The sequence below is a fragment of the Saccharibacillus sacchari DSM 19268 genome, assembly GCF_000585395.1.
Taxonomy (GTDB): Bacteria; Bacillota; Bacilli; order Paenibacillales; family Paenibacillaceae; genus Saccharibacillus; species Saccharibacillus sacchari.
In genome coordinates, this window is the sequence record NZ_KK073875.1 from 1,573,774 (window position 1) to 1,631,444 (window position 57,671).

At 53.1% G+C, this 57,671-nt stretch carries 50 protein-coding genes, 1 pseudogene, 1 CRISPR repeat array, 1 riboswitch and 1 other annotated feature (1 of these 54 running past the window's edge); of the genes and pseudogenes, 16 read left to right on the forward strand and 35 right to left on the reverse strand.

The annotated features are described in order from the left end of the window. Window positions 1–55: 55 nt before the first annotated feature. Window positions 56–430 (reverse strand) — a sequence feature (16S ribosomal RNA rRNA prediction is too short). 719 nt (window positions 431–1,149) lie between these two features. From SACSAC_RS06760 to SACSAC_RS28185, 5 genes are all read right to left on the reverse strand, one after another. Beyond that, a complete protein-coding gene (locus SACSAC_RS06760; protein ID WP_037292240.1) occupies window positions 1,150–2,541 on the reverse strand; it encodes an NCS2 family permease in 1,392 nt (463 codons plus the stop codon). 157 nt (window positions 2,542–2,698) lie between these two features. Next, a riboswitch (purine riboswitch) is annotated at window positions 2,699–2,798 on the reverse strand. Between the two features lie 243 nt (window positions 2,799–3,041). After that, window positions 3,042–3,419: an MmcQ/YjbR family DNA-binding protein gene (locus tag SACSAC_RS06765; protein ID WP_051506928.1), complete on the reverse strand. Its 378-nt coding sequence runs from the start codon at window positions 3,417–3,419 to the stop codon at window positions 3,042–3,044. A 14-nt stretch (window positions 3,420–3,433) separates the two neighbouring features. Further along, on the reverse strand, window positions 3,434–4,483 hold the full coding sequence (locus tag SACSAC_RS06770) for a leucine-rich repeat domain-containing protein (protein ID WP_037284831.1): 1,050 nt from the start codon (window positions 4,481–4,483) through the stop codon (window positions 3,434–3,436). Then, window positions 4,480–5,091, reverse strand: coding sequence for a DUF1349 domain-containing protein (locus SACSAC_RS06775; RefSeq protein ID WP_037284833.1), 612 nt, complete (start codon window positions 5,089–5,091; stop codon window positions 4,480–4,482). The genes SACSAC_RS06770 and SACSAC_RS06775 overlap by 4 nt, the downstream gene beginning before the upstream one ends. A gap of 148 nt (window positions 5,092–5,239) precedes the next feature. Next, window positions 5,240–5,416, reverse strand: a complete 177-nt coding sequence (locus SACSAC_RS28185) for a hypothetical protein (RefSeq protein ID WP_169833755.1) — start codon at window positions 5,414–5,416, stop codon at window positions 5,240–5,242. 249 nt (window positions 5,417–5,665) lie between these two features. On the opposite strand from SACSAC_RS28185, the gene SACSAC_RS06780 reads away from it, so the two are divergent. Genes SACSAC_RS06780 through SACSAC_RS06800 form a run of 5 tightly spaced genes read left to right on the forward strand, consistent with a single transcriptional unit; the run spans window position 5,666 to window position 10,695 of the window. Then, a complete protein-coding gene (locus tag SACSAC_RS06780) occupies window positions 5,666–6,706 on the forward strand; it encodes a LacI family DNA-binding transcriptional regulator (RefSeq protein WP_037284835.1) in 1,041 nt (346 codons plus the stop codon). 48 nt (window positions 6,707–6,754) lie between these two features. After that, the gene (locus tag SACSAC_RS06785; RefSeq protein WP_342666493.1) at window positions 6,755–7,849 is read left to right on the forward strand and encodes a sulfate ABC transporter substrate-binding protein; all 1,095 of its coding nucleotides are present in this window, start codon (window positions 6,755–6,757) and stop codon (window positions 7,847–7,849) included. Window positions 7,850–7,904: 55 nt separating this feature from the next. Next, a complete protein-coding gene (cysT, locus tag SACSAC_RS06790) occupies window positions 7,905–8,768 on the forward strand; it encodes a sulfate ABC transporter permease subunit CysT (RefSeq protein WP_051506929.1) in 864 nt (287 codons plus the stop codon). A 3-nt stretch (window positions 8,769–8,771) separates the two neighbouring features. After that, window positions 8,772–9,647: a sulfate ABC transporter permease subunit CysW gene (gene cysW / locus SACSAC_RS06795; protein WP_084777945.1), complete on the forward strand. Its 876-nt coding sequence runs from the start codon at window positions 8,772–8,774 to the stop codon at window positions 9,645–9,647. Continuing rightward, window positions 9,637–10,695: a sulfate/molybdate ABC transporter ATP-binding protein gene (locus tag SACSAC_RS06800; RefSeq protein WP_037284838.1), complete on the forward strand. Its 1,059-nt coding sequence runs from the start codon at window positions 9,637–9,639 to the stop codon at window positions 10,693–10,695. The genes cysW and SACSAC_RS06800 overlap by 11 nt, the downstream gene beginning before the upstream one ends. A gap of 139 nt (window positions 10,696–10,834) precedes the next feature. On the opposite strand, the gene SACSAC_RS06805 is transcribed toward SACSAC_RS06800, so the two are convergent. Both SACSAC_RS06805 and SACSAC_RS06810 read right to left on the reverse strand, forming a co-directional pair. Continuing rightward, complete coding sequence (locus SACSAC_RS06805) at window positions 10,835–12,031, reverse strand: Bcr/CflA family multidrug efflux MFS transporter (protein WP_037284840.1); 1,197 nt, start codon at window positions 12,029–12,031, stop codon at window positions 10,835–10,837. Window positions 12,032–12,164: 133 nt separating this feature from the next. Beyond that, a complete protein-coding gene (locus SACSAC_RS06810) occupies window positions 12,165–12,626 on the reverse strand; it encodes an SMI1/KNR4 family protein (RefSeq protein ID WP_245608594.1) in 462 nt (153 codons plus the stop codon). 140 nt (window positions 12,627–12,766) lie between these two features. Here SACSAC_RS06810 and SACSAC_RS27515 point away from each other — a divergent pair, with 140 nt between their 5' ends. Beyond that, window positions 12,767–13,123: a LysE family transporter gene (locus SACSAC_RS27515; protein ID WP_425414834.1), complete on the forward strand. Its 357-nt coding sequence runs from the start codon at window positions 12,767–12,769 to the stop codon at window positions 13,121–13,123. Window positions 13,124–13,350: 227 nt separating this feature from the next. Here SACSAC_RS27515 and SACSAC_RS06820 read toward each other — a convergent pair whose 3' ends face one another. Both SACSAC_RS06820 and guaA read right to left on the reverse strand, forming a co-directional pair. After that, the gene (locus SACSAC_RS06820; RefSeq protein ID WP_037284844.1) at window positions 13,351–14,733 is read right to left on the reverse strand and encodes an ATP-binding protein; all 1,383 of its coding nucleotides are present in this window, start codon (window positions 14,731–14,733) and stop codon (window positions 13,351–13,353) included. A 311-nt stretch (window positions 14,734–15,044) separates the two neighbouring features. Continuing rightward, window positions 15,045–16,583: a glutamine-hydrolyzing GMP synthase gene (guaA, locus tag SACSAC_RS06825; RefSeq protein ID WP_037284846.1), complete on the reverse strand. Its 1,539-nt coding sequence runs from the start codon at window positions 16,581–16,583 to the stop codon at window positions 15,045–15,047. A gap of 194 nt (window positions 16,584–16,777) precedes the next feature. On the opposite strand from guaA, the gene SACSAC_RS06830 reads away from it, so the two are divergent. Then, window positions 16,778–17,587: a DedA family protein gene (locus tag SACSAC_RS06830; RefSeq protein ID WP_084777947.1), complete on the forward strand. Its 810-nt coding sequence runs from the start codon at window positions 16,778–16,780 to the stop codon at window positions 17,585–17,587. Between the two features lie 120 nt (window positions 17,588–17,707). On the opposite strand, the gene SACSAC_RS06835 is transcribed toward SACSAC_RS06830, so the two are convergent. The 5 genes from SACSAC_RS06835 to SACSAC_RS06855 all read right to left on the reverse strand — a co-directional run bounded on the left by SACSAC_RS06835 (window position 17,708) and on the right by SACSAC_RS06855 (window position 22,020). Further along, a complete protein-coding gene (locus SACSAC_RS06835; RefSeq protein ID WP_037284848.1) occupies window positions 17,708–17,947 on the reverse strand; it encodes a hypothetical protein in 240 nt (79 codons plus the stop codon). Window positions 17,948–18,323: 376 nt separating this feature from the next. Beyond that, window positions 18,324–18,782, reverse strand: a complete 459-nt coding sequence (bcp, locus tag SACSAC_RS06840) for a thioredoxin-dependent thiol peroxidase (protein WP_037284850.1) — start codon at window positions 18,780–18,782, stop codon at window positions 18,324–18,326. A gap of 620 nt (window positions 18,783–19,402) precedes the next feature. Further along, window positions 19,403–20,188 carry an ABC transporter permease gene (locus SACSAC_RS06845; RefSeq protein ID WP_037284851.1) on the reverse strand — a complete coding sequence of 262 codons (786 nt, stop codon included), beginning with the start codon at window positions 20,186–20,188 and terminating at the stop codon, window positions 19,403–19,405. Window positions 20,189–20,192: 4 nt separating this feature from the next. After that, on the reverse strand, window positions 20,193–20,987 hold the full coding sequence (locus SACSAC_RS06850) for an ABC transporter permease (RefSeq protein WP_037284853.1): 795 nt from the start codon (window positions 20,985–20,987) through the stop codon (window positions 20,193–20,195). Then, window positions 20,980–22,020 carry an ABC transporter ATP-binding protein gene (locus SACSAC_RS06855; protein WP_037284855.1) on the reverse strand — a complete coding sequence of 347 codons (1,041 nt, stop codon included), beginning with the start codon at window positions 22,018–22,020 and terminating at the stop codon, window positions 20,980–20,982. Before SACSAC_RS06855 ends, SACSAC_RS06850 begins: the two co-directional genes overlap by 8 nt. Window positions 22,021–22,303: 283 nt before the next feature. Between SACSAC_RS06855 and SACSAC_RS06860 the strand changes: the two genes are divergently transcribed. After that, window positions 22,304–23,362, forward strand: a complete 1,059-nt coding sequence (locus SACSAC_RS06860; protein WP_037284856.1) for an LCP family protein — start codon at window positions 22,304–22,306, stop codon at window positions 23,360–23,362. A 153-nt stretch (window positions 23,363–23,515) separates the two neighbouring features. Next, on the forward strand, window positions 23,516–24,823 hold the full coding sequence (locus tag SACSAC_RS06865; RefSeq protein WP_037284858.1) for a glutamate-1-semialdehyde 2,1-aminomutase: 1,308 nt from the start codon (window positions 23,516–23,518) through the stop codon (window positions 24,821–24,823). A 219-nt stretch (window positions 24,824–25,042) separates the two neighbouring features. On the opposite strand, the gene SACSAC_RS26880 is transcribed toward SACSAC_RS06865, so the two are convergent. Next, window positions 25,043–26,383: an IPT/TIG domain-containing protein gene (locus SACSAC_RS26880; protein WP_245608729.1), complete on the reverse strand. Its 1,341-nt coding sequence runs from the start codon at window positions 26,381–26,383 to the stop codon at window positions 25,043–25,045. Between the two features lie 42 nt (window positions 26,384–26,425). Then, window positions 26,426–26,581, reverse strand: a pseudogene (locus tag SACSAC_RS28735) (S-layer homology domain-containing protein); the annotation flags it as partial. 265 nt (window positions 26,582–26,846) lie between these two features. On the opposite strand from SACSAC_RS28735, the gene SACSAC_RS06875 reads away from it, so the two are divergent. After that, window positions 26,847–27,794, forward strand: coding sequence for an ATP-binding protein (locus SACSAC_RS06875; RefSeq protein WP_037284860.1), 948 nt, complete (start codon window positions 26,847–26,849; stop codon window positions 27,792–27,794). 203 nt (window positions 27,795–27,997) lie between these two features. Further along, on the forward strand, window positions 27,998–28,894 hold the full coding sequence (locus tag SACSAC_RS06880; protein WP_051506933.1) for a tetratricopeptide repeat protein: 897 nt from the start codon (window positions 27,998–28,000) through the stop codon (window positions 28,892–28,894). Window positions 28,895–28,922: 28 nt separating this feature from the next. On the opposite strand, the gene SACSAC_RS06885 is transcribed toward SACSAC_RS06880, so the two are convergent. The 6 genes from SACSAC_RS06885 to SACSAC_RS06910 form a co-directional block, all read right to left on the reverse strand. Further along, window positions 28,923–31,274: a PAS domain-containing hybrid sensor histidine kinase/response regulator gene (locus SACSAC_RS06885; RefSeq protein WP_037284862.1), complete on the reverse strand. Its 2,352-nt coding sequence runs from the start codon at window positions 31,272–31,274 to the stop codon at window positions 28,923–28,925. 207 nt (window positions 31,275–31,481) lie between these two features. Continuing rightward, entirely contained in the window at window positions 31,482–32,723 is a 1,242-nt protein-coding gene (locus SACSAC_RS06890) for a stalk domain-containing protein (RefSeq protein ID WP_037284864.1), read from the reverse strand. A 302-nt stretch (window positions 32,724–33,025) separates the two neighbouring features. After that, window positions 33,026–33,307, reverse strand: a complete 282-nt coding sequence (locus SACSAC_RS06895; protein WP_037284866.1) for a hypothetical protein — start codon at window positions 33,305–33,307, stop codon at window positions 33,026–33,028. A gap of 56 nt (window positions 33,308–33,363) precedes the next feature. After that, entirely contained in the window at window positions 33,364–34,224 is an 861-nt protein-coding gene (locus tag SACSAC_RS06900; protein ID WP_037284867.1) for an inositol monophosphatase family protein, read from the reverse strand. A 57-nt stretch (window positions 34,225–34,281) separates the two neighbouring features. Continuing rightward, window positions 34,282–34,611 carry a hypothetical protein gene (locus tag SACSAC_RS06905; protein ID WP_037284868.1) on the reverse strand — a complete coding sequence of 110 codons (330 nt, stop codon included), beginning with the start codon at window positions 34,609–34,611 and terminating at the stop codon, window positions 34,282–34,284. 40 nt (window positions 34,612–34,651) lie between these two features. Continuing rightward, window positions 34,652–35,740, reverse strand: a complete 1,089-nt coding sequence (locus SACSAC_RS06910) for a D-alanine--D-alanine ligase (RefSeq protein ID WP_037284869.1) — start codon at window positions 35,738–35,740, stop codon at window positions 34,652–34,654. Between the two features lie 252 nt (window positions 35,741–35,992). Here SACSAC_RS06910 and acnA point away from each other — a divergent pair, with 252 nt between their 5' ends. Beyond that, complete coding sequence (gene acnA / locus SACSAC_RS06915) at window positions 35,993–38,713, forward strand: aconitate hydratase AcnA (RefSeq protein ID WP_037284870.1); 2,721 nt, start codon at window positions 35,993–35,995, stop codon at window positions 38,711–38,713. A gap of 220 nt (window positions 38,714–38,933) precedes the next feature. Then, the gene (locus SACSAC_RS06920) at window positions 38,934–39,386 is read left to right on the forward strand and encodes a GNAT family N-acetyltransferase (protein WP_037292259.1); all 453 of its coding nucleotides are present in this window, start codon (window positions 38,934–38,936) and stop codon (window positions 39,384–39,386) included. 4 nt (window positions 39,387–39,390) lie between these two features. Here the strand turns inward: SACSAC_RS06920 and SACSAC_RS06925 are convergent, their stop codons facing one another. From SACSAC_RS06925 to SACSAC_RS06945, 5 genes are all read right to left on the reverse strand, one after another. Further along, window positions 39,391–39,903, reverse strand: coding sequence for a GNAT family N-acetyltransferase (locus tag SACSAC_RS06925; RefSeq protein ID WP_037284872.1), 513 nt, complete (start codon window positions 39,901–39,903; stop codon window positions 39,391–39,393). Between the two features lie 372 nt (window positions 39,904–40,275). Beyond that, window positions 40,276–41,016 carry a metallophosphoesterase gene (locus SACSAC_RS06930; RefSeq protein ID WP_051506934.1) on the reverse strand — a complete coding sequence of 247 codons (741 nt, stop codon included), beginning with the start codon at window positions 41,014–41,016 and terminating at the stop codon, window positions 40,276–40,278. 189 nt (window positions 41,017–41,205) lie between these two features. Continuing rightward, window positions 41,206–42,468, reverse strand: coding sequence for an ABC transporter ATP-binding protein (locus SACSAC_RS06935; protein WP_084777950.1), 1,263 nt, complete (start codon window positions 42,466–42,468; stop codon window positions 41,206–41,208). Beyond that, window positions 42,465–44,150, reverse strand: a complete 1,686-nt coding sequence (locus tag SACSAC_RS06940) for an ABC transporter permease (RefSeq protein ID WP_037284874.1) — start codon at window positions 44,148–44,150, stop codon at window positions 42,465–42,467. The genes SACSAC_RS06935 and SACSAC_RS06940 overlap by 4 nt, the downstream gene beginning before the upstream one ends. Before the next feature lie 9 nt (window positions 44,151–44,159). After that, window positions 44,160–45,269 carry an extracellular solute-binding protein gene (locus SACSAC_RS06945; RefSeq protein ID WP_037284882.1) on the reverse strand — a complete coding sequence of 370 codons (1,110 nt, stop codon included), beginning with the start codon at window positions 45,267–45,269 and terminating at the stop codon, window positions 44,160–44,162. 181 nt (window positions 45,270–45,450) lie between these two features. Here SACSAC_RS06945 and SACSAC_RS06950 point away from each other — a divergent pair, with 181 nt between their 5' ends. Next, the gene (locus SACSAC_RS06950) at window positions 45,451–46,341 is read left to right on the forward strand and encodes a LysR family transcriptional regulator (RefSeq protein WP_037284884.1); all 891 of its coding nucleotides are present in this window, start codon (window positions 45,451–45,453) and stop codon (window positions 46,339–46,341) included. Between the two features lie 189 nt (window positions 46,342–46,530). Further along, window positions 46,531–47,036: a CRISPR direct-repeat array (repeat unit 34 nt; unit sequence AGTCGCTCTCCGTGTGGAGGGCGTGGATTGAAAC). Between the two features lie 698 nt (window positions 47,037–47,734). On the opposite strand, the gene SACSAC_RS06955 is transcribed toward SACSAC_RS06950, so the two are convergent. Continuing rightward, the gene (locus SACSAC_RS06955; protein WP_037284886.1) at window positions 47,735–48,481 is read right to left on the reverse strand and encodes an IclR family transcriptional regulator; all 747 of its coding nucleotides are present in this window, start codon (window positions 48,479–48,481) and stop codon (window positions 47,735–47,737) included. Between the two features lie 659 nt (window positions 48,482–49,140). Here SACSAC_RS06955 and SACSAC_RS06960 point away from each other — a divergent pair. Then, window positions 49,141–50,193 (forward strand): alpha/beta hydrolase, encoded by a 1,053-nt coding sequence (locus tag SACSAC_RS06960; RefSeq protein WP_037284888.1) that lies wholly within the window; start codon window positions 49,141–49,143, stop codon window positions 50,191–50,193. Between the two features lie 117 nt (window positions 50,194–50,310). Here SACSAC_RS06960 and SACSAC_RS06965 read toward each other — a convergent pair whose 3' ends face one another. The 6 genes from SACSAC_RS06965 to SACSAC_RS06995 all read right to left on the reverse strand — a co-directional run bounded on the left by SACSAC_RS06965 (window position 50,311) and on the right by SACSAC_RS06995 (window position 55,943). Further along, a complete protein-coding gene (locus SACSAC_RS06965; protein ID WP_245608595.1) occupies window positions 50,311–51,249 on the reverse strand; it encodes a lipoate--protein ligase family protein in 939 nt (312 codons plus the stop codon). A 195-nt stretch (window positions 51,250–51,444) separates the two neighbouring features. Continuing rightward, window positions 51,445–51,972, reverse strand: a complete 528-nt coding sequence (locus tag SACSAC_RS06970) for a hypothetical protein (RefSeq protein ID WP_037284890.1) — start codon at window positions 51,970–51,972, stop codon at window positions 51,445–51,447. 143 nt (window positions 51,973–52,115) lie between these two features. Continuing rightward, the gene (folE, locus tag SACSAC_RS06975; RefSeq protein WP_037284891.1) at window positions 52,116–52,709 is read right to left on the reverse strand and encodes a GTP cyclohydrolase I FolE; all 594 of its coding nucleotides are present in this window, start codon (window positions 52,707–52,709) and stop codon (window positions 52,116–52,118) included. 95 nt (window positions 52,710–52,804) lie between these two features. Continuing rightward, window positions 52,805–53,089 carry a YneF family protein gene (locus tag SACSAC_RS06980; RefSeq protein ID WP_037284892.1) on the reverse strand — a complete coding sequence of 95 codons (285 nt, stop codon included), beginning with the start codon at window positions 53,087–53,089 and terminating at the stop codon, window positions 52,805–52,807. Between the two features lie 104 nt (window positions 53,090–53,193). Next, a complete protein-coding gene (queG, locus tag SACSAC_RS06985) occupies window positions 53,194–55,170 on the reverse strand; it encodes a tRNA epoxyqueuosine(34) reductase QueG (RefSeq protein ID WP_037284894.1) in 1,977 nt (658 codons plus the stop codon). A gap of 347 nt (window positions 55,171–55,517) precedes the next feature. Beyond that, entirely contained in the window at window positions 55,518–55,943 is a 426-nt protein-coding gene (locus SACSAC_RS06995) for a GNAT family N-acetyltransferase (protein WP_037284898.1), read from the reverse strand. Window positions 55,944–56,524: 581 nt separating this feature from the next. Here SACSAC_RS06995 and SACSAC_RS07000 point away from each other — a divergent pair. After that, window positions 56,525–57,136, forward strand: coding sequence for a superoxide dismutase (locus tag SACSAC_RS07000; RefSeq protein ID WP_037284900.1), 612 nt, complete (start codon window positions 56,525–56,527; stop codon window positions 57,134–57,136). Between the two features lie 100 nt (window positions 57,137–57,236). Here the strand turns inward: SACSAC_RS07000 and mutY are convergent, their stop codons facing one another. Beyond that, on the reverse strand, window positions 57,237–57,671 hold the final stretch of the coding sequence (gene mutY, locus SACSAC_RS07005; RefSeq protein WP_037292268.1) for an A/G-specific adenine glycosylase. It continues 756 nt past the right edge of the window; the window shows 435 of its 1,191 coding nt (coding positions 757–1,191); the start codon falls outside the window, past its right edge; its stop codon occupies window positions 57,237–57,239.

The window sequence follows — 57,671 nt, forward strand, 5'->3', positions numbered from 1 at the left end:
CGGACGTTCTTCCCTGGCAACAGAGCTTTACGATCCGAAAACCTTCATCACTCACGCGGCATTGCTCCATCAGGCTTTCGCCCATTGTGGAAGATTCCCTACTGCTGCCTCCCGTAGGAGTCTGGGCCGTGTCTCAGTCCCAGTGTGGCCGTTCACCCTCTCAGGTCGGCTACGCATCGTCGCCTTGGTGAGCCGTTACCCCACCAACTAGCTAATGCGCCGCAGGCCCATCTCTCAGTGACAGCTTGCGCCGTCTTTCCTCATCCTCCGATGCCGGAAGATGATGTATTCGGTATTAGCATCCGTTTCCGGAAGTTATCCCAAACTGAAAGGCAGGTTGCCTACGTGTTACTCACCCGTCCGCCGCTAACCGTCAGAGAAGCAAGCTTCTCATCAAGTCCGCTCGACTTGCATGTATTAGGCATGCCGCCAGCGTTCGTCCTGAGCCAGGATCAAACTCTCCATTAAGGTGGCGACCGAAGTCGCCGTTTAAAAGAAAGCACGATGTGCTCGTTTAAAACGTTGGCGATTCTTGATTGCTCAAGAATCTATATTCTCACGATGATCTTCATCATCGCGACTCACTTACTGTTCAGTTTTCAAGGAGCAAACCGTGTTTCTCGTTTCTGCCGTTCAGCGTTTCGCTCGCAGCAGCAACTCTTATATATTAGCACGTTCGTTTTCGTTTTGCAAGTCTTTTTTTGAAATCTTTTTTTCAGCTTCGTTTGAAGCTTCCTTTTCGATCTCCTGTTGACCCGCTCACTTGTTCGAACCGCACCGGCGCTCTCTCAAGGCCGTTCCTAGACTATAGCACGCACTTTAAAGCAAAGCAAGCTTTTTATTCAAGCCTTTTATATGGTAGATTAAGCCTCTTTAATATGTGCGACCCTGGTATCCTCCGGCCTAATTAGGCCGACTTTTGCTTCTGTGTCCATCAGCTGCGTTAAGTCTGCGACTCGCTTCTCAAACTTTGTATCCAATTCGCACGCGTATCTACTATATGAACGTAATGAATAAATAGGGCAAACAAAAAAGCAGCTTGTCTCAAGTTCGAGACAGGCTGCCAAATCCGATCGTTTTCCCCTTTGATGTTTTCTCTCTATAATAATGCTCTCTTTTTGTAGGTTGCTTCATGATCCGAACGTACGATTATTCTCCGCCGAGGAATACATAGCGCGCGAGTACCAGAACGGCCAGTACCCACATCAGCCAGTGGATCTTCACTTTGCGGCTCGTGAACAAGCTGCTCACTCCGCCCAATACCACATAAGACAGAATGCCGATCGAGATCCCGTTTGCGATACCGTTCGTGAAAGGCATGAAGATGATCGTCAGGAAAGCAGGGATCGCGTGCATCATATCGTCCCATTCGATGCTGCGAACTTGCGAGATCATCAGAACGCCGACCATGATCAGCGCCGGAGCCGTTGCTGCCGAAGGTACAACCAATGCCAGCGGAGCGATAAACATCGCCAGCAAGAACAGCACGCCTGTCGTTACGGAAGTCAGACCCGTGCGTCCGCCTTCCGCGATACCTGCCGTACTTTCTACATAAGAAGTGATTGTGCTCGTACCCAGAACCGCACCCGTGCTGACGCCGACCGCATCGACCAGCATCGCTTTGCCGATCTTTTTCTCGCCTTCTTCTTTGTTCTTCATCAATCCGGCACGTTCGGCCGTACCGACCAGCGTACCGAAGGTGTCGAACAATTCAACGAAGGTGAAGACGAACACGATCTCGAACAGGCCCAATTGCAAAGCGCCCATGATATCCAGCTGACCGACAGCCAGATCGCCGAGCGACGGCAGCCAACTTCCCGTAGTCAGACCGCTCAGGTTCGTTACGCCCATCGGAATGCCGATCAGCGTGATTAATACGATACCGATCAGCAGCGCGCCGCGAACGCGCATCACCATCAGAATGCCGATGATGAAAATCCCGATCAGGGATAGCAGCGTGTCTTTCTGATGCATGAAGTCGCCGAGGGCCAGCTGGAAGTTGGAGCCTAGCACTGTTACCGGAGCTTGCAGCTGCGCGACGTCCGTGATCCCCGTAACCGTTGCGGAAGCGGAAATGATGTTGCCCAGCTTCATCCCGATAATGGTAACGAATAAACCGATACCTACGGTGATTGCCGCCTTGATCGAGGACGGCACCGCCACAATTAACATTTGTCTGACCTTGGTTACCGTCAAGATAATGAAAATGATACCGGAGATGAAGACCGCGCCGAGTGCGGCCTGCCATGTAATCGCGCCGTTCGAACTTAAAACGACGGTCATAAAGTACGCGTTAAGCCCCATGCCCGGAGCCAGCGCGACCGGAATGTTGGCGAAAAGACCCATCAGGATCGTTACGAGGCCTGCGCCGACTGCTGTTGCGAAGAATACGCCGGAAGCCGGAATTCCCGCGCCGTCCGGACCGAGGAACGAAATGTTCACGATCAGGATGTAGGCCATCGTGATGAACGTAGTCAGACCGGCAATGATTTCCGTTCTGAATGTCGTGCCGTGTTCTTTGAGTTTAAAGAACTTTTCCATGTTACCCATGTTGCCCGTTTGCCCCCTCTGAATATAAATGCGCAAGACCTTGTGGAACGACAAAAGAGACCGGGTTCGATTAGATCGCCCCCGGTACTCCTTAGAACTGAGAAAACGCGAAAGCGTTGCGCCGGACGACGGAACGCCATGGCCGCAAGCTCGCTTTTTCCCGTTTCGTAGAGAGATCATTTCGGTGATCACGTAGAGACTTCCGAGCCTATCCCCGGAATTATACGAACACTATTTCAATTGTCGGTTACCTTATCCGCCTTTCGAGCACTTTAGCGTTGGCAAAGTACTCGTCGGCTTCACAGGTTACATTCTAGGACAGCAACAAAATCTTGTCAACAAAAAACGAATGATTAAAAGAGGGTTTTATTTAAACGTTCGTTAATTATCCAAAAACCCGCCAATAAAAAAACGTTTTATCCGAGATCGTGCAAAATCTCAGACAAAACGTCAACGCCAATCTCTATATTCGAAAAGAGAATGTTCGGTTTTTAGTTCTTGTTTTCTAAAGGCGGCAATTCGTCCCGAACTTTCTTAGGCAAGCCGCGCCGTACCAACTCATACGAGTGAAGAATCATGCCTGCGACAAACTCGGCTTCCAACCCTTCTTGCTCCAGCAATATGCTGTTCCAATGCGACTTATTCGAATAATAGCCCGGAACGATCTGCGCATATCGTTCGCGATACTCTTCCGCCAACCGCGGATCGCACTTCAGCGTCAAAATCTCTCGCCCTTCGCTGTTCTGCCCTCGCATCCCGAAGTACTTCCCTCCGACCCGATACAGCAGGCTTCCCCATTCCTCTTTGAAAAAAGCTTCGGTTCCCGGCAGCGCCAAACTTGTTTCTCGAATCCATTCGTCCGTAAGCATTGATCCATCCCCCTTCAAAATCCGGATTTAATCCACCAAGCCTGCCGCTCGAACAATCCTTCCCGTTCCAAAATAGCCTGCACCTCTTTATGCTTGCTTCCTTTCGCCATCGAAACCGACAATTTATCAGGGCGACGCGCTGCAATCAATTGCTCGAAAACGCTCGGATCCAACGTCTTCACTTCCCGGAAAGCCAGCCGATTGAGCTTCGGAGCCGTCAATATCCAGTCCAAATCCTCCAGGCCTACATTGTTGCAGACTACCAGTTGGAGCGCTTGAAGATTTTTGAGATCGGGCAGCGTCTTCAAAAGAGGTTGATCGATGATTTCAAGCCGCTCAAGTTCTTTCAAATGCGTCAGCATATGAAGGTCGACAAGCTTTTGGGCCGATAAAATTCTGAGCTTTTTCAGACCCGGCAGTCCGTCCAACCATTGCAGGCTCTCTGCTTTGCCTTGGCCGATCGATAATGAAGCAAGCTTAGGCAATTCGCTCAAGAAGCCCAGCTCTTCCAAAGGAATGCCGTGCACGGACAGCTCTTGAAGAGATTGCAGCTCCCGAATCGTCTCGATCCCTTTTTTATGGCCGTGCAATTCAACTCTTTTCAAACCATGGAACCGACGCAGCACCGACAAATCGGGTTTCTTGGAACGGGTTTTTCCCAAACCTATTCGCGTTAAGCGGCTTGTCACCCCATGGAGCGCATCAAAAGAATCCAATTCAAACACGTCCAATTCCAGCTCACGCAGATTTTCCAAACTTCCCAGATGCTCCAATCCTTCGACTCTTGACGAGCAATCGACAGAGAGTTTCTCCACAAAAGGCAAGGCGGTTAACACGGATAGCTTAGCGTTTTGTCCATGAAATCCGTAAATTCGCAGCGTAACGTCCGGGCGTACGGCAAACAACTCTTCATTCAGAAGCTTTGACAGCCGCGCATCCGGCGCTTCGGATTCGCTATACTGCACGGTACGCAGCGACGGCTCGGCGGCAAGATTGCGCAAATCGCCCGCTGTCCAACTTTTTTGCAATTGAATGCGTCCGCCCGTCCCGATCTGCTCGATCAAGAATGTTCCCCTGCCTTCCGGCTGTGCGCGTTAACCTCAAAGCTGTGGAACGCCGTCTCGAACCCGCCTTCCGTACCCGGACTTGCCGCATAAAGACCAACCTTGAGCGCTTGGCCTTCCGGGCAGCGCAAATGGGCGATCCGAAGCTGCTCCCATTCCTCGCCGGCCGTCCGCGCATAGATAAGGAAATCATTCCCTTCGCGCACGACTTTGAATTGCAGGCGCTGCTTGAATAGATCGGCTGCGGCATTGCGCGTCGACCAATCCGAATAGCCGTCGCGCGTCACTACGGCTCCCAGATGCGACGGCGCGTTCGGAATGTACTCCACGGACGTTTTCAACCAGTTGTCCCGATCGACTTCGACGAACAGTCCGGCTTGATCGAACGTGTAGCGCGGTTCCATCTGAAGTTCGGTCACGGCCTCAAAATCTCCGGCGATCTCGTCATATAGAACATGCCCGTTGTACCGTTCGAAGCCGTAGTGGGTTTTGAGCCAAAAGTCGGTGTCCGGCAGGGTATGCAGCTTTAAGCGCTCCTCTGTCGGCTCCAGCTTTTGCGGCTGCGTCATGATTTGAAGCTTGTCGATATGTTGCGGTATGTATTGCATGTCGTTTCCCCTTTCGGTATATGAGATACGAGAAAAAAACAAGTTCCTGCGATTGTCTCAATTATATCCGATTTTATCGATACGCATCCAAATAAAACGGCCTTCCCCGCATTGATGCGGGAAAAGCCGTTCGGATCATCATGCTCGTTTACTCAAAGGCCGGATTCGTCAAACGAACATTGGAAACCGTTCCGCAGCTCACGCAGAAAGTCAACAGCACTTCCGAGCCTTTGAGTGCCATTTTGCTTTGATCGGCAGGTTTGACTTTCGCATATTGAATCGCTTCTTTGAATTCGGTACCGCCGCAGTTTGAACAAGTTTGCATAGCTAACACTCCTTCAATGATTAAATTTAATAATATGTACCATTTCCCTTTTTTGCATTTCTACTATTGTACAGGAATTTATAGCAATGAGCAAAAGGGCAGGAAGCGTTCAGCAGCAGCAATTTCAATATTCCGCAAACGTTATACTTATTTCCCGTTGAAGTTTCTCTACAGGCCGGATTATAATAACGCATATTAAACCAATGAAATTAGTATGATTTATAACTCGCCGCCGAGAGGAGCGCGAACATGACTTTGAAGGAGATTGCCGAGCTGGCCGGAGTATCGACGTCTACTGTTTCGCGGATTATCAATTCTCCCGACGACAGCTTCGCCCGCAAAACGGTGCGCGATCGGGTATGGAAGATCATTCACGAAACCGGTTACGTGCCGAACCAATCCGCGCGCGAGCTGAAGCAGGGGAAAAAGGAAGAGGCGGTACATCGATGTACCACCATCTCCTGCATTCTGGGGCGCACCCGGGATCTGGAGGACAATCCGTTTTTTGCCCAGACCGCCAGAGCGATCGAACAGCAGGCGTTGGAAAAAGGCTGCACCGTATCCGCCTATTATTCCATTTTCGATCTGCAAAACGACCCGTTCGGCAGGCGCACCGAAATTCCGCGAGCGGACGGCGCGATCGTGCTGGGACGCCTGAACGACAAAACCCGCGCGCTCCTCGAGAAGCATTACAAAAACATCGTGTACGTCGGACGCAACGTGATCGATGCCGAATGGGATCAGATCGTGTGCGACGGTTACGAGGCGGCGAGGACGGCCTTAAAGCATCTAATCGAATTGGGACATCGGCGCATCGCTTATATCGGGGAAACGCAAAGCGAAATCCGCTACCGCGCGTTCTCCGATACGGTGCGCGAATACGGACTCGATGCCGCCCCGTCGCTGATCGCTTCGGTAACGCAGGACGGTCCGGGCGGCTATGAAGGCGCGGAGTATCTGCTGCGCGGAGCCGAGCCGCTGCCGACCGCGATCTTTTGCGCAACCGATGTCACGGCGATCGCGGCAATCAAACGCTTCGTCGAAGCCGGCATCAAAGTACCCGAACAACTCTCGATTATCGGCATGGACGATATCGAGATTGCGCAGTACCTGACCCCCGTGCTCACGACCGTGAGCATTCCGAAGGTAGAGATGGGCAAGGTGGCGGTTCGCACGCTGCTCGACCGCATCCATAAAGAACACCGTTTGCCGATGAAAATCTTTTTGCCGCATAAATTGCTCGTTCGCGAAAGCACCGCAAAGCCGGAAAAGAAAAAGCAAATCCGCTGATCCAAGTCTGGCAAGGCACGATCACAGATTGTTAAGGAGGAAACGATGATGGGATTTCGATTGGCTCAAATGAATGCTTGGCGAAAAAAGACGGTGCTCGGTTTGACTCTTCTGGTGGCGGTGGCGCCTCTCGCGGCTTGCGGTTCGAACGCGCCGAGTAACGGAAGCACGGCGGAAGCGCAAGGGGCATCGGGCGAAACGCCGGCTTCGGCATCCGTGGAAATCACCAACGTCTCCTACGATCCGACCCGGGAGCTGTACGATGCGTATAACAAGCTGTTCCAGACGCACTGGAAAGAAAAAAGCGGTCAGGACGTCAGCATCATCCAATCGCACGGCGGTTCCGGCAAACAAGCCCGTTCGGTGCTGGAAGGCAACGAAGCCGACGTGGTAACGCTGGCGCTGGAGCAAGACGTGGCGGAGCTGGAAAAAGGCGGCCTGATCGAACCGGGCTGGGTCGACGAGTTCGACAAGCAAAGTTCGCCGTACACCTCGACCATCGTGTTCCTGGTGCGCAAAGGCAATCCGAAAGGCATCAAAGACTGGGACGATATCGTGAAAAGCGGCGTCGAGATCATCACTCCGAATCCGAAAACGTCCGGCGGCGCGCGTTGGAACTTCCTAGCGGCATGGGCTTATGCGCAAGCGCATGACGGCGCGGACGAAGCCAAATCGACCGAGTTCATCAAAAGCCTCTACAACAACGTAACGGTACTGGACACCGGAGCGCGCGGCGCGACGACGACGTTCGTGGAAAACAACCAGGGCGACGTGCTGCTGGCTTGGGAAAACGAAGCGTTCCTGTCGATCAAGGAGCATCCGGACGACTACGAGATCGTAACGCCGAGCATCAGCATCTTGGCCCAGCCTTCGGTCGCGGTGGTGGATGAAATCGCCAAAAAGCGCGGCACCGAAGAAGTTTCTACCGAGTACCTGCAATACCTCTACTCCGACGAAGCGCAAAAGCTGGCGGGCGAAAACTACTACCGTCCGTCCAATCCCGATATCTTGGCGCAGTTCTCGGACACGTTCAATCTGGATCTGAAGCTGGTCACGATTGACGACGATTTCGGCGGCTGGGAAGCGGCCACGGAGAAGTTCTTCGCGGACGGCGCGATCTTCGATCAGATTTATCAAAAATGAGGACGGCTTCTTGCTTGAGTAAGGAAGCCGAGTCGCGGGAAAAGGAGGTCGGCGCATGGGACAAGCCAAGTGGGTAAGCAGCAAGCGTTTGCGTAAAAAAAACCGGGTCATTCCCGGTTTCGGTTTATCGATGGGTATTACCATCTCTATGCTCAGCTTGATCGTCCTGATTCCGCTGCTCTCCATCTTCGTCGTGCTGTCCGGCGTCGGACCTGCGGATTTCTGGAAAGCGATCTCCGATCCTCAAGCGGTCGCCGCTTACCGGGTCAGCCTGATCTGCGCATTGGCGGCCGCGCTCGTCAACGCATTGTTCGGCACGATCCTGGCCTGGATCTTGGTGCGCTATCGGTTTCCCGGCAGACGGATACTCGACGGCCTGATCGAGCTGCCTTTCGCGCTGCCGACTGCGGTTGCGGGGATTGCGCTCACGACGCTGTATTCGGACAACGGCTGGATCGGCAAACTGCTTGCGGGCATCGGCATCAAAGTCGCGTACACGCCGATCGGGATTACGATCGCGCTGATCTTTATCGGGATACCGTTCGTCGTGCGCGCGATTCAGCCGGTACTCGAAAAGCTCGACGGCCAGTATGAAGAAGCGGCGACGATGCTCGGAGCGAGCGGTTGGCAGACATTTCGCCGAGTCGTGTTTCCCGAAATTCGTCCCGCACTTCTCACCGGCTTCGGCCTGGCGTTCGCACGTGGACTCGGCGAATACGGCAGCGTTATTTTTATCGCGGGCAATATTCCGTACGAGACGCAAATCGTGCCGCTGATCATCATGAGCAAACTCGAACAGTTCAATTACGGCGCGGCAACCTCGATCGCGCTCGTCATGATCGTATTCTCGTTCCTGACGCTGTTCGCGATCAACTTTATCCAATCCAGACTCAATCATGCGGCAAAGGGGGCGGAATGACCGATGAATCTTGCAAATCCGGCCGAAGCCTCCAACCGTATCCAAGAAAAACCGCGCGGTTCGGGTAAAGCGGCCAAGTCTATCCTGATCGGGCTGGGCGTCGCTTTTATTCTCATTATGCTAGTGCTGCCGCTCATTACGGTCTGCGTGTACGCGCTCAAGCAAGGGTGGGAAGTGTTTTCCGGGGCAATTACCGATCCGTATGCGATTAAGGCGCTTCAACTCACTCTGCTCGCGACCGTCGTGGCCGTGGTCTGCAACACCATCTTCGGACTCTTCGCTTCCTGGGCAATCAGCAAGTTCCATTTTCGCGGCAAACAGTTCCTCACGACGCTGATCGATATCCCGTTCGCCATCTCTCCGATCATCGCGGGTCTGGTATTCATCCTCGTGTTCGGCCGGATCGGTTGGGCGTACGATTTCCTGCAAGCTTATGATCTCAAAGTGGTTTTCGCAGTACCGGGCATCATTCTGGCGACGATCTTCGTCACCTTCCCTTTCGTCGCCCGCGAGCTGATTCCGCTCATGCAGGCGCAGGGCAACGACGAAGAAGAAGCGGCGGCGTTGATGGGTGCAAACTGGTGGACCATCTACCGCAAAGTGACGCTGCCGCATATCAAGTGGGGCCTGCTGTACGGGGTCATCTTGTGTACGGCGCGTGCGTTGGGGGAATTCGGCGCGGTCTCCGTCGTCTCTGGACATCTGCGCGGCAAAACGAACACCCTTCCGCTGCATATCGAGATCCTGTTCAACGAGTTCCAACTGACCGCAGCATTTGCTGTATCGTCCATCTTGGTCGTGACCGCGATCATCATTCTGATTTTGCGCAATATCGTCGAATTCAAAGGCCGCAAGGAGGAAAGCGAACATGTACGTTGAGCTGAAGGACGTAAACAAAGAGTTCAAAGGATTCCGGGCGCTGAACGACGTATCCTTTTCCATCGAAAAAGGCAAACTGGTCGGCCTGCTCGGCCCTTCCGGCAGCGGCAAAACGACGATCCTGCGCACGCTGGCGGGATTGGTGCATCCGGATTCCGGAGACATTTGGATCGACGGCAAAAGGGTGAACGACGTACCGGCCAGCAAACGCGGGATCGGCTTCGTGTTTCAAAACTATGCGCTGTTCCGCTATATGACGGTTTTCGATAACGTAGCGTTCGGGCTGACGGTAGAAAAAAAGGATAAAAAATTCATCAAGCAGCGCGTCAACGAACTGATCAACTTGGTCGGCTTGGAAGGTTTGCAGGACCGCTATCCGCATCAACTCTCAGGCGGGCAAAGACAGCGCGTGGCATTCGCCCGGGCGCTCGCGCCCAATCCGCATTTGCTTCTGCTCGACGAGCCGTTCGCCGCAATCGACGCCAAAATCCGCAAAGAGCTGCGGCTGTGGCTGCGCGAAACGATCAATTCGCTCGGCATCACCAGCATCTTCGTGACGCACGATCAGGACGAAGCGGTCGAAGTCGCCGACGAGATCGTGATCGTGAACGGCGGCCGCATCGAGCAAAAAGGCAATCCCGCCGATATTTACAAGTCCCCCGCCACCCCTTTCGCCGCTAGATTTATCGGCGAATCGCTGGTATTGGACCGCCACGAAACGCTGCACGGGTTCGAGACGTACAGCGGTTACGACCAAGCCGTGATCCGCCCCGAGCTGATCCAAATCACCAAACACGGCAAACAGCCGATCCTGCACGCCAGCGAAGACGGAATCGTGGAAGACGTCTTTTTCCGCGGCAGCCTGATCGAAGTCCACGTGAACGTCAAAGGCATGCGCCTGATCGGCCACCGTTCCCCGGAAGAAGAACCTCTACTGCCCGGCGAAAAGGTCAGCGTGCTTATTTATCGGCTATATCTCTATAATGAAGATAAAGTTCATTTGGCGGAGAACGTACGGTTGAAGGACGAAAATACGGTGTTTATTTGATGCGACTGTCCGGATACGTCAGGAAAGTCCTGTTCGTTAGAAAAGCGGACCGCTGCGGGAGATCCACAAAAAGAATTTGCTCGACAAAAAAGACAGCCGCTGCATGAAGCGGCTGTCTTTTTTCAGATTGAATCCATATCTATTCCGCTTTTCTTACAAGCATAACATAAGCGAGAATCGCAAGGAGACTCGTGCCCATCAAAGTAAAGCCAAGCGGAACAGCCGTATCTTCGCCCGCGATTCCGACGATAGGCGCGACCAATCCTCCCAGCGCGAACGGTACAAGACCGAGCAGTGCAGCGGCGCTGCCTGCATTTTTGGACTGGCTCTCCATGGCAAGCGGGAAAGCCGCCGTGGAAGTGATGCTGATCGAACATACGAAAAAGAATAAAGGAATAACCAAAGCAAGCAGCGGTCCTTCGACAATCGTAACCCCTGCCACGACAATACTCGATATGAGAGCCATCCATAAGCCGATAACCATAAGCCTCTGCTCAGGAACCCGATGCGAGATCCGCCCGACGATTTGAGAACCGATCATTAAGCTGATTCCGTTGGAGGCAAACAACACGGAGAACATTGTCGGTGAAACGCCGTAAATATTTTGGTAAACGAAAGGTGTAGCCGCCACGTAGGCAAATACCCCTCCCGTCAGGATGCCCTGTGCCAACATGTATCCTAAAAACTTCCGATCGCGCAGCATCGCGCCGTAATTGCGAAGCTGGGACTTGAAATTCGGTGATACGCGTCGTTCGGAAGGAAGACTCTCCTTCAAACGAAATTGCGTCATGAGGTACAGGAAAACGCCCAGAATCGACAAGGAAAGAAATACGCCCGGCCATGTCGTGAATTTAAGCACTCCGCTTCCGGCAATAGGAGCGACCAACGGTCCCAGGTTGCCTACAAGCAGCAGCAGAGAGAAAAATTTGGTCAGTTCATGACCGCTGTACAGATCGCGGGCAATCGCGCGCGAAATGACGATTCCTGCAGAAGCCGCAAATCCTTGTGCAAAACGGAGTACGATCAACGTGCCGATATTCGGAGAATACGCGCACGCCAACGAAACGATGACGTAGGCAATGATGCCGATCAGCAACGGTCTGCGTCTGCCGTAAGCGTCGCTGAGCGGGCCAACAATAAGCTGTCCAATACCCAGCCCTAACAAACAAGCAGTGAGGCTGAATTGAACCAAAGACGCATTCGTCCCGAAATCTTTCGCGATCTCGGGGAACGCGGGCAAATACATATCAATCGTAAACGGTCCTAACGTCGAAAATACACCCAGCAACAAAGCCAGACCGATAACACTCCACCGACTACTTGTACTCTTGTTCATAATTGTCTAACTCTCCAGCCCCTCTTGATCTAATCTATTTGTCCAGGTTACGGATCACTTAGCAACCTGATTCCAGATTATACATGACCTCGGTTACTAAGTGAACACTATTTATTTTTAATTTTATCCTTTATTATTTTCCATGTATCGCGCGGTAGGTATCCATCGCGAACTCCGACAATTCCGCCAGCAAACTCGCAAAGTCCTCGGCAATCAGTTCCAACGGCGATTCGTCGTATCCGTCATGATACAGCCGGTATACGGCGCCGTTCGATTGAAGGACCAGCAAGTCTCCGTCGCCGAACCCGCCGATCGGAAACAGCTCCGTCGCGGGTTGAATCGCACCCTGATTTCGATATTCGGTAATGAGTTCCATCGACGCAGGATAAGCCCATTCTTGCTCTTTGAGCCCGTGCAATTCCGGTTCGGCAAAACGAAATGCGCCGAACTTCGCTAACAGTGAACGGTATTCTTGGGGCAAAGAAATGCCGTGACGTTGTTCGAACATTTCTAGTTCTTTTTCCGACTCCGGCTGCACACCGTCTTGTCCCCAAGCTTCGTAGGTTTCCGCCAATAACTCCTCGATCTCTTCCATTTTCAAAGGAATGTCTCCTCCTCTGCTGTCAATTTCCATTTTTCGGTGCCCTGCCATATGTACAAATGCCGCTCTGGCTGGTCGGAGCCGCTTTTCTCGCGTACCTCGGATACCACTCCATTTGAAATGCGGATCACGACATCACGCCTGCCGACGAAAAAACGCAAAAAGCGTTAGCACGCACCTATCGAAACGGCTTACTCGTCGCGGTCTCGCCCGGCAACCTCCTCTTCTGGGTGTCCGTCTTCGGCACCGTTCTGTCCGATTCCTACAACGATTCGAATCCGGTCGCTTTTGCGTTGGCTGCGGCGGGCGTGCTGAGCGGAATTCTGCTGCACGACGTCGGTTTGTTGTCAATCGTGGCGGTAAGCCGAAGAGTGCTGAACCGTACCGCGATTAAGTGGGTATCGGTCGCGGCGGGGCTGCTACTGATCGGGTTTGCCGGGTATTTCGTTTATGAGTTTATTACGGATTTGATGGATTACATAAAGGCTTAAGTCTTCGCAAAAGCCCTTTTCCCACGAATAACTTTGAGTTTTTGCATGTTGCCACTATGTCGTATTACCGCAAGGCCGGGTATACCGGTGATTACTAATGACTCTGTGGCGTCTTCTTGTTTTGTTGCTGTTGCTTTGTACACTCATGGTTTAAAGATTATTAAAAAGACTCCCGTTGATTTCTGCGATAGAGTTCGCTGGAAATACAGGAGTTTATATATTTGCTGTTATAACAGCTCGTCTAAATTTTTTTGACTTTCAAATTGCACTTTCATCTGTTCACTATCATAGCTTCTAAATCTGGCAATTTTGTTTTGCACTTCATATAAAAAGTTATATTCTATAGTCAACTTATCATCTACTACATCTATAGTTTTAATCAATTCAGATATGAATTTACACACAAAGTCGTTATCACTAGATATTAAGCTTGTGTAAATCGCTTCGTTAAGGAATCTTTCATCAATATCTGGAGTACGTTCTATCTCTTTGTAATATTGCGCCTTTAAATGTTCTTTGAATTTAAAATATAACTCTTCGCTAATATCTTCTAAATACTTTTCATATTCTTCATACATTCTTACATTCAGATGAAATAACGACTCCCATTCATTAGATTTCGGTTTTAAACTTTCTCTATCATCACAATATAACCATTTTTTAAAGACAGAAAAATTTTTAGCCGTATCATTAAAAATCTTTTGAAATGCATTACTAAAACCATAGTTAAACAATTCTGATTTATTCTCAGTTTTCTGAAGTATTGCAAAAGTTATAAGCGGATTTTGAATGAAAGGTTTCTCCATACCAATTGTAGTTTGAAAAAAATAATCATGTGGCAGATCAAAGATTTCAACAGCTCTTAATAAGTATTCTAATTTAGGAAATCTCTTACCTTCAAAATAATCATCAATCGCACTAACTTCTAACCCCAGCAAAATTCCCATTTCATACTTAGTATAGTCAGACTGATGTAAGTTAAAAATATTATTCAATTTTTCAGCAAATCCAGATACACTAAACTTGAATTCACCTTTATAAAACTGATCTTCTTGCTTAAATTTTGAGTATTCTGATTTCTTATTATTAAGCAACCTTAAGTCTTCCGACTTGAACTCATATTTTCCCAATCGACTCACTTTATAAATAAGTAAATTTAAATCATCCATGTTTGCTTTAGTTGAACTAGCATTACGGCGATAATAAATAGTATTTTCACTAACTATCGCTTTATTTTTTTCATCATTCAAATTTTTCGGTGAAACTAGAATTTCTTCCGAATCGTAGATGTACAATAAACCAACTACTTTATCAACTTCAAGATCATAATAATTCAATTCAAAAACTATTTGTTGATTAATCGTACTCATTATTTTTTCACTGAGCGACGTAGGATCAATTTTATTATGGCCAATGCCTGATATGTTACCTTCATCATCAACACCTAGTACCAGCCAACCCCCACCACTATTTGCAAATGCTAATATATCTTTTAATAAATTTGCAAATGAATTATTTGGATTCAAGTGGATCTCTCTTTTATAATCCCATCTATTATTTTCTGTTTTATTTTCAACTAATTCAAAAAACTTCTCTAATGAGTTATACATAATAATCTCCTAAAATTTTTAATATTTTTAGCAAAAAACACTCGTATCATAGATAAAGGTGTCAAGAAAGCTCAAATATAGCTGGAAGCGAAAAGGCGGAGAGAGAAATTCAGTGAAGGAATGGAATGTTCGCCTTTGAAATCGAGAAAATTCCGCTAAAATTTAATCCCTTTTCTCGATTTCAACACGCGACCGGAACGAATTTCTCTCGGAGTCTTTTCGCTTCACCCGCAAACGTGACTTTCTTAACAACATGAAACGACCTCAAAGCGTCTAGCACTTGAGGTCGTTTTTTCTTATCTATTAAAACCCTATTCCCACTCGATCGTAGCAGGCGGTTTCGAAGTCACGTCGTACACGATGCGGTTAACGTTATCCACTTCGTTAACGATGCGGACCGAAATTTTCTCCAGGACGTCCCACGGGATACGCGCCCAGTCGGCGGTCATGCCGTCGATGGAGGTTACGGCGCGGATGCCGACGGTGTACGAATACGTACGCGCGTCACCCATGACGCCTACGCTCTTCATGTTCGGGAGCGCCGTGAAGTATTGCCAGATTTCGCTTTCCAGACCGGCTTTCGCGATTTCTTCGCGCAGGATCAGGTCGGAGTCGCGGACGATGGTCAGCTTCTCTTCCGTGACTTCGCCGAGAACGCGGATCGCCAGACCCGGACCCGGGAAAGGCTGACGCCAAACGATCGCGTGCGGCAGACCCAGCTCTTCGCCGACTTTACGCACTTCGTCTTTGAACAATGTGTTCAAAGGCTCGATCAATTTGAACTTCATATCTTCCGGCAATCCGCCGACATTATGGTGAGACTTGATCGTCTGCGCCGTCGCCGTGCCGCTTTCCACGATGTCGGTGTACAGCGTGCCTTGTGCCAGGAACGCGAAATCGCCGAGCTTGGCCGATTCTTCGTCGAAGCAGTAGATGAACTCGTTGCCGATGATTTTGCGTTTTTGCTCCGGATCATCCACGCCTGCAAGTTTGCTCAAGAAGCGCTCTTGCGCGTCGATCTTGATGACATTGATGTCGAACTTGCCCACGAAAGTCTCCATAACGCTCTCGGCTTCGCCTTTGCGCAGCAGTCCGTGGTCGATGAACATGCAAGTGAGTTGATCGCCGATCGCTTTGTGGATCAGCATCGCCACGACGGACGAATCGACGCCGCCGCTCAGTGCGCACAATACCTTTTTGTCGCCGACTTGTTCGCGGATTTCCTGAATGGACTGTTCCACGAACGACTCCATGGTCCAGTCGCCGCTGCATTTGCATACTTCATACAGGAAGTTCTTGATCATTTCGTTGCCGTACACGGAGTGGCGTACTTCCGGGTGGAACTGTACCGCGTGCAGGTTGCGAGTCGGATGGCTCATCGCTGCGATCGGCGCCGATTCCGTGCCCGCTTCCAGCACGAAGCCTTCCGGCAGCGTCACGACATGGTCGCCGTGGCTCATCCAGACGGTTTGCTTGCTGTCGAGGCCTTTGGTCAGGATGCTGTTGTGCAGGAAATCGACGTCGGCTTTGCCGTATTCGCGTTTGCCGGCGCGCTCTACCTTGCCGCCGAGCTGCTGCGCCATCAATTGCATGCCGTAGCAAATGCCGAAGATCGGCAGACCCAGATCGTAGATCGCAGGATCGACGTGCGGAGCTCCTTCTTCGTATACGCTAAGCGGCCCGCCCGAGAAGACGATACCCGCCGGATTCAATTCCCGAATACGCTCGACCGGAGTATTGTACGGCATTAGCTCGCTAAATACGCCCAGATCGCGAATTCTTCTGGCAATCAGTTGGTTATATTGTCCCCCGAAGTCGAGTACGACAATCAGTTCGTTCGGTTTATTCATGTCACGCCTCCCTTAATTACTGTCGCTAATTATACCGATGGACCTGACATACCGCAAGAAAAAAAGGCGAGGTAAGGGCTTACTTGCGCAAGTCGTTAGCCTTTGGCGAGCGAAGTTGGATTTTTCCGTACCAAATATCGTAAAATTGAGAAAAATGTTCGCCGCATTCATCGTTCAAAGGAGTTTGACGACCTATGGAAATATTCAAAATGGTTCAACAGTTGTTCGAGCAGTACGGCTATTTGGTCATGTTTCTCGGATTGTTTCTGGAATTCATTGCCCTGCCTTTTCCCGGAGAAACCACGATGGCCTATGCCGGCTACCTCTCCTACATGGGCTCGCTGAGATTCGATATTTTGCTGATCGTCGCTTTTCTCGGCACCACGATCGGAATGACCGCCACCTACTTTATCGGCAAAAAAGCGGGGCTGCCTTTCCTTCGGCGTTTCGGCGGCTGGTTTTTCAAGGAAAGCAAACTGCTCAAAACGCAAACCTTTTTCGATAAATACGGCCCCGGCCTGATCTTCTTCGGCTACTTCATTCCGGGCGTGCGCCACTTCACCGGATATCTGGCGGGCATCATGAATATCTCTTTTAAAAAGTTTGCCGCTTACGCTTATACGGGTGCTTTGTTCTGGACGCTGCTCTTTCTCGGCCTCGGAAAAATCTTCGGGCCGCAGTGGTCGGTCGCGTTCAAACTGGCCGAACACTACGCCGTCTGGATCGTATCCGTATTGGTGCTGCTCGTGCTCGGTTTTATTATTTTCCGCTATCGGGCAATGACCGCTTCAGTGCTGGCTTCGCTTCCGCGAGCTTTCAAAGGCCGTAAGCAACAAAAAACGAATCAACCGTCAAAAACTCCGCAGCCGATCAAAAGGTTGGTTTTGGCTCAAACTGCACAAATGCGTATCCGTTTAAAACACTGCCACATCGTACGCATGCAACCTGGACGTTTTCCCGCAAGGATTGTATTGAAGTCGCGTCCCAGGATGGTAAAGCGATAGGTCGCGTACTTCAGTATGCCTTGGCTGCACGCAAAAAATTCCCGGGTCGTAATGACCTAGGAATTTTTTGATTTCATGATCATGTGATTTCTGCAAAAAAAGTTCAGTGAATCCGTGACGTTAAACGCCGATTCCGGCAGCTTGACGTTCACGTTCCGACTGCTCGCCTGCAACTGCTTCTTGAGCAGCAGGCGTTTCGATTCCTCGAATCTCCATATCTTCAAGCAAATCCATATACAAACGCTTGGCTTGTTCGCAGGCTGCCGTGATGTCGTTCTCCCGTACGTTCTTGTAGATTCCCCGAAGTTTCGCGTTGTAAGAATTGTGATCCACTTTCACCCATGCCGGAATGATTTGCATAACAAATTCCCCTCTCCCCAAAAAATCGATCAAGTCCCGGTATTTCGGCCCCCGCCGACTCCCGGACTTCTTGCGGTACGCACCTCAAATCAAGAATGTTTCTCATAGTAGACTTGAAATACGACAGAATCTTGCCCAACAGATTGATTTGCGCACAGCGTTCCCGCTTCCGAGATCAAAACCGGGAATCCCCCGCCGTCCGACTTTATTTATGAATTCCCCCCTGTTCTAAGGTCAGACTTTGAAAATTTAATGGGATTTTCATTTCCTAACATAAATTTAAACGTTTTTCCGAATTTTCTCAAACGATTTTTCATGATTTAGGCGCATATGCACGTTAATTTGCAAAAAACGGTACTTTTGTAGGTCAAAACACTCAATTTTCAAGCGCTTGCAGCACCTCGTCGACATGCCCGGCTACTTTCACTTTCCGCCATTCGCGGACAAGCGTTCCTTCTTCATCCAACAAAAACGTTGAACGCACGATGCCTTCGTACTCTTTTCCGAAGTTTTTCTTAAGCTGCCATACGCCGAATTGTTCGCTGACCGCGTGCTCCGTATCCGACAACAGCGGAAACGGCAGTTCATATTTGGCTCCGAACTTTTCATGCGATTTCACGTCGTCCGCGCTGATGCCGATCACGGCCGCATTCTTCGCGGTGAAGTAGCTTTCCGAATCCCGGAAATCGCAAGCCTGCTGCGTGCAGCCCGGCGTCATGTCTTTCGGATAAAAGTAAATAACGAGCTTTTTGCCTTTGTAGTCGCTGAGGCTGATGGATTGTCCTCCTACTGCCGGGAGGGTGAAATCTTGTACTTTTTCGTTGAGTTGTACCATTTGCGAGTCGCTCCTTTTTGGTGGTGTGGAGGCGCTGCGGGGGAAGGGGCTTGCGGGTCGCTGTCTACATTCGATTTCTTGATTATATTTCTATAGGTTGGAATCGAATGTCAAAGGCGAGCCAGCGTATGCTTCCGATGTGCCTTTCCTTCGGAAAGCCTTTAGCTTCCTTCAGCTCCCTTCCCCCTCCGCTTACCTCGGCGCACTAGATTTTTTAGGGATAGAGAAGAGCCGGCATGGCTAGCCGACTCTTCCCGCGCAGTACGCGCTTTTAAATGATGTATCTCTTATTTTATCACTTAATTTGTTACAGGTTCAATTCGATATTCCCTGCCTTATCACTTATCGCCTTTCACGCCGAGGTTCGTATCTATCGAACCGCCGGCGTCCGGATCCTGCTCAAGAATTTGAGTAAAGTTCAAACCGCACCGCACGATCTTGGTGTTGCCCTCCATCATTAACCGCGAGTCTATATAATAAGACTCGCTTCTTTCTATACCTAAAAAGAAAAACTATCGAGGCAGCAGGGCGTAGCGGAGGGAGAAGGGAGAGCCTGAAGATCGCCTTTGAGGCTGGCCAAGACAGCGAGCGGAAGGTTCTCCCTTCTCCCGGAGCGTCTCCTACGACCCCGCACCCCGGTACTTTTTCACGCCCACGTTCCAACTGGTCAAGCCGATGGTCAGGAAGATCGCCGCCATCACCGGAGTCAGCCATGCCATATGCGTCATTTCTTCCCTGCCTAAGAACAGCGAAGCCGGATAGATGCCGACGAACGCGAACGGCAGGATCCATGTTAACAGGAACTGGATCGCCCGGTTGTAGATCGTCACCGGGTAGCGGCCGTAGTTCTGGATGTTGTACATCAGCGGGATGATGCCGGTCGGCGAATCCGAGTAGAACGACAGCGACGTCAGCGCGATATAGATGCCGGTGTAGATCAAGGTTGCGCTGATCGCGAACAGAATCATGACGGGCAGATGCCACCAGACCAGTTCCAGGCCGAGCTGGCCGCCGCTGATGATCATGATGATAATCCCGATCAGCGAACCGATAAGGCCCGGCGGGTCGATGTTTTCCAAAAAGATCTGGAACAGATTATACGCGGGACGGGTTAAGATACGGTCCATCTCGCCTTTGACGATATAACGGTCGCTGAAGTTCCATAGGTTGACGAAGCAGCTGAACAAGCCGAACGGAACCATGAAGAATCCGTACACGAACACCACTTCCGCTTCGCTCCAACCGCCCAGCGAGTTGGTATGGCCGAACACGACGAAGATGAAGATCAGGTTGCTCGCCTGCATGAGCAGATCGGAGACCACCTCGACCCAGAAGTCCGCGCGGTAAGTCAGCCTTGTTTTCATATAATTCTTCAGATATTCAAATACGAGTCCGATATAATACATTCGCTCAACCCCCTTGCACGAACAGCCGCTTGCGCGCCGCTCGCCACATGAAGAAGATCGGAATCAGCAGAGCGACGAACCAAACAACCTGAATACCGAATACTTCGAGAATTCCCGTGCCCTGCGTGCGTCCCGTGAATACGGAGCCGGGCAAATACGTGATCGCTTGGAACGGCAGCCATTGCATGATCGCGCTCAGCCAACCGGGGAACAAGCTGATCGGGATGACCAAGCCGGAAAACAGGTCCACGATGACCCGCTTCATGCGCATGATTCCTTCGTTGTTTTCCACGAAGAAAGCCATCAGCCCGGTCAAAATGTTCAGCTGCGAATTAATGAGGAAGCTGAAGAACAGCATCACCAGGAAGCCGACCCAGGCGATCGGATCGCTCGGCAGCCGGACCGGGAACAGCAGCAGCGCCAGCAGCATACCCGGAATCATGAACAGGGTGAAGCGGAACAATCCCTCGCCGAACCCCTGCATCATTTTAACGAACAAATAGTTGTAGGGACGAATAAACTGGATGGCGATCGAACCGTCCCGGATATCCGTCGCGATCTCGCGGTCGAGATTGTTGAAGTAAAAGGCGCGCGCCATCCACGACACCGCGATGTAAGTGGTCATCTGGGACGCGGTGAAGCCGCCGATCTCGCCCCGGTCTCCGTAGATCGCCTGCCAAGTGAAGTAGTAGACGCCGATGTTCAGCATATAGATCAGAATGCCCGAGTAGTAATTGACCCGGTAAGCCAGCATGGTCAGGAAACGGATGCGGATAAAATCGGTGTAAGCACTAAGCATGGCTGACGGTCCCGCCTTGCGTTTCCTTCGTGGCCGATCCGGTCTGATAAATCTGGCGCACGATCTCGTCGGTCGTCGTTTCGGTGATTTTGATATCCGTGATCGCGATGTCCGGCTGCCCGACGATCTTCGCCAGCACGTCCGATACGTTCAGTTCTGCGGGAACCAGTACTTCGGCGTGCAGATCGTTGTCGGCAGTCCAGCTTACATGCAGATCCGACGTCAGCGACTGCAATCTGCCCAGCGGACAAGCGGTGCCGAATTGCAACGTGACGCGCGTCCCCTGTCCCCAACGCGTCTTGAGCGTATCGAGACCGCCGTCATAGATAATGCGACCTTCGTCCAGCATGATGACGCGGGAACAGAGCGCTTCGATATCCTGCAAATCGTGCGTCGTAAGCAGAATGGTCGTGCCGTGCTGGCGGTTCATGTCTTTTAAAAACTCGCGAATTTCCGTCTTGACGATGATATCTAGCCCGATCGTCGGTTCGTCCAGGAATACGATCGACGGATTGTGCAGCAGCGCGGCGACCAGCTCGCAGCGCATGCGCTGGCCGAGACTGAGCTTGCGCACAGGACGGCTGAGCAGATCGCCCAGATCCAGGCGCTGCACCAACTCGTCGAGACGCTTTTTGTAATCCTGCTCCGATACGCCGTACACTTTGCGCAGCAGGCCGAACGACTCGATCACGCCGATGTCCCACCAGAGCTGGCTCCGCTGACCGAACACGACGCCGATATTTTTCACGAACTTTTCGCGCTCCTCGTGCGGCACGTAGCCTCCGACGTTCAGCTTGCCCGCGGTCGGAACGAGGATGCCGGTGAGCATTTTGATCGTGGTCGACTTGCCTGCGCCGTTCTCGCCGATGTACCCGCAAATTTCGCCTGCGGGGATGGAAAACGAGATATCGTTGACGGCCGCAACCTCGTTATACTGACGGGAAAATAAATCCTGCAAAGCGCCTTTAAGGCCGCCTCGACTTTTTTGTACTTTGAAAATCTTGCTTAAATGTTCAACTTCAATGGCTTTCATATGTGTTCCTTTCTGTGGGTCCACATTAGGTGGATGCCCATATTTTGCGTCAAGGACGCTTCCGTGCGGTTCACGCCGAAAATAAGGGGGTATTCTGCCTGTAAGACGCTGTTTCCCGATGGGGCAGCGCATTGCTTATGCATCAACGTCCTTAACCATACACCAAGAATGCGGGCAAAAACGGTCAATTGCTTGCAGCTCCGAAAAAAATTATAATGTAGGGATGCAACAATGGCAATCGGCGTTCGGGCACTCTCATTTTAAAACGGAAAGGAAGAAACGAATGACAAGGAATCAAAAACGCGCGATCATTTGGGCTTTCGCCCTTATTGTACTTTCGGCAGGAGGTTACGCGGCCTATTACTTCTCTAATTTATATAATCAAGTGGCGAGTCTGCAAAAGGTCGGCGACAGTTCTCCGTTCCGCAGTCTTCCGGTCACCGAGACGACGGTAGCCCAAGAACCGCCGAAATGGGAAGGCAGCGAACCCGTGAACATTCTTTTGATGGGCGTGGACGGTCGGGATTCCATGGGAGACGATATTCCGCGTTCGGATACCATGCTGGTCGCCTCGATCGACCCCGTACAAAAAACCATCAATATTTTTTCCATCATGCGCGATACTTACCTTGACGTTCCGGGCTTCGGCAAACAACGCATCAACGCCGCCATTACGCACGGACCGAACACGGCCATGGAAACCGTAGGCAACCTCCTGGGCATCCCGATTCAATACTATGTATATACGGATTTCGAAGGATTCATCAAATTGGTCGATTCCGTGGGCGGAGTCGATTTCCACGTCGAAAAAGACATGAAATACCTGAGCGCGGCCGACGGGCCTCAATACGATATCGACCTCAAAGAAGGCATGCAGCACCTGGACGGAAGAACGGCGCTCCAATACGTTCGTTTCCGGCATGACCGGTTGTCGGATTTCAGCCGAACGGGCAGACAGCGCGAGTTCCTTCAAGCAGTTGCGGAAAAGCTTAAATCGTCTACCTCGATCATGAATCTGCCGGACATTTTGGAGCAGGTCAACCCTTATATCGATACCAACTTGAGCGTCGGAGACATGTGGAAGCTTGCGACCGTAGCTTACGACAGCAAAATGGGCGGCAGCGAGCAGATCCCTCCGAACAGCCTGCTGCGCGAAGAAACGATCGGCGGCGCGGCGGTACTGACCGTCAGAAACAACGACAAGCTCAAAGAATTCGTCCAAGAGACGCTAAACGCCGGGCCGGAAGAGCAAGAAGACGCGCCGATGCCCGATCGATCCGTGCCCGCTCCTTCGGGAACCAAAAACGAAGCGCTGGGCGAAGGCACAGGAGAACCGCAATAAAATCGTCGAAACTTAACCAAATCGTCCCTGTACGCGGGACGCAAAATTCGTTACCCTTAAAGGGCGCCTTTATTCGAAAGGCGCCCTTTGACTTGAGCCGGCCTGCGGCCGTAGCCATACATCCGATCCCCTATCCCGAAAGGAAAGTGAACCATGAATCGTCCAAATTCCGAAAAACTCTACGCCGAAGCGCTCGAACATATCGTCGGCGGCGTCAACAGCCCTTCCCGCTCGTTCAAAGCGGTCGGCGGCGGCGCTCCCGTCTTCATGAAAAAGGGACAAGGCTCCCATTTCTGGGACGTCGACGGCAATGAATACATTGATTATCTGGCCGCTTACGGCCCGATCATTACCGGCCATGCGCATCCGCATATCACCGAAGCGATCGTTCGCGCCGCGCAAAACGGCACGCTGTACGGAACGCCTACCGAACTGGAGATCCATCTTGCCAAAATGCTGAAAGACGCGATTCCTTCGATGGACAAAGTTCGCTTCGTCAACTCCGGCACCGAGGCCGTCATGTCGACGATCCGCGTCGCGCGCGCGTATACGGATCGTTCGAAGATCATCAAATTCGCGGGCTGCTACCACGGGCACTCCGACCTGGTGCTGGTTGCCGCAGGCTCCGGTCCTTCGACGCTCGGCACGCCGGACAGCGCAGGCGTACCGGCCAGCATCGCGCAGGAAGTCATCACGGTGCCTTTTAACGATCTGGAGGCTCTGGAGCAAGCACTGAACCACTGGGAAGGCCAGATCGCGGCCGTCATGGTAGAGCCGATCGTCGGCAACTTCGGGATGGTCATGCCGGAAAAAGGCTTCCTCGAAGGCCTATGCAAGCTGACGCACGACCACGGCGCGCTCGTGATCTACGACGAAGTCATCACGGCGTTCCGATTCCATTACGGTTCGGCGCAGACTTTTGCCGAGCTGGATAATCACGATGCCATCACGCCCGATCTGACCGCGCTGGGCAAAATCCTTGGCGGCGGCCTGCCGATCGGCGCTTACGGCGGCCGCAAGCATGTTATGGAACAGGTCGCTCCGCTAGGCCCTGCTTACCAGGCGGGCACGATGGCGGGCAACCCGATCTCCGTATCGGCGGGCATCGCTTGTCTCGAAGTGCTGCAAGGCGAAGGCGTCTACGAAGAAATGAACCGCCTGGCGATCCGTCTGACCGACGGCATCGGCGAAGCCGCGAAGCGCCACGGCGTACCGCTGACGATCAACCGTATCCGCGGTTCGTTCTCGACGCATTTCTGCGATCATCCGGTGACGAACTACGATCAGGCGCAGGATACCGACGGCGAAGCATTTGCCGCGTTCTTCCGCGGGATGCTGAACCGCGGAGTCTGCCTCGCGCCTTCCAAATACGAGGCGTGGTTCCTGACGACCGCGCATACGGACGCGGATATTGAGCGGACGCTGGAAGCGGCGGACTCGGCACTGAAAGAGATGCGCTAGTAATTCGACTGAATTAAATCTAAGATTTACGTTCATCGGAAACATCCATACTTCAAGTCGTTGTTAAGCTGAAAAAGGATGACACCAATTTTTTGGTGTCATCCTTTTGTTTTACGAAAAATCTCTACCTTAAAATTCATAACTATAGATTTCGCATAACTTTTTCATGCATGCTCATGTTTGTATTCTACCCACCGTCAGACTAATGCAGAATCTCCGTCACGGTCCCGATACGTAGGTGAATCCGTTGCTTAACGTCGCGCTTCCTCCTGACGTCGTTACGACTACGTCGACGCTTCCCGCTGTTCCCGCAGGCGTAACCGCCGTGATCGACGTGTCAGAGTTCACAACGAACGATGTCGCAGCCACTCCGCCAAACGTCACCGACGTCGCTCCCGTAAAGTTCGTGCCGCTCAGCGTTACCGACGTTCCTCCTGCTTCCGTCCCCGTGGACGGAGTCAGGTTGCTCAACGTCGGCGCGGCTACATACGTGAATCCGTTGCTTAACGTCGCGCTTCCTCCCGCTGTCGTTACAACCACGTCGGCGCTTCCCGCTGTTCCCGCAGGCGTAACCGCCGTAATTTGCGTAGCGGAATCTACAGTGAACGAAGTTACAGGAACTCCCCCGATCGTTATTCCCGTCGTTCCCGACAGTTGCGCGCCCGTCAGGATGACCGTTGTACCGCCTGTTGTTGCACCTTTTGCAGGACTTATACTGCTTAGAGAAACATAAGCCGCAACCGACACGCTCACTTGTGTAATCAGCTTCACATTGTTCGGATTGCTGACTCCAGAGGGAAGCGTCACACTCCCCTTAACGGTAAACGTTTGCGCATCCGTTCGGGAAGGCATATAAGTCGACTCCGCCACATCCCAAATTACGGTAGCGCTTCGAGTTCCGGTGCTTGTTAGAATCGCGACCGTCCCAGGCAATCCGAGGGCTTCCGGCGTTTTGGACGTTCCGTTCGCTACTCCGGTTATAGGAGCAGGCGCTTGAATGCTTGTTAAACTAGAAAAAGAAGGAGTAGTGTTATTGTTGCCCGGATTCGATACTGGAATTTCGTTTTGATTGACCGGAATGATGGGAACAGGAGTTGCCGGGGGAGTCGGAACATTAATAGGATTAGAAGTATTGGGAATAGGATTAGAAGTATCGGGCGAAGTCGGCGGATTGGAGGCATTGAATTCCATTGCAACAAAATAGCTTGCCATTATCGCCAGTTGCTGTCGATCCACGATGCCTTTGGGGTTAAATCGACCATTTCCCGTTCCTTGAATAAGCCCCACCGAGATGGCATAACCGATTGAATCCCTAGCCCACACCGAGATCGTATCGGTATCGTTAAACGTTAAACGTTCGGCTTGTCCAGACGGGTCCACGCCCAAGGCACGAACGAACAGAACCACCATCTGCTCCCGCGTAAGCGAACTCCCCATCCCGAACTTTCCATTTCCGATTCCCGAAATAAGTCCTGCCCGTTCCAGAGCGTCGATTGCCGCGTAAGCATAACTGGACGTAGACACATCCGAAAAAGAAGATACAGGCGAGGGTGCTGACATATCCAAACTCAATGCTCTAGCCAGAACTAAGGCAAAATCCTGCCGGGATATCGCTCCTGTCGGATTGAAGCGTCCGCCCCCTTCTCCATTGAATATGCCACGACTCTCCAATTCTTCTATTTCGCTTTTAGCATAAGAATTATCAATATCGGTGAAACCGCTCTCTGCAAAAACGGAAGAAACAGGAACTAACAACATTGAGGCTATAACGCTAGAAGAAACAACCTTTTTCCCGATGGATTTGAACAAGTATTCAGTACCCCCTTTAAATTAAAACAGGATCTTAATTTGCAGTATACAAAAAAAAACTTTTGGATATAAGAGGGTTTTCAAAAATATAAACGCGACAAACTTTTTGTGTTCAGTCAATCGAAAATAGCTTGCTTCTTAAGGTATCGTTTCTGGTGAAAAGCCCCCTCGATCGGTTAAGATAAAAGAAAACAGCAAGCGGAAGGGAGAAGCCATGGACGAGGAGAAGGAACAGCGCCGGAAAAACCTGAAAGTGATCCAATTCGACAAGAACGCCGAGGATTTGGTAGAGACCGAAAAACCGACGGTCACGTTCGCCGACGTCGGCGGACTTGAGGAGATCAAGAAGAAAATCCGCATGAATTTTATCCTGCCGCTTCAAAAACCGGAGCTGTTCGCGGCTTATGGCCGACAAGCCGGAGGTTCATTGCTGTTATACGGCCCGCCGGGTTGCGGCAAGACGTTTCTTGCCCGGGCTGTCGCAGGCGAAATCAACGCGACCTTCCTGCATTTGGAGCTGCAAGCGATTTTATCGATGTACGTCGGCGGAAGCGAACATAATTTGCATGATATTTTCGAAAAAGCACGGGCCGAAGCGCCTTGCGTCTTATTCATCGACGAATTGGACGCCTTGGGCGGCAGCCGCCAAGGCATGCGGCAACACCACGACAGGATGCTGGTCAACCAGCTGCTGATCGAACTCGACGGACTGGCCAGTTTTAACGAAAACGTGTTTATCATTGGAGCGACGAACACGCCGTGGTATCTCGATTCCGCGCTGCGCCGTCCGGGACGATTCAACAATCTGCTGTTTGTCACGCCGCCCGAAGAAGAAGAACGGGCTACGATTCTCAAGCTGAAGCTGGACGGCAAACCGGCAAACGGATTGAACGTACGCAAACTTGCCGAAAGCACTTCTCTTTTTTCCGGCGCAGACCTTGAACAGATGGTACGCGACGCGACCGAGATGGCACTGGAACGCGCCATGGAAACGGACGAGATCCAACCTCTGGCCGATACGGATTTCCGCCGCGTGCTCAAAACCCGCCAAGCCTCCACGCTGGATTGGTTCGCTACCGCACGCAATTACGCCACGTTCAGCGATACGAACGGCGAATACGCTTCGGTGCTGGAATATATCAAAAAGCATAAGATTCGCTAGGGCGTGTCTTCAAACCTCGACGGAAGTAGATTCAGCTGAATTTTCGTTCTCGGCAAGGAACTTTTTCGCAGGTGTGCCGGGGTACATCAAGAGAAAGTGACGAAGAAGAGGGGGAAAAGGCAGTTGAAGATACACGTCAGTAGGTTTGAAGACACGACCTAGGTCATGTCTTCGAACGCAGACGGAAAGCGGGAGGCGAAACAGTGAGCGAAGAAACAAATAATCCCGTCCCTTCCGGCCTTCGAGCCGAGCGCTTCCAGCGTCTGCTGGATTGGGGACGGCACAAAGAAGCGCTGGCCGAAGCCGGCGAATGGCTGGGCGAAGAACCCGAGGCGGCAGCCCCTTACAATGCGCTGACTTTGGCCTATATCAAATTGAACGAGCTCGACAAAGCTTTGGATTGCACGGGGCAGGCGCTGCGTATCGATCCCAACGACGAAGACGCCTGGTTTTTGCGGGCGGTGATCTTCTACTCGACGGGCAAATGGCCGCAGATGGAAGAAGCGGCCCGGACGGCATTGACGATCAACCCGTACCGCGCGCACCTGCATTACCTGCTCGCCAACCGACATAACAAACACGGCAAATTCGAACTGGCCAAAAGCAGCATCGAGCAAGCCTTGAACATCGATACGGAGAACGGTCTGTACTACTCGCTATACAGCTATATTTTAGCCAATCTTCTTCAATTCGAGGCTTCGGTCGAGAATGCCGAGATTGCGCTCCGCAAAGATGTCGAGAATTCGCAAACGTTTCTCTACCTCGGTTGGGCGGCAGACCGACGAGGCGACGCTAAAACAGCCAAGACGATGATGGAGCAAGCCATTCGCATAGATCCCGACGACGAGCAGATACGAAACGAATATATGGAGGCGCTGCAAAAGAATTATTGGTTTTACCGTATTTTCACGCTTCCGGTCTTCTTCCGTCGCTTCAAGCTTTGGCAACTGCTACTGATCTGGGTAGTCGCTTCCTTGCTGTTTCGCCCGCTTGTGATTTTGTTGGTCATTTTGTATATGTTAAGCTTTATGCTCAGCAAGGCATTCGTGCATATTCAAGTATACGGCTGGCGACGCGCGCCAAAGAGGCGGGAGAAATAATCTCCTGCCTCTTTTTTCTTTTTCGCAATCAGATCACCTGACGCCGATTCAAAAACTTGCGCAAACGGCTATCCGGATCAAACAACACGCGCCGAATATCGGCTTCCGAGATCGGCTTGGCAATATAATCTTGCATCCCGGCATTTCGGCACTCCTGCTCGAAGCCCGGTTGGACGAACGCGGTCACCGCGACCAGATAAGGCAGCGCATCTTCAGGGAGTATCTGTTGAATCAAACGGGCTGCCGTCATTCCGTCCATTTCAGGCATTTGCGCATCCATGAAGACCAGATCATATTGATTTTTGACCACGGCTTCAAAGGCTTCGATTCCGTTCTCGGCCACGTCTGCGGCATAGCCGAATTTGAGCAGCAGCTCCCGCAGCAAACGACGGTTAACAGGATGGTCTTCAGCAATCAAAATACGCAGATCGTCGAAAGCCGGAGCGGCCGATCTGTTATCGAACAACTCGATGCGCTCAAACGTTTCAATGCTGCCGCAAGGCAACGTAAATTGGAATACCGATCCTTCGCCTTGACGGCTCTCCGCACGGATCGCGCCTCCCATCAGTTCAACCAACCTTTTGCAAATCGATAAGCCGAGGCCCGTGCCTCCGTATTTCCGATTCAGTTCAGGATGAAGTTGCGAGAAAGACTGAAACAATCGCCCCAACTTATCTTGAGGAATGCCCACTCCCGTATCTTCGACCCGAAACGCTAAAACAGGATCTGCCGCGCTGGACTCTGCTACTACCTGTACGGAAACGACTACCGCGCCCGTCTCCGTGAATTTGACCGCATTACCGATCAAGTTGGTCAAAATCTGCCTCAAACGAACCGGATCAGTCACGATCTCGTCCGGCACTCCGGGTCCGATCTCGCAATGGAGCGATACGCCCCGTTCCGATGCGCGCGGCGCAAACAGTTCCGTGGCGCTAGCCACCAACGGAGCCAACAGCGTACTTTCCGGTTCAAGCACCAGGCTGCCCGCGTCAATCTTGCTGAAGTCGAGCACGTCATTCAAGATACGCATCAACGAATGTCCGCTGTCACTGACAATTTGGACGAATTCCCTCTGTTCTTCCGTCAATTCGGTGTCGAGCAAAAGATCGGTCATGCCGAGCACGCCATTCATCGGCGTGCGGATCTCGTGACTCATAATGGCAAGGAACTCCGCTTTGGCCGATGCGGCCTGCTCTGCCAGTTCTTTCTGCCGCAGCACCTCTCGCTCATTCGTAATGTCGCGGAACACGACAACGGTTCCTTGAACCTGTCCTTGATCGATCAGAGGATTGACAGTGTATTCCACCAAACAGCTCGACCCGTCTTTTTTCCATAACACGCCTTCGGTCGCGGGTCGGGATGTGCCGTCATGAACGGTTGCGCAGATCGGACAGGCGTCTACCGAATACGGAACGCCCCCGCTCTGGGAATGGGATAGCAGATGATGATTATCTCTACCGATAAACTCGTCTTGTTCATAACCGAGCATTCGCAATGCCGGAGGGTTGGCAAACATGGTTCGCCCATCCATCCCGATACCGAAAATCCCTTCGGAAACGGCACTCAAAATCAAGCTATGCTCGTAGCCGAGACGTTCGATCCGCTGTACGTAACGCTTGCGTTCCGTGATATTGCCTGCGATTCCGTAAACGCCAACGACTTTGCCGTCTACAAAGATAGGTACATTCGTGATGCTCAGTTCAACCTTTTCCCCGTCGGAGCGAATAATCGAAGCTTCATAATTTTGCGGAATTCCGCGGCAAGCCGCTGCAAAATGCGTATTCGTGCGCTCCAAATTCTCGTCTTCGATCACGGAGCGATAAGACTTGCCGAGCAGGTCTTCCCGGTTGCACCCAAGCAGCTCGGCCATGCTGTCGTTGCAGGATATGTAAACTCCCTCCAGACTCAATGAGTAGACGCCGGAAGGATTGTGGTCGAACAATGATTTGTAGCGCTCTTCGCTCTCTTGAAGTCGGCGCTGCGCCAATTTTCGTTCCGTCTTATCCCGGCATACAATATAGACGCCAAGCTGCTCAAATTCGTGTCGAAGCGGAATGAATTCCAAGTGCAATTGCAGCTCCGTCCCTCGCTTATGCCGCATACCGAACTCGATCTCGACTACCTGTCCGTCACATGCTTGGGTAAACAAATCTCGAAGATCTCCAAAAGCCCCATCCTGGACTCCATGGGTAGCACGGGCCATATCGGCCAGCTCCTCTACCTTGTATCCGGTAATGTGCAGAACGGCCGCATTTGAATCAATGATCGCACCCCGCTCATCCAGGACCACAATGCCATCTGGGTGGTTAGCGAGCAGGGAATGGTAAATGCCGCTTTGCGACACCAGATTTCTAAGTTTTTCGGTCCGATTTTGCTTCACGGTTTCATATCCCCTTACTCGAATTAATCAAAAAATGATGAATGTTGTCTTCACGCCGCATTCCTGACTAGTTTCTTATTACCCTGCCGACGAGAAGGAAAAACGATTCGACAACCGGAAGATTCGACAAAAAAACCAGACCCGGAAGTTTCCGGTTCTGGTCTGAATGAAACGAAAAGCGGTACTCGCCCCTGATCGTCTGAAAAGTTACGGATTCACGAATACCGTGCGCAGGCGCGGCGTATATTGAACGTCGAATCCAAGCCCGTCCGCCAAGACGGCCAAAGGCACATAGGTTTTCGACACTCCGTTCACTTTTTCGGTGAATGCCGGAATTTTGATCGCCGTATTTTTGCCGTTTACGGTAATCGACTTTTTATCGACCGGAATCGCCACGCTGCGACCTCCGAAGTCGATGCTGGCCGTGGACGTTTTGTTGTCCCATTTGAGGTTGGCGCCCAGAGCATCGGTAATATCACGCAGCACGACGAAAGTCGTGCCGTTTTTCAGAATCGGCTTGAAGCTGGTGTTCAGCTCTTTGCCGGATACAACGACGGCTACCGTGGTCGAAGCCGGGGCTTTGCTCAATGTACGGTACTCGCCCCAAATCTTTTCGGAAAAGGCTTTGGCGAGCGCCTCATACCCGACTTGGTTGGGATGAATATCCTGGCGGGCGATATGCGTCAGCTGCATTTCGCGTCCCACGAACAACGGAGCCACGTTAACCGCTTCGACATGGCCGCCCGCCGCGTTTTGCGCGGTCACTACGCCGTTCAACGTCGTCGTATACGCAGCTGCCGCCTGGTTGAGCGTCGCGTACAACGTTTTGGCCGCGACTGCCGGAACAGGCTGGTATTGATCGGCGACCACGATGCGCGCATCCGGGTTAATCTCGCGCAGATCGGTCAACACTTCGCTAAGGTTAACCGCATACGTTTGCAGCAGCGCTTCGACCTTCGGCGTCAGTTCGGCCGCCGTAGGAAGAGTGCCGGTAATCAACGGCAGCAGATCGTTGCCGCCGATCGTAATCGCGATGACGTCGGCTTCCGCCACGTCCGCGCGAACGGCAGCCACGCCGGAAGCGAACACGGCAGCGTTCGGATCGCGCAGCCCGCTTTGAATAGCGTCGGCCGTCGTGTTCGTTCCTGCGCGAACCGCTTCGATATAATGCTCGAGCCCGGACGAGTTCAAGCCGGAAATCCCGTAGTTCGCCACTTCCGTGCGTCCGTGAAAACGTCCTTGTTCCGCCAAACGCGGAACGAATCCGTAATAGTCGGCAGGGGCTTTTTCCGGCTCGTAACCGGCTGTGAGCGAATCGCCGAACGTGACAACCTTATAAGTCTCTTCCGCTGCAAAAGTATCGCGAATGCCCGCCAGTCCGAATGCCGGTAGAACGAGTGCCGCGCATACGAGCACCTTCCAGCTTTTTTTCCATGTCGTCGTTGTCATTGTTGTCTCCTTCTGGTCCTTCCGGACCGCTTCGAATAGGGGCGACATCCGGTCTGCAAGGGCGTGTATTCAAACCTGCCAACGTGTATCTTTTGCCGCCTTTCCGCCCTCTGCTGTGTCACTTTCTCTTGACGTGCCCCGGCACGACTGCGAAAAAGTTCCTTGCCGAGAACGAAAATCCAGCAAAATCTACGTCCGTCGAGGTTTGAATACACGCCCTATGCAGCCGCATAATCAAAAAACTGCCGTCGCATCGGAAAGCACTCCCGAATACGGCGGCCAGCTTCATCTACCTTTGTTGTTTACTTCGATTCGTCCGGCTCGATTTCCTGCGAGTCCGGACGCGTTTTTTTCAAATAATCGTCATACCGGCCGTCAATCTCTTCCGCCATTTGGCGATAAAGACGAGTTTCCTCGACGATCGGATCGAGCGACGTCTGAATCCGGATCTCGTACCTTGGCGAAATCTGCTCGCGCTCTTTGCGCTCGCGGTCCTCGTCCTTCATTTCGCCTTCCGTCAGCAGATCGCTCAGCTCTTCTTCCAACTCTTCCATTCCGGGTCTGCGGTCTTGCGTATCGCTCATGGCGATTCCTCCTCGGGAAGTCGATATCGAACAGCCAAAATTGAACAGTCAAACAATTAAACGCCCGTAGCGTCGGCTTCTTTCAGCACGGTCAATAATTCAGCATGCAATACGCCGTTCGTCGCCACGATGTTGCGTACCCCAAGATGGTACGCTTCTCCCAACGTATCGCTGACGCGGCCGCCGGATTCGGCAACCAGCAAAGCGCCTGCCGCGATATCCCAAGCATTCAGGCCGGCTTCCCAATAGCCGCTCAGTCGGCCGGCGGCCACGTGCGCAAGATGCAAGGCTGCCGATCCTCCGGCACGCAAGCTGCGCGCGCGAGGCGCGAGAGCTTCGATGCCGCGCAGGTTAATCGGAAGCTTCACGATCGGATCGGCCGGGAAACCTACCGCGATCAACCCTTCAGCCAAACGCTCTTCCCGCGACACCGCCATGCGAACGCCGTGCACGTAAGCGCCTTTGCCTTTTTCAGCCACGAACATTTCGTCGCGCGACGGATCGTAAATCACGCCCAGAATCACTTCGCCGTTATGAGCCAGCGCGATCGAGACCGAGTAGAACGGGAAACCGTGCACGAAATTGGTCGTACCGTCGATCGGATCGATGATCCACAGATATTCTTCGCCTTGAGCTTCGGACAGCGCGCGAATCGAAGCTTCTTCGCCCGGTTCGACGCTTTCTTCGCCCAAAATGGAATGATCGGGAAAATGAGTCAGGATCAAACGGCGGATCATCTGCTCGGCGCCTTTGTCGATCTCGGTGACCAGGTCCTGCCCGGATGTTTTCGTGGACAATTGACCGTGCGTTCCCTGTCTGCTTCTAATCCATTCGCCTGCCTTGGCCGCCGCATTGACCGCAACGGCCGTATAGCTTTTTCCTGTCAATACATAAGGGATCTTGTCGTTCGATTCCACTGGTTTACCGCCTTTCTTGAACTGCTCGTTGAATTGGGCCGTTTTGTCAAAAACGTCCTAGCTGTTCTTCGATTCCTGCTCGCCGAAATACATCTCCTGCGCCAACGTCGTCAAAACCCGGGACTCCTCGTCCGTCAGCTTGCGCACAAGATCCAATTCGACTTGGGTAATTTCTTTATCCTGAAAATTGATCTCCGCAATCGATGCCGTGACCAATACGATCGCCACTGCTTTATTCTCGGGCGTATAAGCAATGGCTTTCTGTCCGGTCGGAAAAATGCGGAACCCGTCTTTGCGCATTTTGCCTTTTCCGTATTCGAGCACCTCGTACAGTTCCTGTTCGTTCTTGAACTTGCAGATTGAGTTGAATTCCGCTTCGAATCCCATAGTCGCAGCCTCCTATTGTTATCTTAATCAAGTGCTCGATTCAACGACCATATTGAAGTTGCGTTCTTGCCTCGTGTCTCTCCAGCGCCAACTCGATCAACTTGTCGAGCAAAGCCTGATACGAGACCCCCGTCTCGCGCCACAGCAGCGGATACATGCTGAACGGCGTAAAGCCCGGCATCGTATTCACTTCGTTGATCAGAATTTTGTTATCGGAGCGGCGCACGAAAAAGTCGGCGCGGCACAATCCGCTGCCTTCGACGGCTTTGAACGCCCGAATCGCCAGTTCGCGCAGCGAATCGGCCAGGTCGGCATCGACCGGAGCCGGAATCATCATCTCGGATTTGCCGTCGATGTACTTCGCGTTGTAGTCGTAGTAATCGCCGGAAGACACGATCTCGCCCGGCACGGAAGCCTGCGGTTCGTCGTTGCCGAGCACGCCGACTTCCAATTCCCGCCCGTCGATGAACGTCTCGATCAGCACCTTGCGGTCGTAACGGAGCGCCAGTTCCACCGCGTCGATCAATGCTTCCTGATCGGCGGCTTTGGAGATGCCCACGCTGGAGCCTAGATTCGCCGGCTTGACGAAGCAAGGGTAGCCGAGCTTATTTTCCGCCTCCTGCAACAGTTCATGACGGCTTACGCGCCAATCCCGCTCGCCGAAAGCGACATACTCGCCCTGTTCCAGACCTGCGGCGGCGAACAGCTTTTTCATGACGTCTTTGTCCATGCCCGCGGAAGAGGACAGCACGCCGGCGCCCACATAAGGAAGCCCCGCCATTTCGAACAGTCCCTGAATCGTGCCGTCCTCGCCGAACGTGCCGTGCAGTAGCGGGAACATCACGTCGATGCTGCTCTCTTGCCCGCTAAGCGCGGCGAACATGGCGCCCGCCGCTTCCGCCGTGCCGCCTGCCGCGGCTTCCAGCTTCATGTCTTCCACCGAATTCATCGGTCCGTCAAGAACGCCGCCCATTCGCCATTCGCCGCGAAGGGTAATATAGAAAGGAACGATCTCGTATTTGCCGTAATCGAATGCGTTCATTACCGCGAAACCGGTCTGCAACGAAATCTCGTGTTCGCCTGATTTGCCGCCGTATACCAGTCCTACGGTTACTTTGTTTGCTGTCATGTCTGAACCCCCGTCAATTCATTAAAATCTCTCTCACCAGTATAGTAGATCGGCGGCCTGCCTGCAAAGAAAAGACGCATACCGCAAGGCTTTTAAATTCGATGCAACGCGGCAATTTTGGGGTAAAAAGGACTTTACGCGCCGGATTGTAAACGTTATAATTAAAACAGATATTTTTGAAATTTGGTTTCACCCAATGAAACAAACGACATTTAAACTTGCTTCATCCCACTTTCCGAGGAGGTACACCCCATGGCTTTGTCCGATCAATTCTCCACCGCCCGCACTCTTGAGTCCGGTGGCAAGACTTACCGTTATTACAGCCTGAAGGCACTCGAAGAACAAGGACACGGCAGCATTTCCAAGCTTCCGTTCTCGATTCGCGTTCTGCTCGAAGCCGCCGTTCGCCAATTCGACGGCCGCGCGATCACCGAGGAACACGTCAAGCAAATCGCGACCTGGAACGAAGACCGCGACGCGAACAAAGAAATTCCGTTCATTCCGGCACGCATCGTGCTGCAAGATTTCACCGGCGTTCCGGTCGTGGTCGATCTGGCCGCGATGCGCGACACGGTTAAGCTTGCCGGCGGCGATCCGAAGCAGATCAACCCGCTCGTGCCTGTCGACCTCGTAATCGACCACTCGGTCATGGTTGACGCATTCGGTACGGCGGACGCGCTGGATTACAACATCAATGTCGAGTTCGAGCGTAACGAAGAGCGTTACCGCTTCTTGCGCTGGGCGCAAACGGCATTCGATAATTTCCGCGCCGTACCGCCGTCAACAGGCATCGTGCACCAGGTCAATCTGGAGTATCTCGCTTCCGTAGCGGCAACGAGAGTGATCGACGGAGAGACTTACGTCTTCCCGGATTCCCTCGTCGGCACGGACTCCCACACCACGATGATCAACGGCCTGGGCGTCGTCGGCTGGGGCGTCGGCGGCATCGAGGCGGAAGCCGGCATGCTGGGTCAACCTCTCTACTTCGTTACCCCTGACGTTGTCGGTTTCAAACTGACGGGCAGCCTGGCAGAAGGCGCGACCGCGACCGACCTGGCATTGACCGTCACGGAAATCCTGCGCAAAAAAGGCGTCGTCGGCAAATTCGTCGAATTCTACGGCCCGGGTCTGAGCAACATCAGCCTGGCAGACCGCGCGACCGTTGCCAACATGGCACCGGAATACGGCGCGACGGTCGGTTTCTTCCCGGTCGACTCCGAAACGATCAACTACCTGCGCAGCACGGGACGCGAAGACGATCAGATCGAACTCGTGGAAAATTATTACCGTGCCCAAGGCATGTTCCGTACCGACGACATGGCCGATCCGGAATTCAGCGAAGTGCTGGAACTTGATCTGGCTTCCGTCGTGCCGAGCCTTGCCGGACCTAAGCGTCCGCAGGACCGTATCGAACTGACCAACATGAAGAAAAACTTCGAAGACATCGTGCGCACTCCTGTCGACAAAGGCGGCTACGGCCTGAGCGACGAGAAAATCGCGCAAAAAGTAACTGTCAATCACAAGAACGGCAAAACAACCGAAATGAGCGCGGGCGCCGTCGTCATTGCCGCGATCACAAGCTGCACCAACACGTCGAACCCGAGCGTAATGCTGGGCGCGGGCCTGTTGGCGAAAAAAGCGGTGGAACGCGGTCTGGTTCGTCCGGAATACGTCAAAACCAGCTTGACGCCGGGCTCCCTGATCGTAACCGATTACCTGTTCAAAGCGGGTCTGCTCGAGCCGCTGGAAAAACTGGGCTTCTACGTTGCCGGCTACGGCTGCGCGACTTGTATCGGCAACTCCGGTCCGCTGCCGGACGAAGTGGCTCAGGCGGTCGCGGACAACGATCTGACGGTTGCGGGCGTTCTGTCCGGTAACCGTAACTTCGAAGGCCGCGTACACGCGCAGGTCAAAATGAACTATCTGGCTTCGCCTCCGCTCGTCGTGGCTTACGCGTTGGCCGGCACGGTCAACATCGATATGGCGACGGAGCCGTTGGGCTACGACCAACAAGGCGAACCGGTCTTCCTGCGCGATATTTGGCCGACTTCGCAAGAAATTCGCGATGCGATCGCGATGGCGATCACGCCGGAAATGTTCCGTCTGAAATACGCCAACGTCTTCACGGCCAACGAGCGTTGGAACGAGATCGAAGTGCCGGAAGGCGAACTGTACGAATGGGACGAAAAGTCGACGTATATCCAAAATCCTCCGTTCTTCCGCAAGTTGAACGACGGCCTGAACGATATCGCCGACATCAAGCAATCCCGCGTACTGGCACTCATGGGCGACTCGGTCACGACCGACCATATCTCGCCGGCGGGCAGCATCGCGCCGAACAGCCCGGGCGGACGTTATTTGGCTGAAAACGGCGTTGAACGCAAAGACTTCAACTCCTACGGCTCCCGCCGCGGCAACCACGAAGTCATGATGCGCGGCACGTTCGCCAACATCCGGATTCGCAACCAGGTGGCTCCGGGCACCGAAGGCGGCGTAACCAAGTACCTGCCGACCGACGAAGTTATGTCCATCTATGACGCTTCGATGAAGTATCAGGACGAAGGCCAGAATCTGGTCGTGATCGCGGGTAAAGAATACGGAACGGGCAGCTCGCGCGACTGGGCGGCAAAAGGCACGATGCTGCTTGGCGTCAAAGCGGTTATCGCGGAAAGCTTCGAGCGGATTCACCGCAGCAACCTCGTCGGCATGGGCGTTCTGCCGCTCCAATTCGAAGAAGGTTCGAGCTGGAAGTCGCTGGCCCTCGACGGTACGGAAACGTACGATATCCTTGGCCTGAGCAACGACGTCAAACCGGGTGAGAAGCTGACCGTAGCCGTAACCCGCACGGACGGCACGAAATTCGAATTCAATGCCATCGCTCGTCTGGACAGCATGGTAGACATCGATTACTACTACAACGGAGGCATCCTGCAAACGGTGCTTCGTCAAATGATGAAAGTCTCCCAAGACTAATACTTTATCAACTCTTAATCAGAGGTTTATGTTCATCTGAAACTCACACGCTTGAGGTGCATTTCAGGTGGACGCAACCTTACCCTTAATGTTGATCAGGTACTCATTCATCGCTTAAAAAAGCCCGCCCTTTTCGCCAAATAGCGAAAGGAGCGGGTTTTTAGCTTATAATAGTATGTTGTCAACGCTAAAGGAGGAACTTCAATTGTCGCTCCAATCCATAACGATCCGTCCGCTTGCCGCAGAAGAATCGCCGCCCCTGGACCTGCTGCTGCTCGCTGATCCGTCTCGCCCCATAGTCGAAGACTATCTGAGTCGGGGCCTCTCTTTTGTCGCTGCAAAAGAATCCGCAATCGTTGGCGTATACGTCCTGCTTCCCACGAGACCGGAAACGGTCGAGCTGGTCAATGTCGCAGTCGATGAATCGATGCATGGGCAGGGAATCGGGAAAAAGCTGGTTCAGCACGCGATTTCGACGGCTCGTGAAACCCGTTATCGTACGCTGGAGGTCGGAACCGGCAATTCAGGAATTGGCCAGCTTGCGCTTTACCAGAAATGCGGGTTTCGAATCGTCGGCGTGGATTTGGATTTCTTCACCCGGCACTACGACGAAGAAATCTTCGAGAACGGCATCCAATGCCGCGATATGATTCGGATGTCGATGGATCTGTAGGCAATCAGACGCTTTGGGGGACCAGTTCTTTTTCCATGATAAAGTCGTCCATTACGAATCCGTTGCCGATGTCAGCCACTTGTTCGCGCACGGTACGGAATCCTTTTTTCTCGTAAACGGCGATGCTGGAGCGGTTGTCGCGATTGACGGTCAACCAGATATGGCTCAAGCCGGAATCGGTGCAGAGTTGTTCGAGAAAAGCGTCCGCTTTGCTCGCATAGCCTTTGCCGCGATGCTCGCGGGCGATGTAGAACTTGCTCAAAAACATTTTGCCGTCTTCCTGCTTGAATGCCATGTAGCCGACCGGGGTCGAACCGTTTTGCATCAAGTAGTACGCGTAGCCTTCACTTTGAATCTGCTGCTGAATTGCGGGTACCGATTGGTATTTGTCCACCATGTAGGTGATCTGTTCGCGCGTGATGAGGGTGATATAGTGCTCGTGCCAGATGTCCGAAGCCAGCGCGGCCACTTGCTCGATTTGCTGCATACCGGAAACTTGAGAAAACGTGATCGTCATGATAAGCCTCCTGCTTTTCTTTGGATAATGATCTATGATAGCTGAAAAAGCAACCGAAGCGCAAAGAGTGGCGGGGGAAGCGAGAAGACTCCGAGAGAAATTCGTTCCGGTCGCGTGTTGAAATCGGGAAAACTGATTGAACTTTTATTTGTATTTTCCCGATTTCAAAGGCGATCTATAGCATAAGCTTCCGAAGTGCATTTCTTCGAAATGCTTTAGCTCCTTCACTGAATTTCTCCCTCCGTCTTCTCGCTTCTAGTTACGTTAGGCTTTCTTGACAAGTTGAAGACCTTGTTTTCCGCCTAGGCGGAAAACAAGGTCTTTTGCGTTGCCGTTTCGGCGAAGAAGCTTCGGTAAAACGGTACCCTCGACTTATAATGCTTGAGGAGGATTAGCGGGGACTTGAGGAGTCGCGGCGGAAGTCGGTAATTGAATTTTACGGCGGCGAACGTCTAGGTAAAGACGGTCGGGGGCCGTCGAGCAGGAGTAGGTTATGGCATTGGTCAGGTCGATTAAGGTCAGGCGCAGGCCGTGTTTGGCGCCGGTGTCGATCGCGATTTTGCCGGGGCGGGTCCAGATGGAACCTGGGGTTGCGCCGAGTTTGAAAGTTGGCGTGTGACCGAATACGATGGTTCGTCCGGCGATTCGGTCGTTTCCGTTAAAATCCTGCTCGCCGGAGTTCCAGAAAGGTTCGCGGATTTCGATCATGTCGCGAAGCGTCTGCTGCTCCAACGGGATGCCGGGACGAAATCCGGCATGTACGAACAGAAAGCCATTTGCTTCGGCGCATGCCGGAAGGTGACGCAGCCAGTCGAGCTTGGATTCGATCCGAAGACGCACTGACGGTTCAAGCGCCAATAATTTTAATTCATGGTTGCCGGGTAGAGCAATAGCTCCCTCGTTGGTTAATTCGATGATACGGTCAAGGATGTTCCAGGTATCCGGGGCAGTATCGATGTAATCGCCGCCCAGAATCAATTGATCCTTGTTCGGATTGTATCCGGCCTCCCGCAGCAGGAGATCTAATCCTTCGCCGTGCCCGTGAATATCGGATATGGCGAGAAGTCGTTCGAACTTCCGGGCGGGAGTCGCAGGTAGATTGGAAGGGTTCATGGTGGGTGCTCCTGGGGGCGAGGGGATTTCAATAGGCGCTCCGGGTTGTTTTCCTACGGAAAGCCAAAAGTCGCTTCTATCGAAATCCCCTCGCCTGGTGGTTTGGGTTAGTTCAACGGCTTGGGGCGTTGGACGGCTTGGGGCGTCCAGGTGAACGCCCCAAGCGTTCAAACAATTTTAAGATAACATTCAAGCACGGTACAACAATGCGGCTTGGGCCGGGAGGGTTAATGTGACCTCTTGACCCGGGGTTACGGGTGAAGCGTGAAGCAGGTAAGCACGGTCTCCGGCTTGGGTCTCGGCCAGGGAGCGCCAGCGGGTACCTTCGAAGGTACCGTGTACGATGCGGAACGTTAGGGTTCCGGCAGGCGCAAATTCATGCAGGGATGCTGCTTCGGAAGAAGCGTTGACGGCTTCGAGATGGCTTGGGTTGAGGCTATGGGCATGTCTGGAAATCAATGCTAGTTCGGCTTCGGTTTTGAGTTCTTCCGGGCGGAAACGCAGTTCGCCGCGCTCGCCGGGCTGCGGAGCTTCGCCCGAGCCGCAAAAGATGCCGGGAACCAGACCTGCGTCCGTGCGCAGGGCAAGCCTGCCGCCGGAGACGGATTCGAACGTTCCTTCCAAGCGATTGATTGCGCCGAGCAGCGAAGCGGCTTCGCGGCTTGCCGGGCGGCCGAAGCATTCTTCCGGGGAAGCAAATTGGTCGATGGCGCCTTCTCGCATGATGAGCAAGCGGTCGGCCATGGCGAAAGCTTCTTCGGGATCATGCGTGACATGGAACACGCTAATGCCGAGGCGCCGGAACAACACCGCCATTTCGGTGCGCATCTCGATGCGCAAACGCATGTCGAGATTGGACAGCGGCTCGTCGAGCAGCATCAGGCGAGGCTCGGTGACGATAGCGCGCGCGATCGCCACACGCTGCTGTTGGCCGCCGGACAATTGCGGCGGCAGTCGGTCTTGCAGACCGTTCAGACGCAGTAAGTCCAACGCCTCCTCAACCTTAGCTCGAATCGCTGCACGATCCATTTTTTTCTGTTTCAACCCATAAGCAATATTGTCGAACACGCTCATATGCGGCCAAAGGGCGTAATCTTGGAAGACCATGTTCACGCCGCGTTTTTCCGGAGGAATCATGCCGGATGCGGAAGCGATGCGTTGGCCCGACAATAGAATCTCGCCGCCGTCCGGCTTCGCCAGTCCCGCCACCAGTTGGAGCAACGTCGATTTGCCGCAGCCCGACGGGCCGAGCACGCTGATGATCTCGCCTTCGCGCAGATCGAGGGATACGCCTTTGAGCGCTTGGAATTTGCCGTAGTGTTTTTTGACGTCGCGGATATCCAGCAGCAACGGAGCAGTTGAAGCACTCCTTCTTCCGTTAGAGGATTCCGGGACTTCGCTGGATGCCTGGCGACGGCCTTCCGGGTTGATCTTTTCATTCAATGCGCTCATGCGCTCGCCTCTTTTCTGCGGAGTAATCGTTCGAGAATCATGATGATGCAGACGACGAGGCCGCCTCCCGCAACGGTCGCTGCCGAAGCATACCCGAAGCGCAGATCTTCGAACGCGTCGTCGATGGCTACCGGCAGCGTTTCGAAGTTCGGCGGGAACAGGATTGAGTTGACGGCCAGATCGAACACGCAAGCGCCGAATGCCGCAAGTCCTGCCGAGATCAACGCGCCGCGCACCAACGGAGCCAGGATATGCCGGATGCGGCTGATCAGCGAGCCTCCCTGCATCTGGGCCGCGTCGAGCAGGCTTTCCGGTACCTTCGCCATTGCTCCGGTCATGACGCGGGTGATCACCGGAATCGCGCCCGCGATCGCCGCCAATACGAGAATGCCGGGCTTCCCGTACAAACGGATGCCCAGGCTTTCCAGCCACGGTTGGTTCCAGACGAAGATGTAGCCGATGCCGAGCACGACGCCGGGGACGGCGAACGAGATCAAGGATGCGGTCTCAATGCCGCGTTTGAACCGGAATCTTGAATACGATAGGACGAAGCTTGCACCCAAGCCCACGACTAGACCGATAACAGCTGCCGATCCGGCGATCAGAAGCGAGCGTCCGAGACCCGGTAACAGCGAACTTCCTTCAGAGAGCAACGATGCATAGTTTTGCAAGGTCAGGTTGGAAGCCGTCAAGCCGTTCGTTTGGATCTTGAGCAAAGAGGTCACGATGCTCGATCCAATCGGAATCCCGATCACGACGAATAGAAGCAGCGCGTTTCCGATTGCCAGTGCCCATGTCATGCGGCGCCCGGCAGGCTTCGGAACGGAAGGCACGGCGCGTCCGCTTAACACGTCATAACGCGAGCGGCGCAGCACCCAGAATTGTAACAGCATCGCGACCGCAATCAAGGCAACCAAATATAAGGAAAGTACGCCGGCCATATCAAAGCGAATCGGCGACGTATAAATGGCAGAGTAAATGGAATACGGTAACGTCGGGAAACGATATACGGCCGCTACGGCGGACGGAAGGCCGAAATCGCCGATCGTGTCCATGAAGACGAGCGCCATACCCGAAAGAATTGCCGGAAGCAGCAGAGGCGCCTGAACCGTCCTCCATACTTTAAAAGGACCTGCTCCGCACAGCCGTGCCGCGTCGGATAACATTTCAACTTTCCATTCCATGGCCGCCTTCACGCTTAAGTAGGCCAACGGGAACTTGCTCAAAGTCATGATGACGATCAGGCCGGCCGGTTGGAAAACCGCTGCCGTGACCCAATGCCATCCGAATAGGGAAGCCGCCAATCCGTTGCCTGTCGAGAACATGATCCAACCTTGCGCCAGAATGAACGAAGGCATGATAAACAACACCCAGACCGCGGCATCCAGCCATCTCGCGCCGGGGAACTTCCATTGCATGCGCGCCATCGCCAGCACCGTGCCGAGAAGCGTACCGAGCACAGCCGTGCCGAGACCGAGGATCAGCGAATTCTCCAGCGATTTGCGCCATAACGGACGTTCAAACAATTCCAACAGCAGGCCGATATCTCCGAAGTTCAGTGAGCCGAAGAAAATCCCGGGCAGCAGCACCTGAATGATGACTGCCGCCAGCGGGAAAAGAACCAGCACGGCCAGAACGATCGTGACGATCCAGCCGAGCTTATTTGCGTTTAATCGAAGCATAGTGGCCGCTTATTGAATCGCCTGATCGGCGAACCATTGTTTGATTTCCGCTTCATGCTCGCTGGCCCAAGCAGCATCGGCGATGTTCAGTTTGGCATCCGGTTCGCGGTCTTCCTTCGTTTCCACGCCTTCCGCGGACGGTTCGAAGTAGCTCTCGTCGCCTTCATTGATCAGCTGCTGCTGAACTTCGGGATCAAGCAGGAAGTTGACGAATTCTTTGGCTACGGCCGCATGCTTCGTGTCCTTCTGAATCGCCGCTACGCGTACCGAACCCGGCGCTCCTTCTTCCGGCCAAATGATCTCAATCGGCTCCCCCGCGTTTACGAGCGAGTAGGCATTCGTTTCTTGCAGCATCGCTACGTCCACTTCTCCGGCGGTCAGCGCTTGAGCGACCTGCGGATTTTTCGGATACACGCGCATTCCGTTTTGCATCATCGTACCGAAGTAGTCCTGTCCGCCTTCCATGCCTTTATTTTCGAAGAACCACGACACGAACGGATAAGCCGGAGCCGCGATCGCAGGATCTGCCGTTCCGATCAGATCTTTGTACGTATCCTTGGTCAAGTCTTCCCACGATTTCGGAGCGTCGGCTTCGGAGATTTCGTTCGTGTTATACACGAGTACGCCTGCCGCATGCGCGCCTGTCGGATAATACGATTTGTCGTCCGGTACTTGCGCTTCAAAGGTGTCTTTCAGGTTGCCTACGTTTTCCGGCGTCCAGTCTTGCAGCAGTTGTCCCTTCTGATCCAGTCCGTATACGGAAGGCATGGAGTCGATCCAGAGAACGTCCCACTGCGGGTTGCCTTTTTCCGCTTCGACTCTCGACATGATCTCGGCACCGTTACCAACCACGACGTTCAGCTTGTAACCTGTCTTCTTCTCGAACATGTCGCCGATCACCGCATCGAAATCGTTCAGGTAGACCGTGATTTCCTCGCCGGCTGCGGGTTTTGCATCTGCTGTTGCCGTAGTTTCCGTAGATGTTGTCGCTGCCGTTGCTGCCGCAGCGTCGGTCGAAGCCTGAGCCGTCGGTTGACTTGCTCCGTTGCCGCATGCTGTCGTAAAAGTGAGAAGTAGCAGTCCAAGCGTCGCAGCCGATTTCGTTTTCCAAAGTTTCATGAATGAGTAAGCCTCCTGTATCCGTCTGGATTTCTTTCTTGCTTTCACTTTATCAGGGCAATGTAAGAACGTCGTAAAGCGTAACGAGGAGTTTTATTAAATCTATCTATACGTATTGTTTTTAATCAAGATAAATTCTATACTTCGAGCGTGATAGACGTTTGGGGGAGGAAAAAGAAGCATGAACGTGCAGCAGTTGAAAGTGTTTTTGGAGATTTGCCGGGTCGGCACATTGAGCGCGGCGGCGGAACGACTTGAACTCAAGCAGCCTACCGTCAGCTTCCATCTGCGCAAATTGGAGGAAGAACTCGGCGTCGAACTATTTCGTAAACAAGCGCGCACCCTTCAACCGACCGAAGCCGCAGAGGAGCTGTTACCTTACGCCAGACGCATCGTGACCCTCATGGATGAAGCGCGGCGCCAGATGAAATCCCGGTCGGGACGCGAACGCGCCCGCCTGCGTCTTGGAGCCAGCTATACGCCGGCCACCTACTTTATGCCGCCGTATCTCGCCGAATTCCGCCAGCTTAATCCGAACATCGAGCTACAGCTCACCGTCAAACAAGCAGGCGATACGTTGGCGATGCTGCGCGGCTACGAGATCGACGCCGCTGTCGTATCGCTGCCGGACGGAGAGGAAAAAGGCCTGATCGTCGTTCCTCTGATCGAAGACGAGCTTCAATTAGTCATGAACCCCTCCCACCCGCTCAGCACCGAAGCCGAACTATCCGTAGACAACCTGACCGACCAGACCTTTCTGCTGCACGAACCCGGCTCCACCTCCCGTCGCCTGACCGAGCATTGGGCGCAAGAAATCGGCCTGACCTTCTCTTCCGCGATGGAGCTTGGAGCGATCGAGACGATCAAAGAGACGCTGCGCTGCAACGACAGCGTAGCCGTCCTCCCTCTCCGCAGCGTGCTTCGCGAAACGGCGAACGGCGAGCTGATCCGCCGCCCGCTTCCCGGCTACGTGAATCGTAGACGGATTTGTTTGGCTTACCGGGACGAACCGATTTATTCCGCCCCGGTGCGGGAGTTTATCGGATATGTAAAAGGATTAGCCGAGGAATAGAAGCCTAAACCCGTGTTGAAAAGCGCGAACCTGAAGCTCCCATGAAATCCCCAGTAGGTTCGCACCCCGCATGGCATAAGGCTTTTAGCCCTGTAACTTGTGTTTTTGTCCAGTTTTGGATACGCTAATTTCGAGCTTCGCACTTTTGACCTTTGAAAGCCTTGCGGGGCAAGGGGTAAAAGTGGGTGCAGTCGCTCTCCGTGTGGAGGGCGTGGATTGAAACAAAGCCAAGAATCCATTGAAGACTGGACTTACCCTGTCGCTCTCCGTGTGGAGGGCGTGGATTGAAACTGTCGAAAAAGAGGCCGTCCACAAGCTCATGTGTAGTCGCTCTCCGTGTGGAGGGCGTGGATTGAAACTCTGAGCAAACTCGCGAACCGCGTCCGTCATACAGTCGCTCTCCGTGTGGAGGGCGTGGATTGAAACGCCCTGGTGTTCGGTAACGACTATGTAGCATTGAGTCGCTCTCCGTGTGGAGGGCGTGGATTGAAACAAAATAATTCGGAACAATCTTTTGGCAAATATTTGTCGCTCTCCGCACGGAGGGCGTGGATTGAAACAGCTCAAGAACGTCGCTCATTGCGTATTCAAATTGTCGCTCTCCGTACGGAGGGCGTGGATTGAAACGGGTCAACGACGCTTTTAATCGCATTGTCGAAAGAGTCGCTCTCCGTACGGAGGGCGTGGATTGAAACATACTCGTTGTTGTCGCCTTCGTGCCTGATTGTGTCGCTCTCCGTGCGGAGGGCGACACAATCAGGCACGCCAATCTCTAACGGATCGTCATTCCTTTAGAACCCCATTTTCGCCTCCCTCAAAGTTTTAACGGATTCTACTGCCGCTTAGACGGAAAAAAGACGTTTTTAACACGTAAAAACTCGATTTTCAGCGGCTAAGCTTCACCTCGATCCGTTAGAATTCTGAAACTCCAAATTCAAGCCTTTAAGCGTCGCTACGATCCGTTAAACGTCGCAAACGTGGCTCCACGCGGTTAACAAACTTCCAGCTCTGAAATCACCAAAACACTCGCGCTCTCGATCCACTTCATACAAAGAAAAGCAGGTTGATTTCCTCTAACACAAGGAAATCAACCTGCTTTTCTCAATCCCTTCAACCCGCTTAACCAAGAAGCCCTATTTGCTTCCTTGAAATTCCGCCCTTGTAAAGGCTCCAGGCAGAGAGAGAAATTCAGTGAAATACAGGATTTCGAAGAAAGCCTGCAGTAACGTCCGGCAGCACGTTGGCCTTTGAACCCGGAGGATTAGGATCGGAATGTGCATTTCTATCCTAATCCTCCAGGTGAGACAGCGCCTTGAACGAATTTCTCCCGCCGCCGCCCCAGGCCTTTACAACGAACAGGACTTTACGCCCCGGAAGCAACCCGGTGCTTCCCTCACCCTCTAATCATCATGCCCATCTCCCGCGCCCGCTCCATCAACAGCGGCGCGTAACTCTCCAGCTTCTCCACCGGAAGCCGGGCCAATGGTCCCGACACCGACAAAGCCGCTGCCAGGTTGCCTTTCAAATCAAAGATCGGAGCCGCAACCGAAGTCGCCCCCTGTTCCCGCTCTTCCACGCTCATCGCATAGCCTCGTGCCCGAATCACCCGCAGCTGATCGCGAAACGCCGTGCGGCTAACGCTATCCGGCCAGATCGGATCGCTTAAGATATGCTCCTGCTCCCGCTCGCTGGAGAAAGCAACAAGCGCCTTGCTCGAAGCACCCACATACAGCGGCAGCCGCGCCCCGACCGGAGCCACGCGGCGGATCGCCTGATTGCTCTGCACGGCCTGAATCCGCAACCGTTCCCGTCCGTCCAATACATACAGGCTGACCGTCTCGTCCAGCTCATCCCGCAGCTTTTCCATGGACGGAAGCAGCAACAACGCCGGATCGTCCGTGTTCGACAAATGCGCAGATAACTCCCAAATTTTAATCCCTAACCGATATTTCTCAGTCGACGCATCGCGGCTGACGAAACCCTTTTCCTCTAGCGTCGTCATCAAGCGATGCACCGTGCTTTTATGCAGCTCCACTTCACCCGCAATCTCCGTCAAACTCAGACTTTCTTTACGGGTAAAACATAACAATATATCGAGCGCACGATCAACGGCGCGAACTTTCAGTTTGCCGTCTTCCATACAGGTATACCTTCTCTCCGGATTCTCATCGAAATTTTGAGTTTCACCGATTGTCTTCACGTTTGATATAAAAGATATGGCGCAGTCTATGAACTATGAATTCCGACTCCGCCTTGCTTAATATGTCGACACAACGGCATTTCTTTTCTTTACTAACTATAGCACATTTACGTTTCATCATATGAAACAAAAATATTTTTTATGAAACTCTAGCACTTGCAAGGTTCTTACCCATAAAAAAACATGGCGAGAAAGTCTACCGTGACTAGAAGCGAGAAGACGAAGAGAGAAATTCAGTGAAAAACGCCTTTGAACTTGGAAAACCCCATTATAAAATTTCAATCCAGTTTTCCAGGTGAGACAGCGTTTTGTGAAGCATTTCGAAGAAATGCACTTCGGAAGCCTATGCTGGCAATTTCTCTCGCAGTCTTCTCGCTTCCCGTACCACCGCAACTCTCTCGCCATACACCAAACCCGACTGCTGTCCGATAAAAGGATTAGGTTTGACTTACGCCGCGTCGGAGCATACCATAAAAACAAAGCACATCCCTTTTTTCAACAAGATTCGAGTTATCTGATCTCTTGCAGCACATGCTCTACTCACGCTATCCGCGGACGTTTCACATTCAGACCCAAATTCCAGACAAGGAGAGACCGCGATGAATCCCGCTTCCGGAACCGTTGCTCCGTCGCCGCAGCACAATGCTTCGCAAACGGAGGAACACGTCAAGGAGATTTCGCCGGGCCGTCGTCGGTTGCGTAACATAGCAGTGGCTTTGTTCTTATCGATTCTTTTCTTTCTGATTTTCTGTTTTGTCGCGCTGCATGCTTATATTGCTTGGGTATTATCCAACCCCACCGTGGCTCCGCTCTATTCCAACCCGAAGCAGGCCGTAGGCATGGAATATCAGGATGTCACTTTCCCCGCAGTCGACGGAAGTCGCATCATGCAAGGCTGGTATATTCCGGCTGACGATGCGGATTCGAAGAAAACGATCGTACTCAGCCACGGTTATGGAGCCAATCGCGAAGAGACCTGGATTCCGATGTACGACATCGCGCATTACGCGCACCGACTCAACTTCAACGTCATTATGTTCGACTACGGCTTTGCTTCGCAAGGAAGCAAGGAAGTGGCAACCGGCGGCAAAAAAGAAACGCAGCAGCTGCTGGGAGCCGTTCAGTACGCCAAGCAAAAAGGCGCCGAGCAAGTCGTCGTATGGGGCTTTTCGATGGGCGGCGGCACTGCGCTTCAAGCCGCGCTGATCAGCGACGATATCGATGCCATGATCCTGGACAGTGCTTTCCTGCTCCAACCGGATACGCTGTACCACAATATTCGTCAAAACATCGCGCTGCCGCGCCATCCGTCGCTTGAAATCTTGCAGATGATCTTCCCGGTGCTGAACGGAACGAGTCTCAACCAGATTCCGTACAAAGAAGTCGAGCAAAAGGATTATCCGATCCCGATCTTCTTTATCCACGGTACCGAAGACTCGAAAGCTCCGTACGAGATTGCCGAACAGCTTGCCGCGAACCAGACGAATCCGAACTCCAGATCCTGGATCGTGCAAGATTCGCATCACGAGTTGATCTTCCGCGAGCATCCGCGTGAATATCTGCGCCGCGTGTCCAATTTCCTCGGGGATATCCGCCTGGCGGCCCAGGAGGAGATCAAGAACGGCGAGGTCGGAGAAGTTAGCAGTCCGTAAACAACATCCGCTTTCAAATTTCTGATTCACCAAAAAAGCCGTTTCCACAGCCGATCGATCATAAGGCTTGCGGAAGCGGCTTTTTCGATGCGGCTAATCTATTAGCTCAGCGTTCGATCAATCCCGATCATATCTTGTTTTAAGCTCCGCCGATAAGCGATCCAACTCGTCAAACGGCAGCTCCGGTCCTGCGCTCAACACCGTCGCACCGGCCTCATCGATCATACGCTCCACCAACGACGCCATATACGCTTCAGCCGAAGGCACGCCCGCCAGCTCGTCCAGACTACCCATGGAGCCTTCGCGCACATCCGGGTAAGCTTGTCCGGGTCTCAAAATTCCGGAAGCTTCGTCATAAAACTCCCGAGCCAACCGACGTCGCTCCTCCCCGCTGCCCTCCGCAATCACGAAAGCCGTCAAAATATAAGCCTTCGTCTGCCGCCGCTGCGCGATTCCGCAGAACTTGCGTCCATTGACGCTGACATCGTAATCGCCCGGACAAAAAGCGCCCGCGATCTCCCCGGCCTTCGCCTCGCTCGTCCATGGCGACGCGGCTCCCGCGATCAGCGACACCATCCGTTCGAAGTCTCCGTGCAGCTCCAGCTTGCGATCGGGGTTCGGCAAAATGATCGATATGTTCACGACGCCTTCGTCCAACGGAACCGCCGCGCCGCCGGATACCCGTACAGCGACCGAGCAGCCTTCGCGTCGAAGCTTGTCCATCGCCTGCGGAGCTCTCGGCAACCGGCGGTCCCGCATCCCGATCGTCAACGCGTACGGATGCCGCCAGATATGCATGATCGGCGCTTCCCCTTCGCCTACGCGACGGCACATCATCTCTTCCCAAGCCAGCGGGAACATGACGTCTTCCGGCATGCTTTCCAGCGGCGGCGTCCAGATTCGAATGCCGGCAGGCCATGCTGATCCCCCTCTGTTTTCGGTGCGCGATGCCTTGTGGATCGAATCGGATGCGGATGATTCAGTCGTGCCTGCTAAACATTCACCCGTTTGTCCGTCCACGTCCCCTGTACCCTCGATCAATCGATCCTTTTCCATGCCGCCAGCCCCCTTATCCGATTTTCCGATCTCCGTAAATCACATTAGACGAGTACGTTGAAGCCGCAACACTGCTCAATTTGCCTTCTTTTGTTCATTTTCGCATACTTCAGTCATTCCCGTCGCTATCTATCCAAAGAAAAAAGCAGACCGTGCAATTTCCGGCCTGCTTTAAGGTATCCATTTAAAAAAGCTTTATTCGACGGTCCGAAGACTTTTCGCCATATCGGTCAGCAGCGGAAGCGCCTTGGCCTTGTCGAGATAGGTGAATGACACCACATACGTCTCTCCGCCCTGATCGACTTGGAAAAAGTCCGCGATGCGCCCATCATTGATCGATCCCCGGTACTCCTTATATCCCATCAGCTCTTCCGTACGATCCCGCATCAACGAAGCATCGATCAGCGAGTTTTTCGTAACGGTCATGAAGATCTGCTGGCTTTCAAAGCCCCACGCCGTGTCGTTGCTCATTTTGAACGCCGTCGCGCCTTCCGGTATGTACGCGCCGACAGGCAGTTCCGGGTGACGTTCGAACGTTCCCGCTACCTGCTGTCCGTCCCAAGTCAACTCTACCTTTTCATCGGGATCATAAGCCTTGAGGTCGAACAGTTGCTCCGTGCCTTGTAACGGCTCCGATTCCTGATGTCCCACCCAAGCGGGCTTGCCGCAAGCGGTCAGAACAAGCAGCATCAGCAAAGCTAGGCCTATCGCTGTTTTTTTCACCTTGATCACTCCTTTTATTTACGCGTGAAAAAAGAACCTGCCGAGCCGATGCACGTTTTTTCGACCATCGTCCTCTTTTAAAAGACAATAATTCGAAACCGCGCCCGGCACCGGACAGGTTCATCTTGCTTCACCGATCAATTTCAATTCTTAATCAGTCCGAGACACTCGGCGCGCTGCGCGGCATCGTTGCGAAGAACGCCGCGAACAGCCGTCGTTACCGTCTTGCTGCCCGGTTTCTTGACGCCGCGTGCGCACATGCACAGATGCTCGCCTTCCACGACCACCATAACGCCTTTCGGCTGAAGAACTTCGACCAAAATATCGGCGATCTGCGTGGTAATCCGTTCCTGCACTTGCAGGCGACGCGTAACGGCCTCTGCCAAGCGAGCAAATTTGCTCAAGCCCGCGATGCGGCCGTTCGGAATGTAGCCCACATGAATTTTGCCGAAAAACGGCGCCATGTGATGTTCGCACTGGCTATAATAGACAATATCCTTGACGATAACCAGCTCTTCATGATGCTCATCGAACGTGACGCCCAGCGCTTCGCGCGGGTCCACGTCGTATCCGGCAAAAATCTCCTCGTACATCCGCGTCACGCGCGCCGGAGTATCCAAAAGCCCTTCCCGCTGCGGGTTTTCGCCGATCAGCTCCAGGATTTGGGCCACATGATACTCGATCTGTTCGCGGTTGTCGCCAACCTTCTTGTTTGTATAATCGTTAACGCCGGACATGCCTCGCTCCTCCTTACCTAATGCACAGGCCGGACCCGAGAACAGGCCCAGCCAATGCAGGGTCCGAAACCTCTATAACGTTCCGGACTGTGCGCTTATTTTCTCCGCTTGTTGTTTGGAGGAAACGCGTTGCCTTTCGGCGCTTTGCCGCCAGGCATTCCGCCCGGCATATTGCCACCGTTTTTCTTCATCATTTGCTGCGCCTGCTGCATTTGTTTGCCATTCAGGTTGTAGCCCATCTGCTTGGCCATTTTTTGCAGCATTTGCGGGTCGTTCTGCATGGTTGTAAGCTGACGACGCAAATAATACACACCGATAAAGAAACCGCCGACCAAACCGACGATCAATGTGACGATCGGTATCACGTAATTCCACCACATCGTTGATGTCACCCCACGTTTTTGGCTATATAAGTGCGCAAGAACGCACGAGTTAAGTGTAGCACGAGGCGGCAGTTGCCGCAATTTATAATTCCGGCTGAAAACTAGGATTCGGAGCGGCCTTTTCCAACGCCATCGCGCAATCCGCGGTGCTCGATCGCGAGCAATTTCTCTTTCGCGTCCAGCCCTCCGGCATAACCGACCAGCTTGCCGTTGGCGCCTACGACGCGGTGACAAGGCAGAATAAGCGGAAGGGGATTGCGATTATTCGCACCGCCTACGGCTCGTACGGCAGTCGGACGCCCAACCGCCTCCGCTATCCGTTTATACGAAACAGTCTCGCCGTATCCGATCTGCTCAAGCGCACGCCAGACCTCAATCTGGAACGGAGTTCCCTGTAGGTCAAGCTCCAGATCGAACGCGTCTCGCCGTCCTTTCAAATACTCGAACAGCTGCTTTTTATACGGCTTGATCGCATCGGGCTTGCGAACGATCTCGATCATGCCGAACCATCGCTTAGCCCAGAGTTCCAACGATGCAGCATGGGACTCGAACGTACCGAAGTCGATGCGGCATAGCCCTTTTTGGCTGGTTGTCAGCACCAATGGGCCGATCGGAGACTGCATTTCGTCGTAGAAAAGCGTCCCGGTCGAGGAGCGTGGGATAGAAACCGCGGAAGGCTCGACGGAAATAACCGAAACATCCGTCCGGTTCGCAAGATTACCTTCTGCTTCATGCCCGCTTCGAGATTCGCCGCTCTCGCTCGTCTTCGCGGTTTCAACCGCCGCAGCCGCTGAATCAGACGCTTGAGATGCCGCAGTCTCTTGCATTCCGCTGCCCAACCGCGCATCCGGCTCGCCTGCCTGTCCGCGTCTTGAAGGGTCGCCTTTCGCCGGACGCGGCTTGCGACCTTCCCGCGCCTCGCTCAGCGCAAGGCCGATCCGTTCCAGCACTTCCGCGTCCTGCTCCAGCGGCTGCGCGGCCAGTAAAGCCTCTTCCGCTGCAGGGCCTCCGATGTGCCCGATCGACCACGCAGCCGTACCGCGAATCACCGGACGCGGATCGCTGACCAACAGCTCCGCAAGCTTCGGCATCGCCGTCTCGTCTTTGAAATTCCCCAGCGCGATCACCGCATTGCGTTGGATCGGTCCCCGTCCTCGCCAAGCCGCCGCCGTATGACCGAATTCTTCCTTGAACTGCCGATTGCTCAGATCCAGTATCGGCAGCAGCAGAGGCTTCGCTTTTTCCGGGTCCGGCTGAAGCTGGGCATGATGCGGCCAGTGCTTGCCTTTGTTTTTCGGGCATACGATCTGGCAGGTATCGCAGCCGTACAACCGATTGCCGATCTTCATCATGAACTCCTCGCTGAGCAGCCCCTTCGTTTGGGTCAGGAACGATACGCAGCGCTGGGCATTCAACTCTCCCGGACCGACCAACGCTCCCGTCGGGCAAGCGTCGATACAGCGCGTGCAGTCTCCGCAGTCGTCTTGAACTTCCTCGTCGGCAGAGAACGGAATATTCGTAATCAGTTCGCCCAGGTAAATCCATGAGCCGTATTTCGGAGAAATAATCATGCAGTTTTTTCCCTGAAAGCCGATTCCCGCCCGGTGCGCGACAGCCCGATCGGACAACACGCCGGTATCGACCATATTCACGACGCTGGCCCACGGCACTTTTTCCTTGATAAAAGCCACCAGTCGGTCCATCGCCTCGCGCAGCACGAAGTGATAATCCCGCCCCCACGCCGAACGCGCCATCATCCCGCGGGTCCGTCCCGGTTCGGACTTCGGCGCGTTCTCCAGCTTCGACGGATACGCCACCGCAATCGCGATCAACGACTGCGGGTCCTCGTGACTCAGCGCCGGATAGGTTCTTTTGTCCAGATCCGGCTCCTCGAAACCCGATTCGAATCCTTTCGCCCGATGCTGCTCCAATCTGACCCTTAACGACAAAAAAGGATCGGCCGAAGCGAATCCGATGTCGTCGATTCCGAGTGATGGCGCAGCCTCGATAATTTCTTGTTTGAGTGTTTCCCACGAGGCGGTTTGTACCCCGACTCCGCTTTTTTCCCGTTCGTTCATCCCGATGCCTCCTTACTTCCCTATCCCGTCCATATCCGCAAAAAAAGGCGCCAGATCCGGATCGCAAGCCTTTTCCGGAAGCGCTTTTCGATTTCGTTCGTATCCAACTGTGAGGCTTCTTCCATTTTACCGCGGATCCGCCTGAAAATCGAGTTGCAAAAAATAAAAGCATCCCCGTGCTCTCCAGCGTCCGTACCGACGGTTTCGTCGTACAGACGCCCGAGGGAACGGGCATGCCTATGCAAGTTCAAGCGGTTCCTTTCCGGGGACCCGCATATGTGTATACGTGTCGGCTGGTTAGCCGCATCCGAATGCTCCCCGCTCTCGGATGAATTTGTGCTTGCCTTTTAGTTTACGGCCAGAATGCTCAGCTTCTGGAACGCGTTCAGGATGCGGTTTGCCCCATATCCCATCGCTTCGTACAACGGCAGCGCCGGCGAATTGTGCTCGTCGCCCGATACGAAAATACTGTTGACTTTGCGCTGTTGGAAGCGTCCTTCGAGCTTGGCGACCAATGCTTTGCCGATTCCCTGCCGACGATAATCCGGATGCACGGCAATACGGTAGTAACAACCCATATCGCGCTCGATCGTGCCGATCATCACGCCAACGAGTTCGTCTCCGTCTTCCGCTACCAGGATCAGTTCCGAATCCCAGGACAGCTGCCGGGAAAAAGGACCAATCGTCTTTTCGTAACACTCTTCGGATAAAGCGACCTGCAGAAGTTCCGTGATACGACTGGAATCACTCAATTGAAAAGAACGAACGTTCATGCTTAAATCCCCTTCTTCTTTGGAAATGGCAGCTCATGCAAAAAAGCAGCTTTCGACGTCCCATAGCCTAAAACGGCCAGTACGCTGATCCGCCGTTGCATGACCCGGCTATGAAAATCATCCGTACAAACTTTTCGCAAACGCTTACTTGAATCAGGTTTTTACAGAAAGAAAGACGCGAGTTTACAAAAAAGGCAGAAAAAATACGAGGTTGCCAGCGGATTTACTTTCCTCACACGATTATTAAACCATAAGTGACACGAAAAAACATTATTTTTATTTGAAGAGTATCGCATTTCGAGTTTTTTCGCCACCATGCAAACGCTTTTCGCGCATTTTTTGCGCTGCGTGCACCGCTCCATCATAAACGAAGGGACTTTTACATCGTTATGATCTTTTTAACAATTAAGAGGCTCTTTTTTACCGCTAAAAAAGTCACGGAGAAAAAATGACCTATTGATTTAAAGAAAGTGATCCTGTTTAATAAGGTGTAAGGACGTCCCTATGTACATCCTATGTGAACTACATCATTCAGCCGGGCAACGTCGTTAAATCCAACTTAAGCAGGAGGTAATCTTATCATGGCTTTTGAACTGCCAGCACTGCCGTACTCGAACGACGCGCTTGAACCTCATATCGACGCACAGACGATGGAAATCCACCACGATCGCCATCACAACACATACGTAACAAACCTGAACGCTGCTCTGGAAAGCGCTCCGGAACTGCAAAGCAAGAGCCTGGAAGAGCTGATCGGCGACCTCGACAGCGTACCGGAAAGCATCCGCACCGCTGTTCGCAACAACGGCGGCGGACACCACAACCACAGCCTGTTCTGGACCGTCATCGGACCGAACGGCGGCGGCGCTCCGTCCGGCGACCTGGCTGCGGCAATCGACAGCGACCTCGGCGGTTTCGATAAATTCAAAGAAGACTTCGCCAAAGCGGCTACGACTCGTTTCGGCAGCGGCTGGGCATGGCTGGTTGTCGGCAAAGACGGCAAACTGGCCGTAACAAGCACGCCAAACCAAGACAGCCCGATCTTCGAAGGTCTGACTCCGATCCTCGGCCTGGACGTTTGGGAGCATGCTTACTACCTGAAATTCCAAAACAAACGTCCGGATTACATCGCGACGTTCTGGAACGTAGTCAACTGGGATGAAGTGTCGAAGCGTTTTGCGGCAGCAAAATAAGTTTCGATTCCTATCGCGATAAACGGTTGCCCGGTCAAGCCGGAACAACCGACGCGCAAAAACGCCGATCCTCCGGGATCGGCGTTTTTTTGCAGTTCGCTTATTTGGCCCGCGTTTTTTCATCCGTGAAATACGTATTCAAAATATGAGAGAATAAGTTCGGAAAAGCAATCTCCCGCATGTCTTCCGGCGACACCCAACGCCATTCTTCGCCCGAATCTTCCGCGTCGAAACGCAGCTCCGGTTCCAGCGCCGATTCCGGTACCGCTACTTCATAAGGAACACCGCTCTCGGCCGCTAATTGCGCTAACACTTCGGGCTGCTCGCGAGCGATCAGCACCTTCATCGTCCAATGAATATGGCTGAACGTATGCTCGGCGGTCATGTAAGCCGTCATCGGCGACCAGACCAACCCGCGATCCTCCAGCAGCTCTTCGAGCTGAGCCACGTCGATGCCCAGGTCTTCGCCCGCTGCGGCTACATGCGGAATTTCCCACATGCTCGCCAGCAGTCCGGTCTTGGGACGACGGCGAAC

Coding starts and splice junctions, on each gene's coding strand:
- SACSAC_RS06760 (WP_037292240.1), bottom strand. CDS start 2,541: ATGGAAAAGTTCTTTAAACTCAAAGAACACGGCACGACATTCAGAACG.
- SACSAC_RS06765 (WP_051506928.1), bottom strand. CDS start 3,419: ATGCTTACGGACGAATGGATTCGAGAAACAAGTTTGGCGCTGCCGGGA.
- SACSAC_RS06775 (WP_037284833.1), bottom strand. CDS start 5,091: ATGCAATACATACCGCAACATATCGACAAGCTTCAAATCATGACGCAG.
- SACSAC_RS28185 (WP_169833755.1), bottom strand. CDS start 5,416: ATGCAAACTTGTTCAAACTGCGGCGGTACCGAATTCAAAGAAGCGATT.
- SACSAC_RS06780 (WP_037284835.1), top strand. CDS start 5,666: ATGACTTTGAAGGAGATTGCCGAGCTGGCCGGAGTATCGACGTCTACT.
- SACSAC_RS06785 (WP_342666493.1), top strand. CDS start 6,755: ATGGGATTTCGATTGGCTCAAATGAATGCTTGGCGAAAAAAGACGGTG.
- cysT (WP_051506929.1), top strand. CDS start 7,905: ATGGGACAAGCCAAGTGGGTAAGCAGCAAGCGTTTGCGTAAAAAAAAC.
- cysW (WP_084777945.1), top strand. CDS start 8,772: ATGAATCTTGCAAATCCGGCCGAAGCCTCCAACCGTATCCAAGAAAAA.
- SACSAC_RS06800 (WP_037284838.1), top strand. CDS start 9,637: ATGTACGTTGAGCTGAAGGACGTAAACAAAGAGTTCAAAGGATTCCGG.
- SACSAC_RS06805 (WP_037284840.1), bottom strand. CDS start 12,031: ATGAACAAGAGTACAAGTAGTCGGTGGAGTGTTATCGGTCTGGCTTTG.
- SACSAC_RS06810 (WP_245608594.1), bottom strand. CDS start 12,626: ATGGAAGAGATCGAGGAGTTATTGGCGGAAACCTACGAAGCTTGGGGA.
- SACSAC_RS06820 (WP_037284844.1), bottom strand. CDS start 14,733: ATGTATAACTCATTAGAGAAGTTTTTTGAATTAGTTGAAAATAAAACA.
- guaA (WP_037284846.1), bottom strand. CDS start 16,583: ATGAATAAACCGAACGAACTGATTGTCGTACTCGACTTCGGGGGACAA.
- SACSAC_RS06830 (WP_084777947.1), top strand. CDS start 16,778: ATGGAAATATTCAAAATGGTTCAACAGTTGTTCGAGCAGTACGGCTAT.
- SACSAC_RS06835 (WP_037284848.1), bottom strand. CDS start 17,947: ATGCAAATCATTCCGGCATGGGTGAAAGTGGATCACAATTCTTACAAC.
- bcp (WP_037284850.1), bottom strand. CDS start 18,782: ATGGTACAACTCAACGAAAAAGTACAAGATTTCACCCTCCCGGCAGTA.
- SACSAC_RS06845 (WP_037284851.1), bottom strand. CDS start 20,188: ATGTATTATATCGGACTCGTATTTGAATATCTGAAGAATTATATGAAA.
- SACSAC_RS06850 (WP_037284853.1), bottom strand. CDS start 20,987: ATGCTTAGTGCTTACACCGATTTTATCCGCATCCGTTTCCTGACCATG.
- SACSAC_RS06855 (WP_037284855.1), bottom strand. CDS start 22,020: ATGAAAGCCATTGAAGTTGAACATTTAAGCAAGATTTTCAAAGTACAA.
- SACSAC_RS06860 (WP_037284856.1), top strand. CDS start 22,304: ATGACAAGGAATCAAAAACGCGCGATCATTTGGGCTTTCGCCCTTATT.
- SACSAC_RS06865 (WP_037284858.1), top strand. CDS start 23,516: ATGAATCGTCCAAATTCCGAAAAACTCTACGCCGAAGCGCTCGAACAT.
- SACSAC_RS26880 (WP_245608729.1), bottom strand. CDS start 26,383: ATGTCAGCACCCTCGCCTGTATCTTCTTTTTCGGATGTGTCTACGTCC.
- SACSAC_RS06875 (WP_037284860.1), top strand. CDS start 26,847: ATGGACGAGGAGAAGGAACAGCGCCGGAAAAACCTGAAAGTGATCCAA.
- SACSAC_RS06890 (WP_037284864.1), bottom strand. CDS start 32,723: ATGACAACGACGACATGGAAAAAAAGCTGGAAGGTGCTCGTATGCGCG.
- SACSAC_RS06895 (WP_037284866.1), bottom strand. CDS start 33,307: ATGAGCGATACGCAAGACCGCAGACCCGGAATGGAAGAGTTGGAAGAA.
- SACSAC_RS06905 (WP_037284868.1), bottom strand. CDS start 34,611: ATGGGATTCGAAGCGGAATTCAACTCAATCTGCAAGTTCAAGAACGAA.
- SACSAC_RS06910 (WP_037284869.1), bottom strand. CDS start 35,740: ATGACAGCAAACAAAGTAACCGTAGGACTGGTATACGGCGGCAAATCA.
- acnA (WP_037284870.1), top strand. CDS start 35,993: ATGGCTTTGTCCGATCAATTCTCCACCGCCCGCACTCTTGAGTCCGGT.
- SACSAC_RS06925 (WP_037284872.1), bottom strand. CDS start 39,903: ATGACGATCACGTTTTCTCAAGTTTCCGGTATGCAGCAAATCGAGCAA.
- SACSAC_RS06930 (WP_051506934.1), bottom strand. CDS start 41,016: ATGAACCCTTCCAATCTACCTGCGACTCCCGCCCGGAAGTTCGAACGA.
- SACSAC_RS06935 (WP_084777950.1), bottom strand. CDS start 42,468: ATGAGCGCATTGAATGAAAAGATCAACCCGGAAGGCCGTCGCCAGGCA.
- SACSAC_RS06940 (WP_037284874.1), bottom strand. CDS start 44,150: ATGCTTCGATTAAACGCAAATAAGCTCGGCTGGATCGTCACGATCGTT.
- SACSAC_RS06945 (WP_037284882.1), bottom strand. CDS start 45,269: ATGAAACTTTGGAAAACGAAATCGGCTGCGACGCTTGGACTGCTACTT.
- SACSAC_RS06950 (WP_037284884.1), top strand. CDS start 45,451: ATGAACGTGCAGCAGTTGAAAGTGTTTTTGGAGATTTGCCGGGTCGGC.
- SACSAC_RS06955 (WP_037284886.1), bottom strand. CDS start 48,481: ATGGAAGACGGCAAACTGAAAGTTCGCGCCGTTGATCGTGCGCTCGAT.
- SACSAC_RS06960 (WP_037284888.1), top strand. CDS start 49,141: ATGAATCCCGCTTCCGGAACCGTTGCTCCGTCGCCGCAGCACAATGCT.
- SACSAC_RS06965 (WP_245608595.1), bottom strand. CDS start 51,249: ATGGAAAAGGATCGATTGATCGAGGGTACAGGGGACGTGGACGGACAA.
- folE (WP_037284891.1), bottom strand. CDS start 52,709: ATGTCCGGCGTTAACGATTATACAAACAAGAAGGTTGGCGACAACCGC.
- SACSAC_RS06980 (WP_037284892.1), bottom strand. CDS start 53,089: ATGTGGTGGAATTACGTGATACCGATCGTCACATTGATCGTCGGTTTG.
- queG (WP_037284894.1), bottom strand. CDS start 55,170: ATGAACGAACGGGAAAAAAGCGGAGTCGGGGTACAAACCGCCTCGTGG.
- SACSAC_RS06995 (WP_037284898.1), bottom strand. CDS start 55,943: ATGAACGTTCGTTCTTTTCAATTGAGTGATTCCAGTCGTATCACGGAA.
- SACSAC_RS07000 (WP_037284900.1), top strand. CDS start 56,525: ATGGCTTTTGAACTGCCAGCACTGCCGTACTCGAACGACGCGCTTGAA.